This window comes from Blastopirellula marina, from assembly GCF_002967715.1.
Taxonomy (GTDB): Bacteria; Planctomycetota; Planctomycetia; order Pirellulales; family Pirellulaceae; genus Bremerella; species Bremerella marina_B.
In genome coordinates this window covers 1-57,142 of the sequence record NZ_PUIA01000035.1, presented here as the reverse complement: position 1 = coordinate 57,142, position 57,142 = coordinate 1, and the positions used below count along the sequence as shown (strand labels likewise).

At 52.4% G+C, this 57,142-nt stretch carries 59 protein-coding genes and 1 tRNA gene (1 of these 60 cut by a window edge); 19 read left to right on the top strand and 41 right to left on the bottom strand.

Annotated features, from left to right (window positions below; all coding sequences use genetic code 11):
* The 4 genes from C5Y96_RS10120 to C5Y96_RS10105 all read right to left on the bottom strand — a co-directional run.
* Window positions 1-942 carry the start of an efflux RND transporter permease subunit gene (locus C5Y96_RS10120; protein ID WP_105352733.1) on the bottom strand. Its footprint begins 2,388 nt before the window's first position, so only the first 942 of its 3,330 coding nucleotides appear in the window; the start codon lies at window positions 940-942; its stop codon lies off the left edge, out of view.
* Window positions 943-974: 32 nt separating this feature from the next.
* Window positions 975-2,246, bottom strand: a complete 1,272-nt coding sequence (locus tag C5Y96_RS10115; protein ID WP_105352731.1) for an efflux RND transporter periplasmic adaptor subunit — start codon at window positions 2,244-2,246, stop codon at window positions 975-977.
* Window positions 2,247-2,280: 34 nt separating this feature from the next.
* Window positions 2,281-3,798, bottom strand: a complete 1,518-nt coding sequence (locus tag C5Y96_RS10110) for a hypothetical protein (protein ID WP_105352729.1) — start codon at window positions 3,796-3,798, stop codon at window positions 2,281-2,283.
* 158 nt (window positions 3,799-3,956) lie between these two features.
* Window positions 3,957-4,433: a hypothetical protein gene (locus tag C5Y96_RS10105; RefSeq protein WP_105352726.1), complete on the bottom strand. Its 477-nt coding sequence runs from the start codon at window positions 4,431-4,433 to the stop codon at window positions 3,957-3,959.
* A gap of 280 nt (window positions 4,434-4,713) precedes the next feature.
* Here C5Y96_RS10105 and C5Y96_RS10100 point away from each other — a divergent pair, with 280 nt between their 5' ends.
* From C5Y96_RS10100 to C5Y96_RS10065, 8 genes are all read left to right on the top strand, one after another.
* A complete protein-coding gene (locus C5Y96_RS10100) occupies window positions 4,714-5,151 on the top strand; it encodes a hypothetical protein (RefSeq protein ID WP_105352723.1) in 438 nt (145 codons plus the stop codon).
* Window positions 5,152-5,345: 194 nt separating this feature from the next.
* Complete coding sequence (locus C5Y96_RS10095; RefSeq protein ID WP_105352721.1) at window positions 5,346-8,012, top strand: chemotaxis protein CheW; 2,667 nt, start codon at window positions 5,346-5,348, stop codon at window positions 8,010-8,012.
* Window positions 8,009-8,467 (top strand): chemotaxis protein CheW, encoded by a 459-nt coding sequence (locus C5Y96_RS10090; RefSeq protein ID WP_158261167.1) that lies wholly within the window; start codon window positions 8,009-8,011, stop codon window positions 8,465-8,467. Before C5Y96_RS10095 ends, C5Y96_RS10090 begins: the two co-directional genes overlap by 4 nt.
* Window positions 8,468-8,560: 93 nt before the next feature.
* A complete protein-coding gene (locus C5Y96_RS10085) occupies window positions 8,561-10,738 on the top strand; it encodes a methyl-accepting chemotaxis protein (protein ID WP_146115601.1) in 2,178 nt (725 codons plus the stop codon).
* A gap of 84 nt (window positions 10,739-10,822) precedes the next feature.
* On the top strand, window positions 10,823-11,893 hold the full coding sequence (locus C5Y96_RS10080) for a chemotaxis response regulator protein-glutamate methylesterase (RefSeq protein ID WP_105352714.1): 1,071 nt from the start codon (window positions 10,823-10,825) through the stop codon (window positions 11,891-11,893).
* Entirely contained in the window at window positions 11,884-12,735 is an 852-nt protein-coding gene (locus tag C5Y96_RS10075; protein ID WP_105352711.1) for a CheR family methyltransferase, read from the top strand. The genes C5Y96_RS10080 and C5Y96_RS10075 overlap by 10 nt, the downstream gene beginning before the upstream one ends.
* Before the next feature lie 89 nt (window positions 12,736-12,824).
* Complete coding sequence (locus C5Y96_RS10070; RefSeq protein ID WP_105352709.1) at window positions 12,825-13,718, top strand: metallophosphoesterase; 894 nt, start codon at window positions 12,825-12,827, stop codon at window positions 13,716-13,718.
* Entirely contained in the window at window positions 13,709-14,035 is a 327-nt protein-coding gene (locus tag C5Y96_RS10065; protein WP_105352706.1) for a phosphoribosylaminoimidazole carboxylase, read from the top strand. Before C5Y96_RS10070 ends, C5Y96_RS10065 begins: the two co-directional genes overlap by 10 nt.
* Here the strand turns inward: C5Y96_RS10065 and C5Y96_RS10060 are convergent.
* The 5 genes from C5Y96_RS10060 to C5Y96_RS10040 all read right to left on the bottom strand — a co-directional run bounded on the left by C5Y96_RS10060 (window position 14,030) and on the right by C5Y96_RS10040 (window position 20,214).
* Window positions 14,030-14,917 carry an aldo/keto reductase gene (locus C5Y96_RS10060; protein ID WP_105352704.1) on the bottom strand — a complete coding sequence of 296 codons (888 nt, stop codon included), beginning with the start codon at window positions 14,915-14,917 and terminating at the stop codon, window positions 14,030-14,032. The genes C5Y96_RS10065 and C5Y96_RS10060 overlap by 6 nt on opposite strands.
* Window positions 14,918-14,923: 6 nt before the next feature.
* Window positions 14,924-15,295 (bottom strand): TfoX/Sxy family protein, encoded by a 372-nt coding sequence (locus C5Y96_RS10055; protein WP_105352701.1) that lies wholly within the window; start codon window positions 15,293-15,295, stop codon window positions 14,924-14,926.
* Between the two features lie 52 nt (window positions 15,296-15,347).
* Window positions 15,348-16,820, bottom strand: coding sequence for a potassium/proton antiporter (locus tag C5Y96_RS10050; RefSeq protein ID WP_105352699.1), 1,473 nt, complete (start codon window positions 16,818-16,820; stop codon window positions 15,348-15,350).
* 92 nt (window positions 16,821-16,912) lie between these two features.
* Window positions 16,913-19,138, bottom strand: coding sequence for a cellulase family glycosylhydrolase (locus C5Y96_RS10045; RefSeq protein ID WP_105352697.1), 2,226 nt, complete (start codon window positions 19,136-19,138; stop codon window positions 16,913-16,915).
* A gap of 101 nt (window positions 19,139-19,239) precedes the next feature.
* Complete coding sequence (locus tag C5Y96_RS10040) at window positions 19,240-20,214, bottom strand: NAD(P)/FAD-dependent oxidoreductase (RefSeq protein ID WP_105352694.1); 975 nt, start codon at window positions 20,212-20,214, stop codon at window positions 19,240-19,242.
* A 271-nt stretch (window positions 20,215-20,485) separates the two neighbouring features.
* Here C5Y96_RS10040 and C5Y96_RS10035 point away from each other — a divergent pair, with 271 nt between their 5' ends.
* Window positions 20,486-21,274: a DUF4261 domain-containing protein gene (locus tag C5Y96_RS10035; RefSeq protein WP_105352692.1), complete on the top strand. Its 789-nt coding sequence runs from the start codon at window positions 20,486-20,488 to the stop codon at window positions 21,272-21,274.
* Here the strand turns inward: C5Y96_RS10035 and xerC are convergent.
* The 4 genes from xerC to bshB1 all read right to left on the bottom strand — a co-directional run bounded on the left by xerC (window position 21,271) and on the right by bshB1 (window position 24,398).
* Window positions 21,271-22,173 (bottom strand): tyrosine recombinase XerC, encoded by a 903-nt coding sequence (gene xerC, locus C5Y96_RS10030; protein WP_105353344.1) that lies wholly within the window; start codon window positions 22,171-22,173, stop codon window positions 21,271-21,273. The two genes, C5Y96_RS10035 and xerC, sit on opposite strands and share 4 nt — an antisense overlap.
* 53 nt (window positions 22,174-22,226) lie before the next feature.
* Entirely contained in the window at window positions 22,227-22,532 is a 306-nt protein-coding gene (locus C5Y96_RS10025; protein WP_105352690.1) for a hypothetical protein, read from the bottom strand.
* 49 nt (window positions 22,533-22,581) lie between these two features.
* Window positions 22,582-23,502 (bottom strand): hypothetical protein, encoded by a 921-nt coding sequence (locus C5Y96_RS10020; RefSeq protein ID WP_233198902.1) that lies wholly within the window; start codon window positions 23,500-23,502, stop codon window positions 22,582-22,584.
* Between the two features lie 191 nt (window positions 23,503-23,693).
* Window positions 23,694-24,398 (bottom strand): bacillithiol biosynthesis deacetylase BshB1, encoded by a 705-nt coding sequence (gene bshB1 / locus C5Y96_RS10015; RefSeq protein WP_315850644.1) that lies wholly within the window; start codon window positions 24,396-24,398, stop codon window positions 23,694-23,696.
* Window positions 24,399-24,479: 81 nt separating this feature from the next.
* Between bshB1 and C5Y96_RS10010 the strand changes: the two genes are divergently transcribed.
* Entirely contained in the window at window positions 24,480-24,746 is a 267-nt protein-coding gene (locus tag C5Y96_RS10010) for a hypothetical protein (protein WP_146115600.1), read from the top strand.
* A 24-nt stretch (window positions 24,747-24,770) separates the two neighbouring features.
* On the opposite strand, the gene C5Y96_RS10005 is transcribed toward C5Y96_RS10010, so the two are convergent.
* The 5 genes from C5Y96_RS10005 to rpmI form a co-directional block, all read right to left on the bottom strand.
* A complete protein-coding gene (locus C5Y96_RS10005; protein WP_105352681.1) occupies window positions 24,771-26,291 on the bottom strand; it encodes a carboxypeptidase M32 in 1,521 nt (506 codons plus the stop codon).
* Between the two features lie 58 nt (window positions 26,292-26,349).
* Window positions 26,350-28,365, bottom strand: a complete 2,016-nt coding sequence (gene pheT, locus C5Y96_RS10000; protein WP_105352678.1) for a phenylalanine--tRNA ligase subunit beta — start codon at window positions 28,363-28,365, stop codon at window positions 26,350-26,352.
* Window positions 28,366-28,440: 75 nt separating this feature from the next.
* Entirely contained in the window at window positions 28,441-29,454 is a 1,014-nt protein-coding gene (gene pheS, locus C5Y96_RS09995; RefSeq protein ID WP_409994416.1) for a phenylalanine--tRNA ligase subunit alpha, read from the bottom strand.
* A gap of 125 nt (window positions 29,455-29,579) precedes the next feature.
* Window positions 29,580-29,936, bottom strand: coding sequence for a 50S ribosomal protein L20 (gene rplT / locus C5Y96_RS09990; protein WP_105352677.1), 357 nt, complete (start codon window positions 29,934-29,936; stop codon window positions 29,580-29,582).
* A gap of 132 nt (window positions 29,937-30,068) precedes the next feature.
* Window positions 30,069-30,275 (bottom strand): 50S ribosomal protein L35, encoded by a 207-nt coding sequence (rpmI, locus tag C5Y96_RS09985; RefSeq protein WP_105353331.1) that lies wholly within the window; start codon window positions 30,273-30,275, stop codon window positions 30,069-30,071.
* Window positions 30,276-30,564: 289 nt separating this feature from the next.
* On the opposite strand from rpmI, the gene C5Y96_RS09980 reads away from it, so the two are divergent.
* Together C5Y96_RS09980 and C5Y96_RS09975 are read left to right on the top strand one after the other, a co-directional pair.
* Entirely contained in the window at window positions 30,565-31,095 is a 531-nt protein-coding gene (locus C5Y96_RS09980) for a hypothetical protein (protein ID WP_105352674.1), read from the top strand.
* A 10-nt stretch (window positions 31,096-31,105) separates the two neighbouring features.
* The gene (locus C5Y96_RS09975) at window positions 31,106-32,446 is read left to right on the top strand and encodes a glycosyltransferase family 4 protein (protein WP_105352672.1); all 1,341 of its coding nucleotides are present in this window, start codon (window positions 31,106-31,108) and stop codon (window positions 32,444-32,446) included.
* A 14-nt stretch (window positions 32,447-32,460) separates the two neighbouring features.
* Here C5Y96_RS09975 and C5Y96_RS09970 read toward each other — a convergent pair whose 3' ends face one another.
* The 3 genes from C5Y96_RS09970 to thrS form a co-directional block, all read right to left on the bottom strand.
* Window positions 32,461-33,306 (bottom strand): glycosyltransferase, encoded by an 846-nt coding sequence (locus C5Y96_RS09970; protein WP_105352669.1) that lies wholly within the window; start codon window positions 33,304-33,306, stop codon window positions 32,461-32,463.
* Between the two features lie 186 nt (window positions 33,307-33,492).
* Entirely contained in the window at window positions 33,493-34,080 is a 588-nt protein-coding gene (gene infC / locus C5Y96_RS09965; protein ID WP_233198901.1) for a translation initiation factor IF-3, read from the bottom strand.
* Between the two features lie 238 nt (window positions 34,081-34,318).
* Window positions 34,319-36,328: a threonine--tRNA ligase gene (gene thrS, locus C5Y96_RS09960; RefSeq protein WP_105352667.1), complete on the bottom strand. Its 2,010-nt coding sequence runs from the start codon at window positions 36,326-36,328 to the stop codon at window positions 34,319-34,321.
* Window positions 36,329-36,786: 458 nt separating this feature from the next.
* Between thrS and C5Y96_RS09950 the strand changes: the two genes are divergently transcribed.
* Window positions 36,787-36,860: transfer RNA gene (locus tag C5Y96_RS09950), tRNA-Val, on the top strand.
* 221 nt (window positions 36,861-37,081) lie between these two features.
* Here the strand turns inward: C5Y96_RS09950 and C5Y96_RS09945 are convergent.
* From C5Y96_RS09945 to C5Y96_RS09930, 4 genes are all read right to left on the bottom strand, one after another.
* A complete protein-coding gene (locus tag C5Y96_RS09945) occupies window positions 37,082-37,477 on the bottom strand; it encodes a hypothetical protein (RefSeq protein ID WP_105352662.1) in 396 nt (131 codons plus the stop codon).
* A 171-nt stretch (window positions 37,478-37,648) separates the two neighbouring features.
* Window positions 37,649-38,059, bottom strand: a complete 411-nt coding sequence (locus C5Y96_RS09940; protein WP_105352659.1) for a DUF6908 domain-containing protein — start codon at window positions 38,057-38,059, stop codon at window positions 37,649-37,651.
* Between the two features lie 10 nt (window positions 38,060-38,069).
* The gene (locus C5Y96_RS09935; protein WP_105352656.1) at window positions 38,070-38,324 is read right to left on the bottom strand and encodes a hypothetical protein; all 255 of its coding nucleotides are present in this window, start codon (window positions 38,322-38,324) and stop codon (window positions 38,070-38,072) included.
* A 67-nt stretch (window positions 38,325-38,391) separates the two neighbouring features.
* A complete protein-coding gene (locus tag C5Y96_RS09930; protein WP_105352654.1) occupies window positions 38,392-38,778 on the bottom strand; it encodes a hypothetical protein in 387 nt (128 codons plus the stop codon).
* A 34-nt stretch (window positions 38,779-38,812) separates the two neighbouring features.
* Here C5Y96_RS09930 and C5Y96_RS09925 point away from each other — a divergent pair, with 34 nt between their 5' ends.
* On the top strand, window positions 38,813-39,658 hold the full coding sequence (locus C5Y96_RS09925; RefSeq protein ID WP_158261166.1) for a DUF4145 domain-containing protein: 846 nt from the start codon (window positions 38,813-38,815) through the stop codon (window positions 39,656-39,658).
* Between the two features lie 81 nt (window positions 39,659-39,739).
* Here the strand turns inward: C5Y96_RS09925 and C5Y96_RS09920 are convergent, their stop codons facing one another.
* Together C5Y96_RS09920 and C5Y96_RS09915 are read right to left on the bottom strand one after the other, a co-directional pair.
* Window positions 39,740-40,450: a hypothetical protein gene (locus C5Y96_RS09920; RefSeq protein WP_105352650.1), complete on the bottom strand. Its 711-nt coding sequence runs from the start codon at window positions 40,448-40,450 to the stop codon at window positions 39,740-39,742.
* On the bottom strand, window positions 40,437-41,030 hold the full coding sequence (locus tag C5Y96_RS09915) for a hypothetical protein (protein WP_105352648.1): 594 nt from the start codon (window positions 41,028-41,030) through the stop codon (window positions 40,437-40,439). Before C5Y96_RS09915 ends, C5Y96_RS09920 begins: the two co-directional genes overlap by 14 nt.
* A 116-nt stretch (window positions 41,031-41,146) precedes the next feature.
* Here C5Y96_RS09915 and C5Y96_RS09910 point away from each other — a divergent pair, with 116 nt between their 5' ends.
* The gene (locus tag C5Y96_RS09910; RefSeq protein WP_105352647.1) at window positions 41,147-42,097 is read left to right on the top strand and encodes a hypothetical protein; all 951 of its coding nucleotides are present in this window, start codon (window positions 41,147-41,149) and stop codon (window positions 42,095-42,097) included.
* Between the two features lie 48 nt (window positions 42,098-42,145).
* On the opposite strand, the gene C5Y96_RS09905 is transcribed toward C5Y96_RS09910, so the two are convergent.
* Complete coding sequence (locus C5Y96_RS09905) at window positions 42,146-43,018, bottom strand: hypothetical protein (protein ID WP_146115598.1); 873 nt, start codon at window positions 43,016-43,018, stop codon at window positions 42,146-42,148.
* Between the two features lie 118 nt (window positions 43,019-43,136).
* On the opposite strand from C5Y96_RS09905, the gene C5Y96_RS09900 reads away from it, so the two are divergent.
* Genes C5Y96_RS09900 through C5Y96_RS09890 form a run of 4 tightly spaced genes read left to right on the top strand, consistent with a single transcriptional unit; the run spans window position 43,137 to window position 47,793 of the window.
* Complete coding sequence (locus tag C5Y96_RS09900; protein ID WP_105352643.1) at window positions 43,137-43,553, top strand: hypothetical protein; 417 nt, start codon at window positions 43,137-43,139, stop codon at window positions 43,551-43,553.
* A gap of 14 nt (window positions 43,554-43,567) precedes the next feature.
* Window positions 43,568-43,960: a hypothetical protein gene (locus tag C5Y96_RS27060; RefSeq protein WP_146115597.1), complete on the top strand. Its 393-nt coding sequence runs from the start codon at window positions 43,568-43,570 to the stop codon at window positions 43,958-43,960.
* A 9-nt stretch (window positions 43,961-43,969) separates the two neighbouring features.
* On the top strand, window positions 43,970-46,225 hold the full coding sequence (locus C5Y96_RS09895) for a LamG domain-containing protein (RefSeq protein WP_146115596.1): 2,256 nt from the start codon (window positions 43,970-43,972) through the stop codon (window positions 46,223-46,225).
* Window positions 46,225-47,793 carry a LamG-like jellyroll fold domain-containing protein gene (locus tag C5Y96_RS09890; protein ID WP_105352638.1) on the top strand — a complete coding sequence of 523 codons (1,569 nt, stop codon included), beginning with the start codon at window positions 46,225-46,227 and terminating at the stop codon, window positions 47,791-47,793. Before C5Y96_RS09895 ends, C5Y96_RS09890 begins: the two co-directional genes overlap by 1 nt.
* Window positions 47,794-47,971: 178 nt before the next feature.
* On the opposite strand, the gene C5Y96_RS09885 is transcribed toward C5Y96_RS09890, so the two are convergent.
* From C5Y96_RS09885 to C5Y96_RS09825, 13 genes are all read right to left on the bottom strand, one after another.
* Entirely contained in the window at window positions 47,972-48,643 is a 672-nt protein-coding gene (locus C5Y96_RS09885) for a hypothetical protein (RefSeq protein WP_146115595.1), read from the bottom strand.
* A 41-nt stretch (window positions 48,644-48,684) separates the two neighbouring features.
* The gene (locus C5Y96_RS09880; RefSeq protein WP_158261165.1) at window positions 48,685-49,365 is read right to left on the bottom strand and encodes a hypothetical protein; all 681 of its coding nucleotides are present in this window, start codon (window positions 49,363-49,365) and stop codon (window positions 48,685-48,687) included.
* A 188-nt stretch (window positions 49,366-49,553) separates the two neighbouring features.
* Entirely contained in the window at window positions 49,554-50,399 is an 846-nt protein-coding gene (locus C5Y96_RS09875) for a hypothetical protein (protein WP_105352632.1), read from the bottom strand.
* A gap of 30 nt (window positions 50,400-50,429) precedes the next feature.
* The gene (locus C5Y96_RS09870) at window positions 50,430-52,202 is read right to left on the bottom strand and encodes a hypothetical protein (protein WP_105352629.1); all 1,773 of its coding nucleotides are present in this window, start codon (window positions 52,200-52,202) and stop codon (window positions 50,430-50,432) included.
* Between the two features lie 47 nt (window positions 52,203-52,249).
* The gene (locus C5Y96_RS09865; protein ID WP_146115594.1) at window positions 52,250-52,519 is read right to left on the bottom strand and encodes a hypothetical protein; all 270 of its coding nucleotides are present in this window, start codon (window positions 52,517-52,519) and stop codon (window positions 52,250-52,252) included.
* Between the two features lie 50 nt (window positions 52,520-52,569).
* Window positions 52,570-52,899: a hypothetical protein gene (locus C5Y96_RS09860; RefSeq protein WP_105352623.1), complete on the bottom strand. Its 330-nt coding sequence runs from the start codon at window positions 52,897-52,899 to the stop codon at window positions 52,570-52,572.
* Window positions 52,899-53,399, bottom strand: a complete 501-nt coding sequence (locus C5Y96_RS09855; RefSeq protein WP_105352620.1) for a phage tail tube protein — start codon at window positions 53,397-53,399, stop codon at window positions 52,899-52,901. Before C5Y96_RS09855 ends, C5Y96_RS09860 begins: the two co-directional genes overlap by 1 nt.
* A gap of 59 nt (window positions 53,400-53,458) precedes the next feature.
* Entirely contained in the window at window positions 53,459-53,878 is a 420-nt protein-coding gene (locus tag C5Y96_RS09850; RefSeq protein WP_105352618.1) for a DUF3168 domain-containing protein, read from the bottom strand.
* Window positions 53,875-54,309, bottom strand: coding sequence for an HK97-gp10 family putative phage morphogenesis protein (locus C5Y96_RS09845; protein WP_105352615.1), 435 nt, complete (start codon window positions 54,307-54,309; stop codon window positions 53,875-53,877). The genes C5Y96_RS09850 and C5Y96_RS09845 overlap by 4 nt, the downstream gene beginning before the upstream one ends.
* The gene (locus tag C5Y96_RS09840) at window positions 54,310-54,624 is read right to left on the bottom strand and encodes a head-tail adaptor protein (protein ID WP_158261164.1); all 315 of its coding nucleotides are present in this window, start codon (window positions 54,622-54,624) and stop codon (window positions 54,310-54,312) included.
* Window positions 54,621-55,193: a head-tail connector protein gene (locus C5Y96_RS09835; protein ID WP_105352604.1), complete on the bottom strand. Its 573-nt coding sequence runs from the start codon at window positions 55,191-55,193 to the stop codon at window positions 54,621-54,623. Before C5Y96_RS09835 ends, C5Y96_RS09840 begins: the two co-directional genes overlap by 4 nt.
* The gene (locus C5Y96_RS09830) at window positions 55,193-55,693 is read right to left on the bottom strand and encodes a hypothetical protein (protein ID WP_146115593.1); all 501 of its coding nucleotides are present in this window, start codon (window positions 55,691-55,693) and stop codon (window positions 55,193-55,195) included. The genes C5Y96_RS09835 and C5Y96_RS09830 overlap by 1 nt, the downstream gene beginning before the upstream one ends.
* Entirely contained in the window at window positions 55,650-56,933 is a 1,284-nt protein-coding gene (locus C5Y96_RS09825) for a phage major capsid protein (RefSeq protein ID WP_105352599.1), read from the bottom strand. Before C5Y96_RS09825 ends, C5Y96_RS09830 begins: the two co-directional genes overlap by 44 nt.
* Window positions 56,934-57,142: the final 209 nt, after the last annotated feature.

Sequence of the window (57,142 nt, the reverse complement as noted above, 5' to 3'; positions counted from 1 at the left end):
CTGGTCCATCTTGGCTTTGACCGCCGCGGCAAGGTCGAGTGCATTCGCACCAGGAAGCTGATAAACGGCTATGGCCGCACAAGGAGATCCGTTGAACGTTGCCTGAAAGTTATAACTCTTAGCACCAAGTTCGACGGTGGCAAGATCTCGCAGGCGAGTAATGCCTGATCCATTGCCCCCCGTCTTAAGAATCAGGTCACCAAACTGAGACGCCTCTTCCAGACGACCTTTAGTGTTAATCACCATTTGAAAGGATGTGTCGTTGGAAGTGGGTGGTTCACCAACGCGACCTGCGGCCACTTGCACGTTCTGCTCTCGAATCGCGGCAATAACATCCTCGGTCGTTAGATTCCGGGCTTGCAAGCGATCTGGATCTAGCCAGACTCGCATGCTGTAGTCAGCCGCTCCAAAGATGTTAAGCGAGCCAACCCCATCGAGTCGTCCTAGCTGATCTCGCAGGTTGATCGTGGCATAGTTACTGAGGAAGAGGCTGTCGTGATTCGGGTTATCCGATGTCAACGTAATGAACTGCACGATCTGGGTCGACTGTTTTTTGGTCGTGACCCCTTGTCGTCTTACGTCTTCAGGCAACTTGGGATTGGCGATCGCGACACGGTTTTGCACAAGCACCGTCGCCATGTCCATATCGGTTCCTGTTTGAAACGTGACGTTCAGCGAATAGGAACCGTCGTCGGCACACGTTGAAGACATGTACAACATGTTTTCAACGCCGTTTACCTCTTGTTCGATCGGGGCCGCTACCGTTTCGGCGATTACCTGGGGGTTAGCACCGGGATAAAAGGCTGTCACTTGAACGGTCGGAGGGGTGATTTCCGGGAACTTGGCGACCGGAAGCGTCGTTTGTGCCACGGCACCGGCCAGCACAATAACGATCGATATGACGGTTGCGAAGATCGGGCGATAGATGAAGAAACGAGACATGCGTCGACCGATGAGTTAGGAATAATTGAAGATTAGGACGAAGGATTGGCTGCTGCTGGATCAGCAGTCTCCGGTTTCGCTTCTTCAGAAGATTTGGGCATTTCGTCTTCGTGCGGTGGTTGTTCAGCGAATGGATTCAGCAGCGACTCGTCCATCGTCAATGTTTGTTTCTGGGGAGAAACAACTGCCCCTGGCCGTGATCGCTGAACTCCATCGACAACAATGAGCTCGTCTGCTTTCAAGCCGTCGGCAACCACTACCATCGGACCAAACTTGTTGCCCAAGGTGATATCGCGGCGCTGCACCGTATTGTTGGCATCGACGACCAGCAAATAGCTGCCAGCTTGATCAAATCCCGTGGAGCTTTCTGGAACGAGCAAAGCGTCCTTCCTTTGCTCGACAGGAGCACGAATCCGGACGAACAAGCCAGGCGCGATTTTTAAATTGGGATTTGGGAAAATCCCTCGTACTGCAAACGTACCGGTGCTTTTGTCGACCGCCAGATCCGCGAAGTTGAAGCTGCCGCGGAAAGGAAATGTGGTATCGGTCGCCCGAGCAAGATATAGAGGGACCATGTCGGAATGGCTCTTTCGTTCTTCGCGAGTCTCTTTGTCAAGGAATTCCAAGTAGGCCCGTTCGCTAATCGAAAAGTTCGCGTAGATCTGATCGTAGGAAATAACGGTGGTTAGATGAGTCGATGGCTGGCCAGTAACAAGGTTCCCCTTCTTAACCAGTGCTTTGCCCACGCGACCCTTAATCGGGGAACGCACTTCCGTGTAATCCAGGTCCAACTGAGCGTTATCAAGCTTCGCTTCGGCGGCCAATACAGCAGCTTCGGAACCGTCCAGCTCCGCCTTCGCGGCGACGAGAGTAGTTTCAGGCGTTGCCTTCTTCGCGAATAACTCCGTTTGGCGATTGAACTCGATTTTGGCTTTTTCGCGATCGACCTTCTTGGCGTCCAGTTCTGCCTGAGCCATATCGCGGGCTGCCACGTAACGGCGGCGTTCGAGTTGAAAAAGAACCTGGTCCTTCTCCACTTCGTCGTTGGGTTCGAATAACACGTCTTCAATGATCCCTTCAACGCGGGCATTGATTTCGACGCGTTCGACCGCTTCGGTGGTGCCTGTTTCCTCCATGTAGATCGTAACGTCGTGCACAAAGGGAAGAGCGACGGTTACCTCGACGGGAGGTGGCGGCTGATACTCGTTCGGGGAAGAGCAACCGCCCAGGGGTAATATCAGCAGTGTACTTAACCAAGTACACGCTAACAGCAAGGCCCACGCAATAGAATGTCGCGATTCCATAAGTTCCCTCGATCAAGATGTAAGCGACAAACGGCTAGAATTCGACGCCGTACTTCTGTGTCATATGACGACGAATATCTGCCGTGGCATTGTCAATGTCACGCATGACGTCGTTCGCCGATTTTGCCCCTTTGATTTGTTCTTCCATGCGAACATTCGACATCATCGAACCGGTACGCTGCCAGTCTGGGGTTGCTTCCCAACCGTTCCAGCTATATTGACCAGCCCAGTTGGCCCCGATCGGAGCGGAGTAGGTCGTCACGTCATACTGCTCAGGCACTTCGTTCTGACGAATGCGACTACGTGCCGCCGCATCGATGACTTCTGATTGCCCAGTCCGCAGACTCTCGGAAACATAACGGCCGTAGCTTAGAAGATCAGCGTCAACGTTGGCGATCGGCAGGCGATCGATCTTGCGAGCATACTTGTCGAACCATACGCTGATTTGCCCCATCGTCTGACGCCCTTTCTTTTGAGTGCGTAGCTCATCTAATAGGGAAACAACCGACTTGTAATAGATTTGCGAGGCCGCGATGGTTAAATCCTTTTGTTCATCGGCTTCCGAGTTGTCTCCGGTCTTAGTGGCCTTTTGTCGAGCCTCTTGCAGCGAAGGTGGCGCATCGACAAGGCTGAAAATACGACGAAGTCCACTCGCATAGAGGGGGCCCGTTAATTGAACGCGATTATTGCTGACCGTTACTTCCCACGAATCGATCTCGTCGATCATCATTCCCTGTTTGCCGAGGATTTCAAGCAGCAGCGGTTTGGCGAAATCTTTGAGAATAGAAACGTCTTCACTGAAGTCAACTTTCACGGCACCGGTCATCGATTGTTGGACAGTTACCCCCAACGAGATACCACGAACACTCGCCAATACCTTGGCTAGTTGATCCAGATCTACCTTTCGCCCTTTGAGTGTTTCCAGAGAATCGAGGCGATTGCGCGCGATTTGGGGAGACACGACGTGTGTCAGATCGAGTGCCACGATAATAGGAGAGCCTGCGTCAGCAAACGTTTGTGCTTCGGCAAGATACTCACTTAAGCCACGCAGGGAATTGTCGTAGTAACGTGTGATCCAGAGAGCCACGTCCTGACGCGTCGCTGGCGTTCCGTATCCAACGATGTTCTCCATGAACTTGACGACATAAATGTCCCCCGGAAGAATCGCGACAGATCGCTCCGAGATGAAGTCGGTGGTGCCTTGATAGCGGACGGCAACTTTAGGCAGCGAGGGATCGTACTTCAGATCCATCAGGCCCACTTGCCATTCTGGATGCTTGGTTTCCAAGTCAAGCTTGGCTGCGGCAACAAACGTATTGGCTTGCGGAGGAATCGCTTCGATACCGGCTTCGAAAGCCTCTTCCTGCTTTTCTCGCCAATTATGATCCTTGCCCAGTGGGCTATTCTGCAGCTTGTTCACATCGACAAAGAAGATTGCATTCGCACCATCGGGAATGCGCTTGGTGAGTTCGCGGAATTGGGCGAAGCCAGAACTCGGATGAGAAGTCAGTATGGTGATACCAATCAATCCGCAGAGAAGTGCCCGGATCATTGATGAGGCTCCTGGTAGTCGTCGTGGGCGAATGTTCACTTGTTACTGTAAAACACGCAATACCATCACTTTACCATCCCGGAATGTCAGGAACCACGCCCATTTACGAGGGAGTTCGAGAAGAATCGATGAATGAGATCCCTTCAGGGGAACCATTATCAAAGCCATGTCTGAACGATTTCTTCGACCTGGTCTCCATCGAGAGTCTCGTGGGCTACCAGGTCGTCGACAATTGCCGCCAGGGCCGCCCAGTGGTGATCTTGCGATATTAACTCGTAGATCTGCTTGGTGGCACGTTCGAGAAATGTCATACGTTGCTGTTGGTCGGGAATAATTTTGGTCGCCGATTGCCAGGCAGCTTGCCAGTCCGACGCCCACTCACTGACCAGTCCAGGATGGTAGGGATCGCCAGTGTGAATCATTTCCGCGACGGGTCCAGCCAATGCGACCATGATCATCTTCTGGTGTAGCTCTCGGGGCGTGAACCGATCGAGTGGCCATTCGACTTGAATCTCGGCAAATCGATCGGGGCCGTCATCCCAATCGGGGATCAGCGAAACGTGACGAACACGAGCCCCCACAAGAATGGCAAGCAAGGCATGTCCGGCTTCGTGATAGGCGTTGATCTCTTCCATAGGTTCCCATTGTAAGAATACAAGCAGGACGCTGTTAGCAACGCGGGGCCAATTACAAAACTTTACAAAGTAGCTAATGATGAGCCTGCCAGTAGGGCGTCAGAGGGGAGATAACCGTTAAATCCGGAACACGAGTGTTGATCGATGTGTGGTGTTCGAAGAATTCCATTTCTGTTTTGGTTGCTTGGGAGGGAAGTGATCACAAGCTTTATGTAAGCCCCTTCGTTGCCTACCCTCATCGAACTGAGTGTCAGGCGGCAGACAGTCAAGGACCATCGTCATGCACTTCGGACTCTATCTGCTCCGTAAGGAAAGTATTACTGGCCCACAGTTCATCCAAGCTGTTTCGCGACAGTTGGAAACTCGTCCCCAGATCGGTTCACTGGCTATTGAAACCCGCTGTTTGAGCATGCGAGATGTATTCCAGGTCTTAAGTCTGCAAAGTGTGACGAACGAGTCGTTTGGGCAACTGGCAATTCAACTGGGAATACTGACCGAAGCAGACATTCGAGATCTATTGGCTCTTCAGACCGAGCGAACCACGCCACTGGCCCAGGTTCTGGTCGATATCGGAGCCCTCGAACCATATCAGTTGCAAACCGAGTTGCAACTATTTCGCTCGGCCATGTCCAGCGGTCCGTTATTGGAAGAGGATTCTGTTTATCTCGACGTCAATGCCATTGAAGCTGCGTTTGCCACCTTTGAGGTAACCGTCTAGTTCGAGGGCAGTGGATCGCGGAAGTCGTACTTTTGATCGGCTGAACGCAACTTTCTTGTAATCGGTAAAACCGGCAAAGGCTGGTTACGTCAAGCCGTATTTGGCTTCCCGATTAATGTGCGATTTCTCACTTGCACACCTCAGCAACCTAAATCATTGCAACCGAATACCCGTAAGTTTGGAAAGGAACGCTGATGCCGTTCGACGACCCTGCACTTTTAGCTGAATTTGTAACCGAGTCGAGAGAACATCTCGCCGATGTCGAGGGGCAGTTGCTCGAGATCGAAGCCAATGGTGCCAACATTGACGTGGACCTTGTGAACAAGGTCTTCCGCGCCATTCATTCGATCAAAGGTGCTGCAGGATTTATGGGACTCGTGAGAGTCAACGAGTTGGCCCATGCGTTGGAGAACGTGCTTGGCAAGATGCGAACCAAGGAATTGACCCCCAATTCTCAGATCGTCGATGTCATGCTGAAAGGGGCGGATGCCCTCTCTGGCCTGATCAACGATATCGAGAACTCGAACGCAGTCGATGTTTCGGCCCATGTCATCTTGCTGAATGAAATCTTCGAAGGGGACGGTGCTTACTCGTCTGCCCAGGCGTCGACAGATCACCAGTCGGATGATTCGGATGCCATCGTAGATAAAATTGCCGCTCCATCCGAGACTGCCGACAAAAGTCTTCCAGCCGATGAACCATTGAAGGAAACCGCAGTCGCTCAGCGATCGCAAGCAACATCTCAAGTGGAATCCAGCATCCGCGTGCAAGTGGGTGTGTTGGATCGCCTGATGAACCTGGCCGGTGAATTGGTACTGGGACGAAATCAGCTTCTGCAAACCGTGAACAATGCCGACGGAACCAGCATGCAAGCGGTTGCGGCTCGCCTGGATCAAGTGACCAGCGAGTTGCAGGAAGCCATCATGCAGACCCGCATGCAGCCGATTGGTAACGTCTTCAACAAGTTCCCACGCGTTGTACGCGATCTTTCTGCCAAGCTGGGCAAGCAATGTAACGTCGTCATGGAGGGTGGCGAGGTGGAAGTCGACAAGACGATTATTGAAGCGATCGGCGACCCGCTGACGCACATGGTGCGAAACTCGGTCGATCATGGGATCGAGATGCCTGAGAAGCGGATGTCCACTCAAAAGGAGCCTGCCGGCACGGTTACGCTTCGGGCCTATCATCAAGCTGGCAAGGTTCGTATCGATATTTGCGACGACGGTGGTGGTATTGATACCAACCGCCTCAAAGAAAAGGCGGTCTCCAAAGGGATCATCACAGCCGAACGCGCCTCACAGATGTCAGACCGCGAGGCGGTGTGGCTGATCTTTCATCCTGGCTTCTCGACCGCTGAGAAGATCAGCGACGTGAGCGGTCGTGGTGTGGGGATGGACGTCGTTCGCACCAACATCGAAAAGATCGGCGGTTCGGTCGATATCGAATCGACGCTCGGCCAAGGGACCTCCGTTCAGATCACCTTGCCGCTAACTCTGGCTATTATTCCATCGATGCTGATTCGCAGTTGCAATCGCCGTTTTGCGATTCCACAAGTCAATATTGTGGAATTGGTTCGCGTTCGTGCGAGTGAGTCTTCGCAGCGTATCAGCCGGGTCAAAGGTGCCCGCGTTCTGCGTTTGCGTGGCTCGTTGCTGCCGCTGGTCGACCTCGATCAGGCAATGAACTTTGCTGATGCGAAAGAAAAGAGTGACAGCGAAGGAGCTCGTCAAATCGTCGTCGTCGAAAGTGGTCAATTCCGTTATGGCTTGATCGTCGACGAAATTGACGATTCGGAAGAAATCGTTGTCAAGCCACTGGGACGTCACCTCAAATCGTGCGGATGTCTCGCCGGTGCGACGATTCTGGGTGACGGGCACGTTGCTCCGATTCTCGATGTCTCAGGGATTGCCGCCAAGACCGACCTGCGGTCTCACGAGCAGGAGAATAACAAGGAACACCACCAGGACGATGCATCGCTCGCGAGCGAACGCCAGTCGCTACTGATGTTCACCAATGCCCCTACCGAACAGTTCGCCGTGCCGATGAGCCTCATTTCGCGGATCGAACGCATTCGAACCGAGCAAATCGATACCGTCGGAGGACAAGAACTTCTGCAATACCGCGGAACGTCTTTGCCGCTGCTTACGATCGAAGCTCACATCAAGGCTCAGCCACGTCCCGCAATGGATTACGTGCATGTGGTCGTGTTCCAGATCCATGGCCGCGAAGTCGGCTTGATTGCCGCCGAGTTGAACGACATTCGTGAAGTGGCTGCCGAGATCGATGGAAACACGTTCCGCGAGCCAGGTATCGCAGGCTCGATTGTTGTCGATGACAAAACCATCCGAATTGTCGATCTCTACGAGTTGGCCTTCTCCGCCCATCCCAAGTGGTTCGCAGAAAAGCCGAAAGTAACTGTCGACGAAGAGTCGCCGTTCCAGATCTTGCTGGCTGAAGATTCGTCCTTCTTCCGCAAGCAGGCCAAAGACTACTTGGAAAGCGAAGGCTTCAGCATCATCGAAGCAGAAGATGGTGCCCAGGCCTGGGAACTTCTGAAGTCTGGAGAATACAAGGTGGATCTGGTCATTACGGATATCGAGATGCCATTTATGAATGGCTTCGAACTTACCCGTACGATCAAGTCAAATTCTGATACTTGTCACCTCCCTGTCATCGCGTTGACCTCGTTGGCCAGCGACGAAGACCAGCGTCGCGGCGTAGAAGCAGGCGTTGATGATTACCAAATCAAAATGGATCGCGAACGCGTCATGTCAGCCGTTTGGCGACTGTTGAGTCCTAAGAAGACCAATCGCAAAGGTTCGCATAGCAAGCCTGAAGTGCTAGAAGGATGCCTGTCATGAGCTCTGTCACAACCCTAACCAAATCGACCGCAGTCGAACTTCAATTTGCCACGTTCTACGTCGGTGAGTTGCTCTTGGCCTTGCCAATCGATTACGTGCAAGAGATTAATCGCAATCTCGAACTGACTGAAATTCCTCACGCTCCGGAGCATGTACGTGGCGTGATCAATCTGCGAGGCGATGTCGCCACGGTGATTGATCTGCGACGCATCCTCGGGTTCAGCCTGGCAGAGGTCACCCCTCAAAGCCGGAATCTGATCGTCAGATCCGGTGATGAATCGATCGGCCTCTGGGTCGATCGAATCGCCGATATTATTTCCATCACGAGTGACAGCATCTGCCCTGCCCCTGCGAATGTTTCGGGAGCGGATGGTCGTTACTTCAAAGGCGTTTACCGAAATGATTCGGAGATCGTCGTAATTCTAGATGTCCAAGAAGTTCTGGATGTGGAATAGTCCTCCAGGATTTCAACCTGCCTGAGTAGTAACGAGACTACCAGCGATTTCTTCTTTAAATTGCAACGCCCCCAGTTCCAAGGTGAACCCCAAGTGAAAAATATTTTGAAGTTGAAGATGACCGGCAAGCTAATCGCGGCTTGTCTTGTATTTGGTATTCTGCCGCTGTTGACCGTTGGTGTTGTCATGTGGCAATCAGCACACAAAGCCATTGAGATTGCTGCCAAGGACTATCAAACCACGGCGGAGAATATTGCGGATACGATCGATCGCAACTTGTTCGAACGCTACGGAGACGTTCAAGCATTCTGCCTAAACTCGGTCATTCAGGACCGAGACTCGTGGTACAAAAAAGGCATGGACAATGCAATCGTCGAAGCCATGGACAAGTACGTTGATACCTACGACATTTACTATTTGACGATGCTTGTCGACCTGGACGGCAAGCTGATTGCCGTCAACAGCCGCGATCAGGATGGGGTCGCCGTGAATACCGAGGAACTGTACGAAAAGAACTTTGCGGACAAGCACTGGTTTCAGGATGTATTGGCCAAGAAGTTCTACGAAGACGAGACCGGTTCCTTCTCCGGCACGGTTGTCGAGCACTTTTATGTCGACGACAAAGTCATGAAGTGTTACGGCAATGAAGGGTACTCGCTTGGTTTCTCTGCTCCGGTTTACGATGCCGAAGGCAACGTGATTGCCGTGTGGAAGAACGTCGCGAAGTTTGACCTGGTGGAAGAAATTGTATGGGATGCCTATCGCAAGCTAAAGCAGCGGGGTATGGCCACCGCCGAGATCACCTTGCTGGACGACAAGGGAGTCGTGATTGTCGATTGCGATCCTGCGACTCGCGGAACGGAAGAGATTGTTCGCGATGTCGACGTTATCGGTAAGCTGAACCTGGTCGACAAGCAGGTCCTGGCTGCTCAAACGGTGGTTGGTGGTGAAAACGGTTATACGACCGACTCATTTCACCCTCGCAAGGGAATCACTCAGGCTGCCGGTTACACTCCGATGCGTGGAGCTCTCGGATTCCCAGGCATGCAGTGGAATGTCCTGGTTCGCGTGAATGCTGCCGAGGCATTTGCCGAAGCTTATCGCCCGCTGTATGCGTGGGCAATGACCACCGTGATCGCTTCGGTTGTTATCGGGATCATGGCCTTCCTGATCTCTCGCACGTTCACCAAGCCGCTGCACAACACGATTGCCATGCTGCAAGACGTCGCGGAAGGGGATGGTGACCTGACGAAACGACTGGATGAATCTCGCAGTGATGAGATCGGTGAGGTTGCCCATTGGTTTAACTTGTTCATCGGTCAGATTCAGGACATGGTAGGCGAGATCGCTTCCAACTCGAACACTCTCTCTGAAGGGTCGAATCGTTTGGTCACGACGGCCACCCAGCTTTCGTCTGGGGCTGAATCGTCTAAACATCGTTCGGCCAGTGTTTCTTCGGCTGCCGAAGAAATGTCGATCAACATGAAGAACATGGCTGCCTCGACAACGCAAATGTCAAGCGGTATCAGCTCGGTTGTCGCAGCGATCGACGAAATGACCACCACTATTTCCGAAATCGCCAAGCATGCTGAAACCAGCGCCGGTGTCGCCGACAAGGCCACCCGTATCGCCGAAGACAGCAACAATAAGATCTGTCATCTGGGTTCGGCTGCCAATGAAATCGGACGCGTGATCGAAGTGATCGAAGATATTGCCGAACAAACCAATCTTCTGGCTCTCAATGCGACCATCGAAGCAGCTCGTGCTGGTGAAGCCGGTAAGGGGTTTGCCGTGGTGGCAACCGAAGTGAAGGAACTGGCGAAACAGACTTCGAGTGCCACGGACGATATTCGCAATCGAATCGAGCACATTCAAAGCTCGACGCAGGATGCCGTGAGCTCCATTTCCGAGATCAGCGAAGTCGTCAGCAGTGTCAACGAACTCGCACGCACGATTGCTTCGGCCGTGGAAGAGCAAAGCATCACGACCAAGCAGATCTCGCAGGACATATCGGAAACTGCTTCGGCCGCTGAAGTGGTGGCCCGTGGTGTCGACGAATCGGCCACGGCCAGCGGCGAAATCACGCAGAACATTTGCGAGGTGGACCGTGTCTTGAGCGAAACCGTTCAAGGTGCAGGGCTGTCGCAGCAATCGGGTGAAGAGCTTGCTCGACTGGCTGAGAACTTGCGAAGCGTTGTGTCGCGTTTCAAGATCGGCGAATCTACTCCGGCTACCAAAGCCAAGCAAGATCAGCCTTTGTTGGGCGCGTAGGAATACAGTTGTGGAAACGAGTCGCCTCGTCCACCAGCATGGGGATCAGGCGACGAAACCCGGGACAATAAGGAATCGGAAGCCATGCGTGTGTTAATTGTGGACGACTCGACCTTGTTCAGAAAGGTCGTACGAGACACGTTGTCGCAGTGCCCCGGAGTAGAGATTGTTGCCGTCGCCTCCGACGGCAAGAACGCACTCGAAAAGATCCGTCACTATCATCCGGATCTGGTGACGCTCGACGTCGAAATGCCGATTCTCAATGGTATCGAGGTTCTACGAGAACTACAAACGATGCCGTTGAAGCCAGAGGTGATCATGCTGAGCGCCATGACCGATCATGGCGCATTGGCAACCACTCAGGCGCTTCGTCTGGGGGCATTTGATTTCGTCCTGAAGCCGAATCAGTCGAAGCTGGAAGACAGCTGTGCTCAACTGAAAACGGAACTCCTTCCCAAGGTCAAGGTCTTACAGGAGCGGCTGCGTAAGCAACTGGGAACGGTCCCCATTCATGAAGAGGAACCGATTCATCACGACGTGCTTTCCGGGAGCTTCGATCCGGGGAATGCCAAAGTAGTGGGGATCGGCGTCTCGACCGGCGGTCCGGCGGCGCTTGCCCATGTCTTGCCCAAGCTACCGGCGAACTTGCGAGTGCCGCTACTTATTGTGCAGCACATGCCTCCGGTGTTTACTCGGTCGCTGTCTGCCGATCTGGATCGATCCTCGAAGATCAAAGTTCAGGAAGCGGAGAGCGGTCAGGTGATTTTGCCTGGAAATGCCTACATTGCCCCCGGCGGCAAACAGATGAAGGTTATTTCGCAGAACGGTCGTAAAGAGATTCTGATTACGGACGATCCAGCAGAAAGAAGCTGTAAGCCGTCAGTCGATTACCTGTTTCGCTCGATGGCCCACGAGTATGGCCGGGAAGCGATGGCAATCGTGATGACGGGAATGGGGGATGACGGGACCATGGGCTGTCGCTTGCTTAAGCGTCACGGCTGCATGGTCGTCGCCCAGGAAGAAAAGAGCTGTGTTGTGTTTGGTATGCCCAGGCAAGTGATTGCCGCCGGGCTGGCCGATAAAGTCACACCCCTGAATCAAATGCACGAGATCATCGAAAGTGCCGAGGTCCAAGGAGGTAGTAAATGCCGGTAAATGCAGGCGAAATCGACGCCGTGTGCGACCTGATCAACGACTTGTGCGGGATCTGCCTCGATGCATCGAAGTCTTATCTTATTGAAAGTCGCCTAGGGCATATCGTCGAAAAGCATGGCTGTGCCAGCTACGCCGATCTCGTCCAGAAGGTGCGACGTGGCACTGACATCACCTTGAAAAACCAAGTGGTCGATGCCATCACGACGAACGAAACACTTTTCTTTCGAGACAGCTACCTGTTCGAGGCTCTACGACACAAAGCTCTGCCAGAACTGATCGACAGCAAAGAGAAATCGGCATTTCCCACGCGTTTGCGGCTTTGGTCGGCAGCGTGTAGCACCGGGCAAGAGCCGTACAGCCTGGCGATGACCTTGGCTGAGATGATTCCGGACGTGCATCGTTGGGACATTCAAATCCTGGGTAGCGACATCTCCGACGCCGTGATCGCCAAGGCCAGTCGTGGCTGGTATGCCACGCATGAAATCGAGCGTGGCGTGTCGCCAGAACGTCTCCGACGCTTTTTCACAGCTGATGGCAACGGATGGCGAATCCGCGATGAGATACGATCAATGTGCAGCTTTCAGAAACAGAATCTGCTTGAACCGCTGGGCATGTCTGCCCGCTTTGACATGGTCTTCTGCCGCAACGTTGCCATCTATTTCACCCGAGACGTCCGGCGTGACCTGTTTCAACGAATTGCCGGTACGATGAGCCCTCAAGGTTACCTATTTGTGGGGGCCCAGGAATTTCTGGCTGATATCGGTCCCAATTTCGCCCCACAAAATCATTGCCGGGGGACCTTCTATCGTCCGAATTTGACCAGCATTCCTGTCTATATCTAACCGATGCTGCCGTTTTCTTGACGGCTTGCGGACTGGCATTTCACTCGACTACCTTGCATACTTCACGAAGTCACTGCGAGGTTATCGAGATGTCGAATTCCATAGATCTATCTATCGCTTCGGAACAAACCCGTCGCCGGTTTCTGCAAACCGGCGTTCTTCTATTGGCAGGCGTCAGCACAGGCCCGGCACTGGCCGAAGGAGCAGAACCGATGCTGCGAATCGGCTTGATGACAGATTTGCACTACGCCGACAAGAAACCTGTCGGGTCTCGCTACTATCGGGAAACACTGGATAAGATCGCCGTAGCATCCGGTCAGCTTTCCGGTGCGAGTCTCGACTTCCTCGTGGAACTTGGAGACTTTATTGATGCTGCCGATGCGGTTGACGTCGAACTCGGTTACCTGAAGACCATTGCCAAGCCGTTCGCCGAGATCTGCGTCGACCGTCATTACGTGCTGGGAAACCACTGTGTCGATACGCTGACCAAAGAGGAGTTCCTCGACACGATCGGGCAGGAGAAATCTTACTATTCGTTCAATCGCGGCGATTTCCACTTCGTGGTTCTCGATGCTTGTTATCGCACTGACGGCAAGCCGTATGGCCGGAAGAATTCGGTGTGGACCGATGCCAATATTCCCGCGGAAGAGTTGGAATGGCTGGCCGATGATCTCAACCAAAGTGACAAGAAGACGATTGTCTTCGCTCATCAGCGATTGGACGACGAAGGGAGTCACTTCGTCAATAATTCGCCTACGGTGCGAAAGATACTGGAGCAGTCAAAGCGTGTCGCCGCTGTTTTCCAGGGGCATAGTCACGCCAACGATTACCAACAGGTTAACGGTATTCATTACTGCACGCTGCGCGCGATGATCGAACAGTCCGGCCCCGATAATAACGGTTTCGCAGTCCTCGAGATCGATGGTAATGGTGGATTGAAGATCGAAGGCTTCAAAAAACAGGCAAGCTACCAGTGGACATAACCAACCTTTTTCGCGATCTGCCGGAATCTCTGCCTGAGGAAGCGTTTCAAGCACTGGTCGAGAGCGGAGACGTGCGTATCGAGCGGATCGTTTCACATGGGCACGCTTCGCCAGAAGGTTACTGGTACGACCAGCCTCAAAGCGAATTCGTCGTCCTGCTGCAAGGTTCAGCCACATTACAGATTGAAGGGGAAGACCAGCCACGATTGCTCGTGCCTGGCGACTTCGTCAACCTGCTTTCCCATCAGAAGCATCGCGTTGAGTCGACCGATCCCGATGTGAAAACGATTTGGTTGGCTATTCACTACGGCTCATAACGCCGACACGCGTCGCAGCGTTTCTTTCACCAGTTCGGCACTTAATGGTCCCTTATTGGCGGCGGCGATGTTTTCTGCGAGGTGGTCTTCGTTGCATGTGCCAACGATCGTCGTATCACAGTGCGGGTGCGAAAGAGTGAAACGCAAGATGAACTCGGCGCGGGACATGTCCTCGGTCAGAAGTTCGTCCAGTTTGGCTGCCGTCCATACGTCATTCAGGTTCGGTCGTTGAATTTCCGCATCGGGGCCACCGTGGGCGATTCCACCCCGGATGATAATCCCCGCTCCCGACTCACTTGCGGCGGTGATGATATCGTGGTGCTCAGGGGCCAGGCAGGAATAGGGGATCTGGAAGGTTTCAAATACACCTAATTCAATAAGCCCAGGCAAATCAGGAAGCTTGCTCGACACGCCGATATGTCGAATCATCCCCTGACTCTTGAAGTCGAGTAGTTGATCGACCAGGCCGTTCTCTTCCAACGTGATCGCATCACCACCATGAAACTGCATGAGGTCGATATAGTCTGTTTCCAATCGTTCTAAGCTCGTTTCCAGATTCCGCTGGATGACCTCTTGGTTCCATTCGTGCTTGATCTCCAGATGGTCGGCATGTTGGACGTAGGCGCACCCGCACTTGGTGGCTAGGTAAAACTCATTTCTGCGATTACCCAGGGCTCGGCCGATGCGTTGTTCGGCGAGCCCGTAGTCTGGTGCCGTATCGAGAAAGTTGATGCCTGCATCGATCACGCGGTTCAGAAACCGCTCGGCAGCGGCATCTTCCACCACACGAACACCCCAGGTATTCGGACCACGAAGCCCCATGGTGCCGTAGCCAAGTTGTGTGATCTCGATGCCGGTGTTGCCAAGTCTTCGTTTGAACATGCTGCGTTATGCTGCGTCTTTGGGGGGAAGCGTGAGGGTGAAAGCAACGGCCTGGGAAATCAGGCGGTTCAGTTCATCTTCCCTTTCAAATCCTTCGTGTTCAACCACGATCCAGCCTCGCATGACTCTTCCGGTCGGGGCGAACTCACGCGTGTGTGGAGACTGCAGATACTGCTGGTAGGCATCGGGGCCGACTCGCAAAATGAGGTAGTCGTCGCGTACTCCACAGCAAAGATTGCCGTGCAGGAGATACGCAAATCCACCAAACATCTTTTTGCCGGTAAGCCCTTTCCGGCGACGCAGCAAGCGATAGATGCGTGCGGAGATCTCTTCGTTGTATGCCATAAGTTTGACACGGGTGCTGGAAACTGTCGTCATCAAGACATCAGCTTAACCCGTTCATCCGCGAATGTCGCCATCCATTTAACGATCAATTATCCAAGGGGGCGGCCTGGCAAAAAATTGCGTCCAGCCCCTCCCCTGCCCCGCTTTTGACAACCACGATCACGTGATCGCCTGGGGAAATAGTGGTCGCTCCTCGCGGAGGAATAAACGCGTCGTTGCGGGCAATTAGCGCGATCGTTACCCCTTCAGGCAGCCCCAGTTCGCTCACTTTCCGACCATCGGCCAGCGAGCCCGGTTCGATCGTGTAGTCGAGAATGTCACCGTCGACGTGTCGCAACGAATGGATTTCCAGCTGAACCGGAGGGCTGCCTTGTATCGGTTCGTCCAGGTTCAGCTTTCTTGCGACCCAAGGTAGAGACCACCCTTGGACCAAGGCCGAGACCACGACAACAAAGAAGACCACATCGAAAATCAATTGCGCTTCATCAAGATGAAACAAAAGGGGAAACGTCGCGAGCGTAATCGGGACAGCCCCCTTCAAGCCACCCCAACTGGCCAGTGCCATCTCATTCCAGCGGAAGCGAAACGGGAGCATGCATACCACCACGGCAATGGGGCGAGCCACAAAAATCAAGACGACTGCGATTCCCAGTGCCTGCCATTTGACGGCCAGCAATTCGCTGGGGAAACACAGCAGCCCCAGCACGATAAACATGGCGATTTGAGCCAGCCAAGCCAAAGCGTTGTGAAACAGCAGCGTCCCCTTTTTAAAGACGACGCGATTATTGCCAATCACAATTCCAGCCAAATAAACGGCTAGAAAACCGCTTCCCCCGAAATGTGCTGCCAGTCCAAACGTTAGCAATGCCATGCCGGTGGTCAAAAGGGGATAGAGCCCAGCCGTGTTGAGATTCAAGCGATTGGTGATCCAAACCGCAATGTATCCAAACGCGATACCGATCATTCCCCCCAATACCATTTGCTTGACGAACAGCAGGATCAGGCTGCCTCCCCAGCCTACTTCATGGGTCAGCAGTTCGATGAGCCCTACGGTCAGAAAGATTGCCATCGGATCATTCGAGCCACTTTCGATCTCAAGCGTCGAGCTCAGTTTGGCAGGCAGGGCGAAGCCGCCGGTTCGAAGTACCGAAAACACCGCGGCCGCGTCGGTCGAACCGACAATGCTTCCCAGTAGCAAGCCATTGAGCAGCGGTAGCCCAAGAATCCAGCAAGCGGCCAGGCCGGTCGCCAAGGATGTGATCAGTACGCCCAGTGTGGCTAAAACCAACGAGGGTTTCCAGGCCGTAGAGATCGAGGCGAAGGTGGTACCCAGTCCGCCGTCAAACAAGATGATTGCCAGCGCAAGCGAGCCGACGGCATGTGCCAGTTCGTAATCTTCAAACTCGATTCCGCCAAACCCTTCCGATCCGGCCAACATGCCCAGACCCAAGAAGAGCACCAGCATCGGAACACCATAGCGAGCTGAGATTTTGCTAGTGATCACGCCCAACAAAAGGAGCGTCCCTGCCACCAGCATTGCTTCTTCAATCCAGAACATGAATCCTCGTCACCTATACTTTCCCTGGTAAGGCATCAACTTAACCAGGAAGAGCAAGCAAGGGAAAGGGGATTCAGCCAGGATGAAAACTGCTAGCGAGTTCTTTTCAGTTCAAACTTCTTGCCACCCAACGCGTCTTTGGCGAACTGCCCCCAAAACGGTGTGGGGGTGTACTTCCAATCCGAAATCATGATCGGAGAAGCTTTCGGGTGGAAACACCAGCCAGTCCAATGGATATGATGTTTCTGAATGAAGCCCAGCATGTCGGGAACCCAGGTATAAGGATCTTCCTGAGCCTCAGCCGGAATGAAGTCCATCTTTTTGATGTCGGCCCCCACTTCTCCGAGGAAGATCGGATACTTCGCGGCGGCCGGGAGGACGCGTTTCTCCCAGTCGGTGTGCCAGTGATAGGTGTGCCACGAGTACATGATGCCGTTGCCGGTCGGGTCGTCTAAGGCATATCCTTCGGCAATTCCAGTCAGGTCGTTGCACCACGCCAGGCCGCCAGCGATCACAATATTTTTGGCACCGGTCGAACGAACGGCATCGACGAGTGCCTGCATGCCGATCGACTCGAATCCTTGGTTCTTCGTCTTGTCTTCTTCATCCAGGAACGCCGACTCATCGGTTCCGCTTTTGGTGCCCACAAAGCCGCCATTTCGCCACACTTCCCAGGTAATGCCGTGGGGTTCATTCAACAGGTCAAACAGCACGACTGGATGATTCTTGTAAACGGTCGCACAGTCTTTCCAGAAGTCGGCGTATTCCTGCTTTGGCGCGCGATAGCGATGTAGATCGAGAACCACGTAGGCACCTCGGTTGGCCGCCAGGTTGACAATTCGGTCGATCGTTTCGCGGTACTCTTTCCCGCCATCGTTCTGGTAAGGGCTTTGGCCGTACCAGAATTCATCTTTGATCGGGACGCGAACACAATTCGCTTTCCACTCGTCAATGGCAACGACGGTCGATTTGATTTGCTGCTTGTCTTGTGGAAGCGTTTCCAGGCCGCCAGCATTGACCCCTTGCAGCCACACATCGTTGCCGTCGGTATCTTGAACGCGATTGCCGACCACTTTCAGCATCTTGGGCCAGTTGGCCGGGTTCGGTTCTTCGCGGGGTACTTCCCGCATCTTGGCTTCTTCCTCACGAAGTTTCGCCGCGGCTAACAAGGGCTCTGGGCTGGCTGGCTTCAGGGTCAGGTCGTCGATGTCCAGCGTGCCGGACGTTACCTCGAACAAGCTAGGCATCAAGATTACGGTCAACGCATCTTCAGGGACGAGGAACGCTTTGCTCTTTTCAACCCAGCCATCGGTGTTCTTTTGCGTGTAAGCAGGAGAAGGCTTCCCGGCAAGCTTCTTGCCGTCGGTCCCCTGGAACTCGATCATGATGCGAGCATCGTGCCAGGGCATCTTGCCGGTTTTCAGTTCCGAGATGCGCTGCTTCCAGGTCAGTTCGAGTGCGGTGGTACCAGCAGGGATATCGAACGTGCGATAAAGCATTGCCAGCTTCCCAGGCTGCGAACTGTGGATGCGCAGAAACGTGTTCTCCCCCTCGGTCTGCCAGGAAAGATCGCCAGACATCTTCCCCCAGGCCGTGGGAAGCCCCTTGGTTTGTTCGGTGAAGCTGCCGTTGGGAATGAGCGATCCCCACTGTTCAAGCGTTGCCTGAGCTTTCTCGCGTCGCTTGGCCGCGTCGGTCTGTTGCTTGGCGAGACGCTCTTGAGCCTTTCGTTCCATCTCTTCTCGAAGCGGGGCCGGGTCGATCGGCTTGAGCGAGATGTCATCGAGATCGAATGTGCCTGATTCGACTTGAAAGAGGGCCGGCATGAACTTCAGCCAGTAGGCTCCTTCAGGAACAAGGAATTCCACTTCACGCTCAACCCAGCCAGCGGTGTCCTTGCCGGTCGCGGCGGCACTGGGGGTTGGCGATACCTTTTGATGCTGATCGTCGATGAACTCGAGCATGATCCGCGCATCGAACCACGAGTTCTTCCCTTTCTTCAGGTCGCTCACACGCTGCTTCCAGGTCAGTTTCAAAGCACTCACATCGGTCGGCAGCTTGATTTCCTGGTACAGCATCACCATCTCGCCAGGCTGTGGGCTCTTCAGCCGCAGAAAGCGATTGCCGTCCTCCGTTTCCCAACTGCCACCAACCTTGACACCACTCCACTCTGCTGGCCAGGTCGCCTCGGCGTTAGGGATCTCGAAGCTTCCATTGGGGGCGATTTCCACAGAATCGTCCGCGAGGGCCGAAAGCGAAAGGATGGGAATGATGGTCAGTGCAAAGAGAATGTTGCCAAGAATTCGCATAGCGAACATGGTGCCTCGGAAGTTTCTGCTGGGGGTGTTCCGGAAAAGATTGGTACTGTTCCTACCCAAGTATGGCTCAGCAGAGGGAAAAAGTTTCAATGAGTTTGAGGTTAACTAGCGATTTTCTCCGCCAAACTCAGCCCACTGAGGATCGCGCCCTCGACTCGCGCCCCTGAGCACCAGTCACCAGCTATCCCCAGTTGAGATCGCGGATCCCATAGATGCCCTTGTTCAAGCGGCTGGGCAGGGGCACTAAATCGCCAGCGGTGACTGGTCGCGTGTTGAATGTTGCCAAGCTTCTGCCCGATGGCGGTCGAAAAGGCGGCAAGCAACTTGGGGGTAACCTCTTCCGGCGTCTCTTCCAGATGCTCTTTCGCCCAGTTCGGGGCCGTATGAAGCACCCAACATTCCTGGTCTGGATTTCGTCCCGGCTTGCTGTTGTTGCGGCAGATCCAACGCAGTGGGTTTTCGTGGACGAAAGCGGCATCGTACGAAACAGGAACGGGCTTCTCGAAATGAATCATCGTGGCCCAACAGGGATCAAACTGCTGGTTGGCAAGTATCGATGCAAATGGTACGTCGTCGCCCACGATAGTCAGTGTCTGCCGCGGCGGAGCGGTACTGACCAGAATATCGAATGGTCCATGCTCGGCTCCATCGGGTGTGGTCAATGTCCAGCCCCTGGAAGTACGACTTGTTTTCTCGATTGGTGTGTTCGTTTCAACATGAAGAAATCGGGCCAGGTGCTTGCCCAGCGAATTCATGCCTGGCATCGAGACGTAACGTGGTGTCGGTTCGCGTTGAACCTTCAGGTTGGGCCGCAAGATGCAAACATTACCTCGCCACATTGCGACAATTCCATCGTCGATCCACTCTTCGAGCAGGGGGGTAACCAGGTTGCTGCGAATGGTGAAATATTGAGCACCATGGTCAAACGAGGCCTCGTCTTGTCCGCCGCGACGTGTTGCCATTCTGCCTGATACGCCGCGCGACTTGTCAAACAGTGTTACGTCAAATCGAGACGACAGCTTGCGAGCACAGATAAGTCCGGAGATCCCGGCTCCGATAATTGCGACGGTGGGCATGCGAGGTCCTGTTGTTTATGTCAGAAGAGTGATCTTAATTGTTAAGCAAGTGGCGAGAAATCGTTGTGGAATAACGATCGACTTATTCGCAGCGAGGAAACACAATCTGCTTTGTCAAGATGTCCGCAAGGGGAATGTGGCAGTGAAAAACTATTTGAAGAGACACGTTCGGAATTTCATTGGTTTACGAGATCGAAAGGTTTAAAATTCGGATGTAGCGTATCACTTAGTGAGTTCACGATTCGCGGTCTTGTCCGAGAGGAAAAAAGTCGTGGGAGTCTCGCTTTCGATGATCGCCTTGAATCGCGGTTCCAAGGTTTCTTGGAAGGCATTCGAGGAAGATCTCGCTTCGTCATGGCCGACGTTGCCATCTCCAACGGATGTGAAAAAGGAAGAGAACACCCTCTCCTTCGACCTGGGCCACCAAAGTATCGCCATGGGGATGATGCCTGGTCCCATCCCGGAAGATACCTGGGCGGCACCTCAGCGACAGACATGGATCTGGCCCGATGCGGTGGAAAAACTGCAAGATCACAAGACTCACCTTATTGTTACCGCAGTTGGCGACGCCACGCCACTGGAACAATCGCAACTTCTTACGATGGTGACGGCTTCTCTCGTGGCTGCCTGTGGCCAACCCGCTGGCGTCCTATGGGGGGATGCCGGCCTAATGGTCGAGCCGCACGTATTTCGAGATATTGCCCTGGAATCGCTACCAGGTGAATTGCCCCTGTGCATTTGGGTAGCTGTTTTTCTCGGTAAGAACGAAGACGGCACGACGGTCGGTTTCACGCGTGGTCTGCAATCGCTCGACGTAATGGACTTTGTCACCGAAGATGCCACGGACGAGCCAGCCGATTTGTGCGAACGTTTCTATGGCTTAGCCGATTACCTACTGGAGAATGGTCCGGTGATTGAAGACGGCCACACGATCGGGGATGACGCTCAAGAGCGGATTCGTATCTCGTTCGAGCAGTCCCCCTTCGGTCACGAGTCCCCGGTCATGCGACTGAAGTATTCACCCCAGTCAGGGCACTCGCAGTTTGGACTGCATTCCTAATCTTTGGCACGCGGGTGAGCCATTTCGTACACACCCTTCAAGGTCGCCGTGCTGAGGTGGGTATAGATCTGAGTCGTCACCAGGCTCTTGTGCCCCAGCAGTTCCTGCACGCTACGAATGTCGGCTCCGGCATCCAATAGGTGCGTGGCAAAACTGTGCCGTAGCGTATGAGGGCTGGTCCGCAGATCGAGCCCCGCCTCTTTCAAGTATTTTTCGAGCATTCGCCCGACACTTCGTGTGGTGATCCGATTGCCAAACTTGTTGAGAAAGATGGGACGTTCTTTCAGCTTTTCGCTCTTGGGGCTGAGCTGGCGAATATCGATCCATTTCTCCAACGCGTCGAGGGCGAACGAGCCCAGTGGAGCCAATCGTTCCTTGCGACCTTTTCCACGAACGCGCACCAGTCCGTCGTGCAGGTCGAGGTCGTTTTCGTTGATGCCGACCAGTTCGCTCACACGCAGTCCGGCGCTATAGGTCGTTTCGAGCATCGCCCGATCTCGAATACCGGCGGCCGACGACCGGGGTGGAGCGTTCAAGAGCGTGCCGATTTCATCCGTGCTCAGGAAGTGCGGCAGCTTCTGGCTCTTGCGTGGATTGCGGAGCGGTTTGGCGGGGTTCTTTTCCACCAACTGCTGCCGCTGGGCGAACTTAAAGAAGCTACGCATCGAAGCCAAACGCCGGGCCACGGTGCTGCTAGAGTAGCCTGCTTCAGAGACCGCAGAGACGTACCCACGGAGATCGAGCGTGGTGACTTCGCTCGGTTCTGGCTCCAAGGCGAAACTCTCTTCGAGATATTCCGCCAGCGCGTCCAGATCTTCACCATAGCTTTTGATCGTCAGGTCGGATGCGTTACGTTCGACCTGCAGATAGCGGAGGTAGCTATCAATGACAGTGCGCAAGCCCTGGGAGGAGGTATTTGCGACGCGATCAATCACGGTGATAGCTCCGCGTGTTAGCTGAACTCGTCGAAGTCGAGATGGTCGGCATCCAGGCTACCGATATCGATCGGTCCGTTGGCGGGGAATTCGAAACGCGGTTTGACTGCCGCACCGCCTGCAACCGGTTCGTTCTGATCGGCGGCTTGGGCGCGGATCTTCTGGCTTAGCACGGCGGCGTCGTACCAGGTGAAACTCAGTTCCGGGTTACTCGCATAGCGTCCCAGCGTGCGAAGGGCTTCGGCCCTGCGCTGATCGCTGAATAGAAAGACGTAGCGTTCTTCACCCTTGACCAGTGCTAGTACGTTGATCTCTTCCGTCACGTGTGGCAGCCTCCCAGACAATTTCCAAACTCATCCGTGGTAAAGAAGGTTATCGGCTTTCGCCCCATCGGATCGCCAGTTGAGATTCCCCGGCACCGCCACGAAGAGAGAGCATTTCTGTGATATGCGAGTAGCAACAGAAACGAATGAAATCGTTGCTACGATCAAGAAAACCCTGCCAACCCCCATTACGCGCATCGTCCAGAAAAAAGTAATACTGTTCGGCACGTTCTGTGAGGTCTGCGTCATTTTCGCTATAGCTCCGAATCTGCGAGATGATCGGGCCATCTTGCTGTAGCATCGGAGGTGCTTGCGTGCGTGGTGCATCGGGAATAAACCCACTTGGGTCAGGCCAATTCGGTGGAAGGCCTTCCACGGCGATTTGCTCGTTTTTCTCGGGATTTTCAATGCGATCGTCGAGATTCGGCTCGGCCGGTGTTTGCGTGGCGAGCTGTTCACGAGCGAGCGCGAACTCGGCTTCCCAGACATGCGATTCCGGAATGAATTCTTCGCCGGCGGTGCCCCATGGCAAACCATAACCAGGCGGAATCGGATGGAACCCAGGATTGGTCGAGTACCAATTAATCGCGAGAGTCAAACGTTTCGGATAATAGGGCGTGTAGTCAGTCACCGAACCAACGACGACGGCGTCGACGCCCAACATTTTTCCAAGTGCGCGCATTTGTTCGATATCGGTGCCGTTGTTGCCGCTTGCTTGCATGGCCCGCATGACCACACCGACCGGCACGACTTCAAATCCACGTATTGATTGAAGCTCGCCGTAGTAGGCCAGCGTGACTTCGTCCATGTCGAGCGTCGGAGTGTCGCTCTGGTTATTGAACGGAATGATCGCCACACGCGCCAGCTGTGGGAATGGATTGTGATAGATCGGCTTGTCGCGCACCTCTGGGATGGCGGCGCAGCCGCTGCACAGCAGAGTCAAACAGGCGATGGCGAACCAGGTACGCACGAGTATGACAATCGTAGCAATTCAGGTAGCCCCCCTGATTTGCCGCATGCGCATTGGCGAATCAATCGCCGCGCATGGTCCGATGTGTCTCTCATCGACGACGTGGGCCTGTGCTCTTCACGCCAATCGATCCGATTTCGCGAATTGGAGAAACTTTAACGCCGCTAGCGATGCTGGCATGTTTTCTCAAGCTACACCAGCGTGCTCATGCTGCTCATACCGATCGGCTCGCGAGAGGTGAATGGTTCCCCATAGCGGGTACCAATCACTTTGCCCCAGTACGATGCTTCGTCGTGCAGCTTATCCAGAAACGTGGGGTACTCAGATGGTCGCCCTGCGATGAACTGGCTGTGGTAACAGCGGATCGAAGCCAGCTTCTGTTCCCAGTACTCGCTGATATCCAGCACGAACGCCGGCTGCGGGGCCATCTTCAAGTGCACGCAGTAGTAGTTATAGATTCGCTGCGGGTGAAACGGCTCGCCGGGCATATCTGTCTTGCTGAGTTTCGACCAGAAGCGAGCTGCATCCACTAGTTGCGTCGCGGCCAGGTGATCGGGGTGAGCATCTTCCCAATAAGGTGCAAAAAGCCAGTTCGGTCGCAGCTGCCGGATGACCGAAGCCAGCTTCTCGCGGGCTGCTAGCGTTGCTTCAAGGCTACGATTGGGAAGCCCCAGGTTGTCTCGCCAGTCGATCCCCAGAATCTCGGTTGCGGCAGCTGTTTCGGCGGCTCGTTTTTCCAGGCTGCCATAAGGGGTGGGCTCGCCAGAGGTCAGATCGAGGATGCCAATTTTCTTCCCCTCGGCTTTGAATTTGAGGATCGCCCCGGCCATGCCTAGTTCGGCGTCGTCTGGATGGGGGGCGATAACCAGAATGTCGAGCGGAGTGGGTGTTTTCATTTGATCTGGAACCATGACGCGTAATCAGGTATTTACCTCGGCACATATTTTCATTTTTCGGGCCCTGCTGACTTTACAACCATGACCATCCGAATACTCGTTGTCATGCTGACTCTCATCGCTGTCGTTCCCGGCTGCCGTACTTGGGGCTGGGGCGGGAAGGAAACGAAGCAGGATAGCCATCTCGTCGACAACTTCTCCGACACGCAATCGAAGTCGGATGAAGATAAAGAAGACGACTATGTCGACTCCGCTACCTATGCCAAGCAGAATGGCCGAACCCAAGACCCGGGTACAGGGCTCTCTGACCGTTCTCGACAAATCGAGCGGAACCTGGGCTACAACTAGTACGCCGAAGCGAATCGTATTGGTTTAGTGTTCGATGCCGTAGAGTGGGCCAAGTTTCGCACGCAGGTAGCGAATCAGCGGCTTCGAATCGATCGGATCACCGCAAACGCGTTCGACCAACTCGGCACCTGGGTAGCACTCGCCATGTTGATGGACATTCTCACGCAGCCAATCCAATAGCGGCATGAACTCGCCGGCGGCAAACATGCCGTCCAAGTCTCCCAGGTCCTCGCGAGCTTGCTCCAGTAGCTGGGCCGAGTAAATATTGCCCAGGCTGTACGTCGGGAAGTAACCCATCAGGCCGGCGCTCCAGTGGACGTCCTGCAGGCAGCCGTCGGCATCGCTGGTGGGGGTGATGCCAAGCTGCTGGGTATACTTCTCGTTCCAGGCACCTGGCAGATCTTTTACTTGCAGGTCGCCGGATAGCAGTGCCTGTTCCAGCTCGAAGCGGATAATAATGTGCAAGTTGTAAGTCGCTTCGTCCGCTTCCACACGAATCAGCGATGGCGTCACTTCGTTGATCGCAAAGTGGAAGTCCCCCATCGGCACGTCCGACAATGCTTCAGGGAACAGCTTCTTGGCATCACCATAGAAGTGGCTCCAGAACGCATAGCTGCGGCCGACGATGTTTTCCCACAGACGCGACTGCGATTCGTGAATGCCCAGCGAAGCCGCGTTGCCTGGCGGTAACCCAAACCAGTTTTTGGGGAGACCTTGTTCGTACAGCCCATGTCCTGCTTCGTGCAGGGTCGAGAAGAAGGCCGACGGGAAGAAGTTCTCGTCGTACCGCGTGGTAATGCGGATATCGTACGGGCCAATCGTCGTGCAGAACGGATGATGCGTCACATCGAGTCGGCCGGCCGAGAAGTCGAAACCAATTTGCGAGGCGGCCGACTTACCGAGGATTTCCTGCTGAGCGATCGGATAGTGCCGCTTGAGGATCTCCATGTTTGGCGTTCGACCACTCTCTTTGATCTCCGCCACTAGCGGAACGAGTTGATCCTTGAGGGTCTCGAGCACGCCGCGAACCTGGGCGGTCTTTGCTTCGGGTTCGTAGAAGTCGAGCAGCGCGTCGTACTGTTCCCCCTGGTAGCCGATTGCTTCGGCCATCTCGCGGCTCAGGCTGATTAGCTTATCGAGGATCGGTTCGAAGGTACCGAAGTTGTCTTCCGCACGCGCTTTGACCCACGTCTGCTGGCCAATGATACGGGCATGGCTGAACTCTTCGACCAGACGTTTGGGCAACTTCACCTGCTTCAGGTAGTCGCTTTTGATACGGCGGATCGTCGCTTCAGTCGGGCTGTTGGGTTGTTCGCTCAGCGCCGACTCGTGCAATTCTTCCAGCCAGGCCCCAATCTTCGGATCGGTGTTGCGATCATGAATGATACCGGAAAGAAGGGTGATTTGATCGGCACGATAGGCACCGGCACTCTCCGGCAGAAGGACTCGTTCATCCCAGCCCAGCAGCGAATTGATGTTCTCGAGCTTGGCTGTTTCGCGATAGTGGTCGCACAGTTGATCGAAGATTTGCTGATGGTCTGCCATGGTCTTGGCCTCGGCTCGAAAGTAATTCAGTTTGCAATGCAGTTGAACGAAACCAGGCCTAAGCCAATAGCTTCGCGCCCGTTTCTTTGTCGCATGCCGTCAGGATCTTGGCGATAGTTGCGTCCGCCTCTTCGCCAGTCAGTGTGCGATCGTAGGCCTGAAGGGTGACCGTGAAGAGGACACGCTTCTTGCCGGGGCCGTCCTTCTTCGGATCGCGGAAGATCTCTTGGAACGTCACCACTTCCACCAGTTCGCCACCGGCCGAGTAGCTGATGTCTTGCAGTTTCGACCAGCTGATGTTTTCGTCGACCACCAGGTTTAAGTCGCGATTCATCGCGGGGTGGGTGCTGAAGTCTTGATGTTGCGGAATGAGTATGGCCAGTTTCATCAGAGCTCTCAGGTCGAGCTCGGCGACGGTGGCCGATTGCTGCAGGCCGAATGCCTTGCGGGCCTTGTCGCCAACGACACCCAGGTAACCAAGCGTGGTGCCACCGATCGTCAAATGTGCCCCCTGCCCTTCCGCGAAGAGAGGGTCGGTGTAGGGAATGGTGGTGATCCTAATGCTCGGGTTGAGCATGCCCACCAGGCCTTCGATGACTCCCTTCAACTCGAAGAAATCGCGACCACTGGTGATGCCCACCATGTAGCGTTCATCGGGAAGTGCCTTCGGTTTGGGCAGGTAAACCTTGGCGATCTCGTACAAGTCGATGTCGGTGTAGCTGAACTTCTCGTTGTTTCGGCGAGCACCCAATAGGCTGGGAATCAAGCTCACACGCAGGCGGTCTTCCCCTTTAACCATTGGCATGCTGGTTGTCAGCGGTTCGGCCAGCGACCAACCTTGGAAGGCTTTCGACCAGACGTCACTCACGATGCTGCGGGTCAGGGTTTCATCGAAGCCCATTCCCAGCATGCCTGTGCGAACTTTGTTGCGAACCCGGTCTAAATCGCTTTGATGGGAAGCACTGAGGGAAACGCCGGCATGTTCAGGAATCTTGTCGTAACCATGAATTCGCGCGACTTCTTCCACCAGGTCGACTTCACGATCGAGATCGCGCCGCCAACTGGCCGGTATCACGGTGATCTGCTTGTCGTTCTGGTGGGTGACCTCGTTGCCGAGGCGTTCCAGAATGCGACGAACTTCGGTTTCCGAAACGTGAATGCCCAGAATGCGAGGAATCTGCGACAGTCGCAGCGTGACCGACTCGCGAGCACTTGGCTCAGATCCGGCATAGACGCGTCCTTCGCAGACTTCGCCACCGGCCGTTTCGACGATCAACTCGCAGCAGCGGCGGCTGGCCCAATCGATCATCTCGGGATCGACGCCACGTTCAAAGCGATACGAAGAATCGCTCTTCAGCTTGAGCCGGCGCGAGGTCGTGCGTACCGGTAACGCAGCGAACTGGGCGGCTTCGATCAAAAGGTCGGTCGTCATCTCATTGACTTCCGTCTCTTTGCCCCCCATCACGCCGGCGATCGCCACGGCACCACTTTTGTCGGCAATCACGTAATCGTCGGATGTCAGCTGGTATTCGCGATGGTCGATGGCCAGGAACTTCTCTTCGTGCGTCGCCTTGCGAACACGGATGGTGTCTCCGGTGAGCTTGTTCAGGTCGAACGCGTGTAGAGGCTGGCCGATTTCCATCAGCACGTAATTGGTGGCATCGACCACGTTATTGATCGTGGAAATGCCAATCGTACGCAGCCGATTGACCATCCAGGCTGGGCTGTCGCCAACAGTCACGCCGGTGATGCTGCGGGCAATATATCGTGGGCAGAACGCTTCGTCTTCGATCTGCACAATCATCGGACAAGCGGCCCCGCTCGAATTCTTCGAGACGTCCGCGCCAGGAACCTTCAGGTCGAGATCAAACAGCACGCCCACTTCGCGGGCAATGCCTATGTGGCCAAGCCAGTCTGGACGGTTGCTGGTGACTTCCAGATCGAGACATCGATCGTTGTCAACCGTTGCCGACCCGTCGAAGTTCAGGCCTGCCAGGGTCAAACGATCGCAGACTTCCGCTTCGCTGATGTTTAAATCGAGGTACTGCTTCAGCCAATCCCAGGAAACGAGCATGGTCAGAGTTTTTCTTTACGGGGTCGTGTGTTCGAGTTTCGTAGCGATTCAAAGCAAACTTGCTGCCGGCCAGTGTTAGAACTGAGCCAGGAACTTCGTATTGCTGTCGTACAAATAGCGAATGTCGTTGATGCCGTGGCGTCGCATGCACAGACGTTCCACGCCCAAGCCAAACGCGAAACCGGTTACCTCTTCCGGATCGTAACCGACGGCCTTGAGCACGTTCGGATCGACCATGCCGGCTCCGCCGAACTCGAGCCAGGTATCTTGCCAACGCATATCGACTTCCACACTCGGTTCGGTGAATGGGAAGAAGGAGGGACGGAAGCGGATTTCCACGTCGTGTCCCAAGTAGCTCGATGCGAACAGTCGCAGCACGTACTTCAGGTCGGCCATTGTGACGTTGGTGTCGACCAGCAGACCTTCGATCTGATGGAACATCGCGTAGTGGGTCGCATCGATTTCGTCAGGACGATAAACGCGCCCCAGAGAAACGATCCGGATCGGTGGCTTGTTGTTTTCCATCACCCGAATTTGCACGGTCGACGTCTGGCTACGCAGAAGTTGATTGCCGCCGCCGGTGCCGGTGGAAGCAACGTTCAAATAGAAGTTGTCTAGCGGATCGCGAGCCGGGTGCTCGAGCGGGATATTCAAGGCTTCGAAATTGTGCCAGTCATCTTCGATCTCGGGGCCTTCGACGGCCGAGAAGCCGAGCCGGCCCATGATGTCCTTCAGTTCATCAATCGTCTGGGTGATTGGGTGGATGTGACCCAGACGCGGACGCTTACCAGGCAAGGTCACGTCCAGTGCCTCGACTTTCCCCTTCTTGCCGCTGCCGCCGGTAATGGCGTCGGCGGCCGATTGGAAAAGTTCTTCCAGGCGGTTCTTCACTTCATTGAAGCGTTTACCGGCGACCGGTTTGTCTTCCTTCGAGACCTGCCCCAGCCCCTTTTGGACTTCCTTGAGCTTGCCACTCTTGGCACCCAGGTATTCGACACGGGTTTCTTCCAGAATCTCTTTGTCGACCTGCTTGATGGCGTCTTCAAAACGATGCGATGCCGCTTCGACCAGGTCGTCTAGCTGTTTGATGAAATCGTTGAGTGACATGATGCCTGTAAGTTTGGTGCGTTCATGAAACAAGCCGCCGAGTCATCCTCGGCGGCTTGTATTATTGCATCTGAGTTGGTTGCTGCCCATCCAAGGAGGGCAAACACTTAGGCAGCCAGGGCAGCCTTGACTTGTTCGGTCACGGCGTCGAATGCACCTGGATCGTGGATCGCCATTTCGGACAATACCTTGCGGTCCAAGTTGATACCGGCTTTCTTCAGGCCGTTGATGAATTCGCTGTAACGCAGGCCACGTTCGCGAGCGGCGGCGTTGAGACGGATAATCCACAGCTTGCGGAATTCACGCTTACGGACCTTACGGTCACGGTAGGCATATACGCCAGCACGGACCAGGGTTTCCTTGACGGTACGCAGCAGATTGCCACGACCACCACGATTACCACGGGCCTTCTTAAAAAGGCGCTTCTTGGACTTATGGCGTGCCTTGCCGTAAGTAGTTCTCATCGTATTACCTGACTTTCGTCCACTGGGCCCCCACTCGTTATAAATGGGTGTTTGTTGCCCGCGTACTGAAAAATGACACTCGATGCATGCTCACACGGCGTGAAACAGCTCGAAGTGCCGACAAAGTTGTGTCTAGTAGCTGTACTTGCCCAAAGCTTCGCGCAGAGCTACCGATTCGGCTTCGGCCAAAACGGTTGTGCCGCGGAGGTTTCGCTTCCGCTTGTGGCTCATGCGGTTGGCCAAGTGGCTCGTACCACACTGACGGTGCTTGATCTTGCCCTTCCCGGTGATGCGGAAGCGCTTTTTGGTACCCTTGTGGGTCTTCATCTTAGGCATGATGCCAATCCCCAATGAATATCTGGGACGTCATGTCCTTTAGAGGACAATCTTCTGATACATGGAAACCCAATATTCTAGAGACTTCCCTCCATATGCGGTAGGGGGACGCTAAGGATTTTGAAAAACCTCGCCAGCGACGATCCTATTGACGCAACTTATTGTCGCAATTGGTTTTACCAATACGGTTTTCAGCACGAATCGCTCCACACGAGGTCGAATATCGGACGCCACCTACCTAAAATATGGATTGCCCCCGAATATTCCCCTCGACCTGTGGCCAACAACCTTGATGGACGGTCCCCTGATTACTGCCTGGACGATTCGCCTCGCCCTGATTGGGCTGATGGTGTGTATCGTGTTGCGGATGGTGCGTCCGTGGTGGGCGATAAGCGAGGGTATTCAGCGAGTTATTTGGACTGCCTCGTGCGTGCTGTTCCTGGCACATATCGCCGCTGGCATGCATTATTACCACGACTGGAGCAACGCCGCGGCCTACGCCGATACGGCCCAGCAAACCTACGACAAGCTCAAGGTGCGGTTCGGTGGAGGAATCTACGTCAATCACTGCATGGCCATATTGTGGGTGGCGGATGTGTTGTGGTGGTGGATTGCGCCGCAAGGCTATGCTGGCAGAAGCCCTCGCTACGAGCAGTGGCTGATCGGTTTTTTCCTGTTTATTGCATTCAACGGACTGATCGTGTTCAAAGAAGGTCCTCTGCGAATTGCCGGAGTGATTGGGTTTACCGTTTTGGGGCTCGTCTGGCTGGCCGTTCATTTCCTGCCGACACCTAGACCCCAACTCGCCGAGTCCCCTAAGTAACAGTGAACTGATGCATCACGCTAATCCTTCAACATGCGATCCATTGATCATCGCCTATCTTACGGCCGGCGGGGCGGGCATGTTTTGCGGTAGCTGCATGCGCGACAACACGGTTGCCCGGGCCATGCATCACCTGGGGCACGATGTCCATTTGCTGCCGATGTATACCCCGATTCGCGTCGATGAAGAGGACGTCAGCGAGAAAACCCTCTTCTACGGCGGCATCAACGTATATATGGAGCAGAACGTCCCAGGCTATCGGTTTCTGCCAGACCTGGTGACGCGCTGGCTCGATCAGGAATGGATCATCCGCTGGGCAACTTCCCGCGGAATTGAGACAAGTGCCAAGCAGTTGGGCGCGTTGACTCTATCCGTATTGAAGGGGAAAGACGGTAATCAGCGGAAGGAAGCCCAGCGTCTGGCGAAGTGGGTGGCCCAGGAGCTTCGGCCGCAGGTCATCAACTTCAGCAACATGATGATCGCCGGCACGGCTCCGCTGCTGAAGGAGAAGGTCGATTGCCCGATCCTGGTGACCCTGCAAGGGGACGACATCTTCATGGACGACCTGCCCGAACCATATCGATCGCAGTGCTTCGCCCAGATTCGCAAGTTGGTCGAGCATGTCGACGGGTTCATCGTTTTCAGCCATTACTACGCCGATTACATGGCCGAGTACTTTGGTATCCCGCGCGAGAAGTTTCACCTGGTGCCGCTGGGGATCGATTTAACGGACTTCCCCGATCACCCGCACCCACATCTCACACCTGATCGACCTCCGACCATCGGTTACCTGGCTCGCATGGCACCCGAAAAGGGGCTGCACGTTCTCGTTGATGCGTTTATGCACTTGCGGGAAATTCCGGGCCTGGAAGACGCCCAGTTGAAGATCGCCGGCTGGGCGGGCCCTCAGCAGCAACTCTATCTCGACGAGCAATTTGCCAAGCTCCGAGATTCAGGACACTTCGGCGGGTGCGAGTATCTGGGGACGGTCGATCGAGCAGGCAAGCTGGCTTTCCTGAGGTCGATTGACGTCCTTTCGGTTCCCACAGTCTATCGCGAGCCGAAGGGGCTGTTTGTGCTCGAGGCCTGGTCGGCAGGCGTTCCGGTCGTGCAGCCTGATCACGGAGCGTTCCCCGAGCTGATCGCCGCGACGGGTGGTGGGCACCTGGTGCCGCCAGAAGACCCAATCGCCTTGGCAGAAAAACTGGCCGAGGTGCTCGCCAATCGAGATAGCTTACGAGCACTGGGTTCGTCGGCATCGGAGATGGTTCGTGCGAAATTCGGAGCGAATGTCGCCGCGGCCGAAACGATTGAAATCTATCGCTCGATGCTGGATCGTAAGTCCGGCTAAGTTAGGCAGCGCTCTTACGCGGCTTTTCGGATAGCAGTCTCTGGGGCCGCATTATCGGCGTTGATCGGCAGCAAACGGGGAGGAGGCATCATCCCGTTTTCGATAAAGATCGGGCCGGTCTTCGACTTCTCCCAGATGGCGTTGTTGCGATCGAAGTCTTCCTGGTTAAAGAACTTCTCGTGTTCCATATGGAACAGAATCGCCGAGTAGAGAGCGTTTTGTCGCTTCACACCGGTACGCATCAAGCGGGTAATGAACTCGCTGTCCTCGCGCCAGAAGCCGACAAACTCTTCGTTCCAGCCGTTGATAGCTTCGACGTCACTACGCCAGGTGGCGATATTGCAACCTCGGATCCCTTTCATCCCGCGGCTACGAACGGCCAGGCCTGGGATGCGAACCAGCAGGTGTAGCTTCGTGAGCCCGCCGTTGAGCCAATGCTTGAACAACTGCCAGGTGTTCTCAGTTCCGTGAAACGTTTCGAACGCTTTGTAGTTGAGGAAGTTTCGGCGTCCTTGGGTGAAATAGCCTTGCTTGGCGAGCCGCTGGTGATCGGCCACAAACATCGGACCTGGGATGCAGTCGCCGTCGGTATAGATCAGGTATTCACCGGTGCATTGCCGCGTGGCCGCATTGCGGGCCTTGCTGATCTGGGGCATGCCACTGAAAGGATGCCAGGCATGAACGATCGGGAAGTCGGCCTGCTGTTGATGCTTTTGGATGATCTCGGGCGTGTCATCGGTCGATCCGTCGTCCGCGATTACCACCTGGTGTGGTTTGACGGTTTGATGAACGTAGCCGTGCAGTACCTTATCGAGGTAGTACGACCGATTGTGGGTGGTAACGATGACCGAAGATTTCATGGGGTTAGCCTTCCGGGATGGCGCAGCGAAGCATCCTTGCGAGCAGCGACGCGGAAAGGTACCAGAGGGCAAACAAAATCAGCAAGAGCATTTGCCTATTTCGATGCCTGCTAGCAAGTCAGGTACCGCGCATAAAAAAGACCACCTCGAAATTCGAAGTGGTCGTTTTCGTCGATAGCTTGGCCGTTAGCCGGCTTTGGGAGACACCGTCGCCATGATGCGGCGTCCCATTTGTTTCGGGGGCGATTCAACCTTGCCCACTTCCGCGAGCAGTTCGATCACTTGAGCCATAACGCGATGGCCTTCTTCCACGTGTGCCATTTCACGACCCTTGAACTGGACCGAAACCTGGACTTTATCTTTGTGCTTTAAGAAGCTGATCGCTTGCTTGACCTTGAACTCGATATCGTGGTCGCCCGTCTTCGGACGCAGGCGGATTTCCTTCGTCTTGGTGTGGTGCGACTGGTTCTTGTGTTGCTTCTTGCTTTGTTGGTACTTGTACTTACCGTAGTCCATGATGCGGCACACCGGTGGCTTGGCACCAGGGGCAACTTCGACCAGGTCTAATCCTGCTTCGCGAGCAATCGACAAGGCTTCGTCGGTGGGCAGAACGCCTAATTGTTCTCCATCAGCAGCAATGACTCGAATGGGCGAGATTCTAATGCGATCGTTGATTCGAGTCTGGTCGCGATTTTGATCGCGGTCTCGATCGCGAGACGTGTTTCGCAGGGCGATGGCTAGTGATCCTTTTAAGCTAGGAAACGGGTAATGCAAATATTATCGACGTTGTGGACAACCCGTAAAATCGTACCACATTGAAAACATTCTATCGTCAAGTTTCCGCCACGTTAACGCACGAAAATAGGAATCGGCGAATTTTGCCACCTTTCCGGGTGGTAATGGCGGTTCCTGTTCCCGTTACGGGGCAAATGGCCTTCTGGCGAACGGGACTCTTTCAGCAATCCGCCAGGCTCGCCCCCAGGTCTGGGGGCGGTGGGGCCTGGCTTAATGCTTAGTAGCCTTCGCTGGTGGTGGCGGTGCCGGAGGTCCCCAGGCCGGCCGATCCTTTGAAGACCTGGCGAACCACGCGATTGGCCACTTCTTCCTGCAGTTTCTCGATCGCTTGGGGGATCTTCATCGATCCCAGGTCGCCATCGATGCGGTCGCGTACCGAAACGGCTTCTTCTTCCATTTCGCGTCCACCAATGATGAACATGTACGGAATCAGTTCCAACTGAGCGGCACGGATCTTGGCCCCGATCTTTTCAGGGCGATAGTCGCCACTAACTCGGAAGCCGGCGGCCAGCAGCTCTTTTTCGACCTTCTGGGCATACTCGTCGAACTTCTGGCTGACCGTCAGGAGGCGAATCTGTTCCGGTGCCAGCCATAGTGGGAACGCGCCGGCAAAGTGCTCGATCAGCACACCCATGAAGCGTTCCAACGAGCCGAACGGAGCACGGTGGATCATCACCGGCCGGTGCGGCTGGTTGTCCTTGCCGATGTACTCCAGGTCGAAACGCTCGGCACTAGGCAGGTTGTAGTCCAACTGCACAGTACCCAGTTGCCATTCGCGGCCCAGGCAGTCGTTCACCACAAAGTCGGCCTTCGGACCGTAGAACGCGGCTTCGCCTGCTTCGGCAGTCGCAGTGATGCCCATGTTCTTGCACACACGAACCAGGGCGGCTTCGGCGGCATCCCACACTGCTTCCTTGCCAACGTACTTGCCGCTATCGGGATCGCGGAAACCCAAGCGGACGCGGTAGTCGGTCAGGCCCAGGCTGCTCAGCACGTACTGAGTCATCTGGATGCACTTGCGGAACTCGTCTTCGACTTGTTCGTCGGTGCAGAAGATGTGAGCATCGTCCTGGGTGAACCCACGCACGCGGGTCATGCCGTTCAATTCGCCTGACTGCTCGTAGCGGTAAACGGTACCGAATTCCGACAAGCGGTACGGCAATTCACGGTAACTACGCGGCCGAGACTTGTAGATCATGATATGGTGCGGGCAATTCATCGGCTTGAGGAGGTATTCTTCATCCTCGGCCTGATGAATGGGTGCGAACTGGCTGTCCTTGTAATAAGGATAGTGTCCCGAGATCTTGTACAGGTCGACCTTGCCGATGTTCGGAGTCACGACCGGCAGGTACTCGAACTTCTTTAGCTGTTCGCCAACGAACTCGGTCAGCAGGTTACGAATGATGGTCCCCTTAGGGGACCACAGGATAAGCCCCTGCCCTACCAGCGGATTGATCGAGAACAGATCCAACTGCTTGCCTAGCACGCGGTGGTCGCGGCGTTTGGCTTCTTCGATTTTGGTTAGGTGGGCTTCCAGGTCTTCCTTGGTAAAGAAGGCAGTCGCATACAGCCGCTGCAGCTGACGATTGTTGGAATCCCCTTTCCAGTAGGCACCAGCAACCGACAGGATTTTATAGGCCCCAATCGCTTTCGGACGCGGAATATGGGGCCCGCGGCACAGGTCGATGAACTCGCCTTGCTGATAGAACGACATCGACGCGTGATCTTTCAGGCCGGTCTCGATGTGCTCTATCTTGTACTTCTGTCCCAGGTCTTTGACGACCTGCAGTGATTCATCTCGATTGCGTTCAATGCGCTCGAACGGCTCGTCTTCCTTGATGATCTTCTTCATCTCGGCTTCGATGGCCGGGAAGTCTTCTTCGGAAAGCTTGTGCTCAAGGTCGAAGTCGTAGTAGAAACCCCCTTCGATGGTCGGACCAAACGCGAGCTGCACACCGTCAAACAGCCTCATGACGGCTCGGGCCATGATGTGGGCACAGCTATGCCGCATAACCCCCAACGCTTCCTCGTCCTTCTTGGTCAACAGTCGCAAGTTGACGGTGCCTTCTTCAGGCAGCTTGGTATCGAAGCCCACGATATTGCCGTCGACTTCGCCGGCAAGGGTCGCTTTGGCCAGGCCGGGACCGATATCGGCAGCGACCTCCATGGGGGTGACGGCGTGATCGAATTCCTTCTTGGATCCGTCGGGAAGAATGACCTCGAGCATGATGTGTTCGGTTTCTTATCCAAATGGCGATTTCCAGGCTCACGAGGACATCGAAACAAAGGATGTCGCTAAAACCGTAAGGATGGATCGGGCAGATGTGGCCGTCGTAGCGATCTATCTGCCAGGGCGAACCTTCTGCCAGCGGCAGGGCTCTCCATTATTTGTGTTGTTAGAGACGCCCCGCCGGGTAAGCGGGTTCACCGCAAGAAGCGTATAGATTGACGGAAGTTGCGCATTAGGAAAAGTCCAGGTTGTCGTTCCCCAGGCTATTTGGACGCTAAGTCTCCAGGTCGGGGCAGCTTAGGTGAGGGGACATAATCGCAATTTTCGTTGTAGCCCCTTGACGATCGGACAGTTCTAATGGCAAACTACGCGTTTGGTTAACCTCCACGGGGGTGAATCACTGATAATTGCTTGCACGCAATAAGCGTCACCGCTTGATTGCAAGAAGCACAAAAGGGCGATTGGCTCAGTTGGTTAGAGCACTACCTTGACATGGTAGGGGTCACAGGTTCGAATCCTGTATCGCCCACTTCATAAAGCCGTAATTCATAACGATTTACGGCTTTTTTCGTGCGCTGATTTTGTACCTAATTTGTACCAAATCGCATGTGTACCTAATTGGGCCGAATCCGTACCAAATCTACGGCCCATGAATCGCCCATAGAATGCTCGTAGATCATCGCCACATGATCGGCCAAGATTCGCCCGAAAGTCGTTCTATTTGGCGTGTGGGGCCGTTAGACGGACCATTTAGGCGGCGGCGATATCGTCGATTCGATCATCGCTTTCGGGATGAACCACTTTGATTGTTGGTGGAAGCAGAATCGGAAGCCCAGAGCCTACCATCGCTTGGCATACTTTGAATGTATTCTGCAACATTTCCAGTTCTGCTGCGGCAATTGATAGCGTCTTTTGAGCGTTCAAGTGCAGTCTTTGTGCGGCCTGTACGTTTTCATCAATCGTGGTGAAATCGGTAGCTTTGTAGTGACGATGTGTCTGGCAGTGCATTAACCGAACTTCCGCCTTGATGCGTTCAAGGGATGCCTTAGCGAAAGAGAAATCTGATTGTGCCTCAATTTGTCGCTTGTGAGCAGCCAAAATTAGCTTAGGTAAATCCTCAAAACGTAGATTTTCCTCGATATCCATTTCTCGAATTTCCTTATGACTTCGAATGGTCTTTTCTGGTTCGAGAAAAGTCCCTTTTTTGGGCGGTGAGGTCAATATGTTTTCTCACCTAATTTGGAACGTCCCAGAGCCAAGAAAAAGCCATGTCATCACGACATGGCTTCTCGATTACAAATGTTGTAACGGCAAACGTCACAATTCCTGCTGGTCAGCAATATTCCTCATCCACTCGTTGCAAAACATCGCAAGATCAGCCTGCCCTCCCTTGTGGTACGAAATCCTGCCGTCTTCGATCTTTACCCACTGCCGGTAGCACATGCCACCCTGCTCAAACGTCATCGGGAAAATGTTCTTCCCAGTCCACAGGAACGTAACCTCTGGATCGGTGACTAGATCACGCTCGACCTCGTGATAATGCGTGACCGAAACCACTAAGCCCGGTGACACCAGACGAGGTTTCGTGGTTGGCTTCCCAATCACCTCCACGCAGACCGGCATGAAGACACCCTCGGTGTTGTCAATCTTCCGATTTGACCCGATGCGTTTCATTCCCTCGACCAGCTTCAGGAAGATACGAGTTGCTTTCTGATCTAATGATTTCACGTGTGTGCTCCTATGTTCGGTCGATGGTGGAATTACATTGCTTACACTTCCAGAACGATTTTCTGTTGCTGCCCATGCCGAGGGCATAGATGCAGATGATTGGTCCAGCAATCCAACCAATGACCGGAATCAACAGGAACACGGCCACTCCAATGCAGAACACCATGAGGGCACAGAGAAGCCCCATGATGACACCACGACCCTTGGAATGTCTTCGCATTTCTCCCTTGCAATAAGGGCACTCAATAACCTTCTTCTTTCCCATGGATATCTCCTTCAAGAAACGACAAAAGCCCCGAGGATCACTCGGGGCTTGGTGGAACTGGTCAGAACTAGCCGATGGCTTCGGCTACCGCATGGTAGGCATCCAATGCCTCAAGAGCCTTCTCCGTGGAACCACACGAATCGATGAATTTGCCAACCTTTTCGATGGCAGCCTTGGCATCAACCGAACCTTCGTACTGCTTGGCAAATTCGGCAGCCACTTTGATCGTGTCCACATCCAGACCACCTTTCTTCTTGGAGGAAGGTCGTAGAACGGTCGAAACACGTGATGCCGTGACATCAACGCCCTTTGCCTTCAGGGCCTTAGCGATGTCCGATGGTCCAGCGTTGGGATTTTCGGCGTGATATTGCCGAATTGCCTCAGCCTTGTTGGGGGCGTTGTTGTCGGTGGCGTTGGCATTGTTTGCAGCGGTGTTGGTGCGTTTTGCAGCCATGATAAATCTCCGAAAAACAAAATGTTGCGTGTTCGTGTCGGCGAAGTTGCCAACGACGAGCAGCAGCTTTGTCTGCGGGATCGAAACAAGAAAGCCTCGTTTCGGCTTATTTCGGAAGATTTTTGACCGAACTTTTTGTCCTCAAAGTGGGTCGTATTGTGTTCGGCTTGGTGGCTGGCAGAATGGTCAGATCAATGTTGGTGCGAATAATTGGAGAATCGTGGTGGCAGAGAAACAATATTCCGGGTCTCAGAAGTGCGGGCATTGCCACAACGTAGCTCCAATGGAGATTCTGGCGAAAGCTGTAGTTGACGAGGTAGAGGAGCATAGTGATGAGGATGGCTACCGCTCAGGCGTATTTATAGAACGCAATACATATAAGTTGTTCAAGTGTTCCTCGTGCAGTAAGACAATACTTACTGTCGAATTTTACTGTTCGGGCATGAATCCCGATGATCCAGATGTTTCAATTCTCTATCCGCAACTGAACTCTTCACTCGTAGGTTTACCGGAGAAAGTCCAGAAAGCTTACAACTCTGCCCAGCGTGTTCGCCGAGTTGACGCCAATTCCTACGCTGTTCAACTACGGCGAACGTTGGAATTTATTTGCAAGGATCAACAGGCAAGCGGGAACACGTTGGCAGCGAAGCTCAGAGACCTTTCAAACCGTAATTTGATTCCTGACAAACTGAGCGAAATTGCTAAGCATCTCAAGGACTTTGGAAACGTTGGAGCACATGCAGACGATTTTGATATTTCTGAGGCAGAGATTCCACTGCTTGACTCGCTTGCTCGTGCAGTTGCCGAATACATTTACACTGCCCCGGCGTTGGCTAAACAGGCTGAAGAGCGTTTCAAAAAATTGAAGGGCGATGAATAAGAGTAAAGCGTCAGGGTCGGAGTCGAACCGCCTTCTCACCACTGGTTGTGGTGTGTGTACCGTTACACCTCTGACGCATGTTTATTTAGCCTCACCACGATACATCTCGCCACCGATCTCCTTGATTTTGGAAAACGGGACCACAGGAACCGTCAACCTCTTTCGTGCATCGTAATTAAGAAAATACATGTAACGAAACTGGAAGCCGGGAATCACCTGACCACCAACCTCTTCGACATAGGCAGATAGGTTGTAACGTCCCCCAGTCACGTCGTAATAGCTCTTTCCACCTAACTCCGTTCTTGGTGTCGTTGGATTGCTTTCTAACGTCATTTTGTGAATCGTGGAACCATTCGGCAGACGTACAAGATTCTTGCTTTGATTGATGCCGGTAAGGGTGAATCCAGAGGCTTGGTAAATCGTGCCATGTCCACATTGGGTGCCATCCGCAAATGACACGACCCACTCCAACTGTGGATAGTGTTTCTTCAATAGCTTCATCGCAACAGCGATAGAACGGCTTTCTCCGTTTGCAGGAAGCCAATCCGCCAGAGCCATTCGATTCAATTCAATGAATCCATTCCACTTGGTATCACGAACAAGACCGATGATTTTCTTCTTGTCGAGCGATGGTCCGAATTGAAGAACACCACCACATTTGCCATCGAGAAAAACGCCAAGATGTATCTGGCTATTCCTCACGACCTTCCCGCTGTAATGCAATGACTTGATGATCTTGTCAGCATCCTTGCGAGGAATCGGCTTGACGATGATATCTTTAGCACGACCCAAGGAACACCTCGCAGATTCGAGCTAGAGCCAGACCATTCTTGTTGCCGTCATCGGCAAATGGTCCCATTCCCTTGGAAACCTTCAATGCTTCGTTGACGATCTCTGTTTGATCGTTTGTGAGCGTGAAGGTCATTTGGCCATGTGTTTTCTCTTCATCGCCTATCTGTGGGAATTCCCCTTCTCCGACATCGAAGGAACCAGCACGTTCCTCGATCTCTTTGAACATAGCCTCCACGGCTTCCGATTGTTCCTCCAAGGATGCAATTAGCTCGGAGAACTTTTCGCTGTTGGCATCGGCCATTGCTGCCAATGGATCGAGGGAAGCCAGAATCAAGGATTCTTGTTCTTCAGTCCACGAACCGATAAGAACCGGAACCTTTTCATCCTTGGCGATTTTCTTTCGGGCGTGACCATCGATGAGACGACCGGTTGCCTCATTGAATAGCAAGGCACCTGCCCAACCAACTTGGTCGATGATGTCGGCAAGGCTATTGGTTTGAGATGAAGGATGTTCTCGCCAGTTCTTGGGATTGTCGCTGAGATCAGCGGGGCTTAGATATTCGAGACGTAAGTTGTTCATGCTCGTATTTAGGGCCAGCACGAGTAATTATGTTACGTCGGGGTGGAGTGCTGCTCGTATCTCGTTATTCTTTACGTTGTCGGAAGCCTAAATCCTTTGTTTTGTGGGATAATTTTATGAGCGATTCGCAAGACCCAAATGAAGAGATACCACCAGAAATCCGTCGAGCCGCCCGGAAACTGCAATACTTTTTAAAGACAATGAACACCATCTATTCGCCCATTCTGGCGGCTCAACGCCAGATGGGGCTATTTGACGTAGCTGCTCAAGCCATGGCAGCGACAAGGAGTATTGAACAAGCACATTTTCGGATAATGAGCCAAGTGCTGGATGTAGTTCCTTCAATGCAGAAAGTTCAGTCTTCGCTGATCTCCGAGGTATTCGACAAGACGGCCATGGTCGAAATCTTGCGACAGCAGGAGGAACTACTGTCGTTGTTCTCATCGATTACAAGCGGTCCATTCGCTAATATTTCTTCGATTTTAGATGAGGCACGAATCACCCTTGGTGATCTGGATTTAACAGCAATTCCCACGATTGACGAACTAACGGAGGAAGAACTTTCCGATCCTGAAGTTCAGGATGTTCTTGAGAAAAGCAAGAAGGGAATGTCACTTGGAGAAGCAGTTAATTGGAAGAATGCGACAAAGAATCCCTATGTGCAGGGCATTCTGATCGGCGTAATTTCTGATAACGTTACGGATATTTTGAAGAGGGTAATTCTGTTTATATGTTCAGTTCTATTTTCATCACCAGATACGCTTCCTCCCGACGAGATGACAGCGATTAAAGAGCAAGTTGAGGTGCAAAGGGTCACGGAAGGATATGATACGCCATTTCAACATTGTTCCGCCAATACAGCCACTGTTCATCGGACACGTAAACGCAAGTCAAAGGTAGTGGCCGTTCTCCTGAAGAAAGACGTTGTATTCGTCAATGAAAAACGGGGAAATAAGTGTTTGGTGTCGTGGTTCGATGAAGAGCAGGGTTGCACACTTTGTGGATGGATTAAGAGCAAATATTTGAAGCCGATAAGGGTAACGTTTAAGGATATTCAGCGGGATTAAAAAAGCCCATGATGCTTATTCATGGGCTTTGCTTTGTGATCGTGGATTCTACGTGGAACCGAAGCCACCCTTTTTGACACGTTCCATGGTTTGTTCTGGTGTCTCTTGGTTCGAAGTTTGAATGATCATCTCACGTGCCAACCATTCGGGAACCAATGTCAGCATTTCATCCACGAGGACTTGAGCCCTTCGCATATTCTGGTAAATCTCCAACTGTTGATCACCAGTCAGTTCGCCATCAGATGTTGTGATTTTCTTTGGCTTGCGCTTTACCTTTGCATCCAAGACCATGCTTCGGGTGTCATTTGCTAGTTTTTCCTCTTCCTTCTTCTTGATGCTCCACACCTGTGATTGGCTGTATTTTTCACCAGTCAATCTGGAAAGATTATTTGCTACATCGGTCGGGCTTTCGTCAGGATGTTTAGTGATATATGCACGAATAACATCAGACTTCTTCTCAATTCCGGCATACGGGTTGGCTTTGCTAGTGGTCGTTTTCTTTTTGGCCATGTTTTTCTTTCCTGTTTTTGGATTGTTCCCGAAATGAACACCTAGCGTTTTCAGTGTCATTTCCGTTTTCTTCAATGACGATTTGTAAACCGATGCCGTAATATCGGCACCAAGTGCGTGTTCCTCTTTGATGTCAACAAATGCTTCCAAACCGATGGAATCACCAATTGGTATTACAAGCTCGTCATCATCACCACGAGGGACAAAGTATTTTCTTTCCACCCAATCTTCTGGATTTGGATGATTTCTGAAAAAACGCATGGCGTCCGATGTCAAAACGGCCTTCACTTCTTTAATCGTGAATCGTTGGCCATGCTCGTCAGATAGCTTCTTGGCCAATTTCCGCTCATCCATGGGTTGTTCTGCCCATGTTTCCCTGATGAGGCGTGGTCTGTTGTGAATCTCGCTCATTGGCTCCTTTCTTGGGGTGTGAATCTATCTCGTGCGGATGTCACAAAAGTGTAATTCACGGAGAATCGTGGTGCCTCCCCTACATAAGTAAAACGTTTTTTCCTTTGTAGGAGGCCAAATGGCTCTAGTTGTACCCTCTTCCGGTGAGAATCTTATTCTTGCTTGGGCGTTGACCGATGCAACGCCCGAAAATCTAACTCTTAAACTCTTTAAGAATGATATCACCACAATTGACGGCGATACGGTCGCTGGTGATTTCACAGAAGCCGATTTCACGGACTATGCCGCTAAGACCCTGACTCGTGATGGATGGAATTCCATTACCCAAGATGCCAATAACAAATCATTGGCTACTTACAGTTCCACACAATCTTGGACATGTGGAACAACCGGAAACACGATCTACGGTTACTTCATCGTTGGGGCTTCGTCGGGAACTTTGGTGTGGGCCGAGAAATTCGCTACATCAACGGTATTGTCAGAAAACGTGCAGTTGAGCGTTCTGCCTAAATTCACGTTGTCTTCGGAAAATTAAGGTAAGAGGTAGCATTGCTTAAGAGCGAAAAACTCGGTGATCTCTCAGACTGGTATCGCAAGGCAACCTTCAATTCGTCTCTGTCCACTGCCGATCAGAACATCCTTGATGAAGGGTTTCTTAATTGGCGACAAGAAGACCCAGAGATAATTAAGGCGTGGCTTGATTCTTGGCACGGTCGATTTGATGCTGCAAGTATGCTTAGCAGTTTGAGCTACGGATACGACTACTACGGATGTAATCACACGAGATGCGAAAATCCAAACATTACACCAAGCGGTAAAGAAACAGGTCGTCGAGTCACCGCTTACATTTCGGCAACATCTGATGATGGTCATTCTCAACGATGCTCCGGTTCACTCGATACCACAGAGACCTTCGTTGCCAATGGTGATTACGTCGCTTAAGGAGGGCTCTTGGCCACATGTTACAACGAATTATTTGGAGTCGGGTCTTACTGGGGGTCTGACCCAACGGCTGGCTGGTGGAGCTTTTCATCCACCAGTGGTGTGATAGGTTCGCCAAGCACAACGAGTGGTCCAAGATCGTGGGCTTCCCCTGCTGTGGATTTCGATGGTGAGAACAATTGGCTCGTTGCAACCAGCGACAACGACCTCGATTCTGTAGCTAACAATCCTTACACAATCATGGGTTGGATCAGAGTTGATGGCACTGGTGGGACTGCATTTCAGAATAACTCTTGGTTTCGATATGGATCGGCAACCAATGGTTACGCTATGTACCTCAACTCATCCAACAGGATGGTGGTTTACAACAGTGGGACTACCAACTTCTCGCCAAGTTACACTTTTTCGACAGGCACTTGGTATCACGTAGCAATTACCAAAGATTCCACGCAAAAGATGTATGTGAATGGATCGTCAGAAGCCACCAATGTTGCCGGTGGAAGCTACAACCAACCATCACCCGGTTACTGCATCATCGGCCAGAATTACTCTATGCCCAATGGTTCAGGTGGTTACACAACCACTGGATATTTCAATGGTGGTTTGTCTCATGTCGCAGCCTTCAATCGTGAATTGACATCAAGCGAAGTCTATGAAGCATTCGACGGCCCTGAACCGCTTAATGAATCTCTGCCAACCTTGAGCAATGATGGTCGTTTTTGGTCGGCCACTCTCGGCTCTTGGGATACTTGGTTTTCCAAATCAAACGGCAACGTGTATGGATCGTGGGAGCTTCGAAAATCGTCCGATGATTCAGTGGTTGATTCTGGCAGTGGACTAGTCAACAGCACATACCCATCAGGTGGACCATTGCCAGTTGGTGAATATTATCTGTGGGTTCGAGGAACAAATTCAGGTGGATATGATCCAGCCGAAGATTCCGTTTCATCGTCCATCACGATCACCACCCAAACTTACAATGAAGCCGCTTCTGGTGGTGGTGAGCTTTCGGGAAATGTTTTCTATCGATACGACGAAGAAGCCAGTGGTGGTGTCGGTTCCAGTGGCGTTGTTCTTATCACGCATGAAGGAAATGTGTCAGGTGGAGCATCGATGTCTGCCACCGCAACCGTTTCCCAAGTAAGAACGGAAGAATCAACAGGTGGAATCGAGATCGGAGGCGATGGAAGAAACATTTATGCAGATGATGTCTCCGGTGGTGTTGAGCTAGGTTCCTCTGCCGAAGAAACCCACTTCGGAACTGGCATCGACAATGAACTTGCTGCCGATGGTTCTTATGATGCTTGGTTCACATTCCGATCATTGGCAATCCCAAAGAATTCCAAGATTGATAAAGCAGAAATCACCGTTACTGCACCAAGCACGACACCGGGTTCAGGATCAATGAAAATTGCCATCGATGCCCATTGTGCTGATGATTCGGACAATCCATCCACCATGTTGGCTTCTTACACCAGAACCGGTTCCACCGTTGTCTGGGAAGTTCCTGAATTCACAGTAGACCAACAATATCGAACACCCAACTTGGCAGCGATTATTGAAGAAGTGGTTTCCAGAGCAAATTGGAATTCAGGAAACGACATTACATTCTTCCTCAACGTCTATGAATCGGACACGAATGCTCTGAGACGGTTTGTTGATCGTGAAGCGTTTGGTTATGAAGCCACGTCCCTCGATATTTGGTATCACGAGGAATTTGACGAGACGGCTGAAGATGGAGTTGTTCTCGGTGGTTCGTCAGCGAGCGAAGTAATACGGCCAACCAATGGGGGTGTGAATGTCGGCGGTTCCCTCTTCATCATTCCACAACTAACTGAAGTGGAGATGGATGGAGGAATAATTGTCTCCGGTGAAACCGAACCGATTGGCTACATTGTGATGTCAGGTGGAGCCACGGTGTCAGGTGGTCACGAGATCGGAGGAACCATCGTCCCAACTGGTGGCGTATTGGTCGGACAGGCACCACACAGCAATGGTTACAAGTATCGCTTGCCTTTTGTGATTTCGCCCAATGCTGTGAAGGAGGACTTCGAGCGGCATTATCCAGTGATTGTTGTCTATGTTGATCCTGACGACGTGGAAACTGGTACTGACTTCAAGGTTGAGGATGACGAAGGAAACACGGTTCTTCATCATCTTCGATTGTTCGACGATGAAACAGGAAAAGTCGTTTTCTCCATCAAGACTCCACTAGATACAGAAGGAAATCAATTTGTTCTGTTCTATGGTCGTCAGGAGGCGTAATGCCAACGTATCAAAGCTACACAATCAACCGGAATTCAGGAACAAGTACCACCGGTAATGCACCTACGGGAACATCTGACGGCGATCTGTTAGTTGCAATTGTTGTTACTTTTGCAGCTTCTGAAACTCATACTGTTCCAACTGGTTGGATTCTGGAAAATGATTCTAATGGAGCCGTTTCTATAATGTCTCGGATCGCTGCGTCCAGCGACACTTCATGGGAATTTGGCGGTAGTGGTGGATCAAAAATTCGTGACTTGCTAATTGTCCGTTTCACTGATGCGGTGGTTGATCAAGTTGTTTATGGTGGAGGTTCGACCGATGAAGGTGGCGATTTGACACTTCCATCGATCACTACCACGAAAAATGATTCTGTTATCTTGTACATGGCAGCTACCACCGGCACTCGTTCATTTGATCTTTGGCGGCAAGGCACAACTATTTATTTGTATAACCAAAGACTCCCATCAGCATCTTATCTGGATGCTCCAACAATCGGAACATATTCGGGAAATCAAGTTAATCTCCATAATGACAGTACCTCTGCCAGAATGTATTCAATTGCTCTTTCTGAGCTTCCTGAGACTTACAACGAAACCGCAAGTGGTGGCATCAATACCGGTGGTGAAGCAACAGAAAACACATTCACACCTGAAGTCTTTGGTGTGAAGGCATCAGGGGCATCCTTTTACTTTGTAGGCTCACCATCCTCCTGCCCATGTCACACAATCGAAATCGAAGCATCCGGTGGAATCGTTGCCGGTGGATCATCCACGGCATCAAGCAACGAGGTCCGTGGTGGCGTTGTCGTCAATGGAAAAGCCTTCGTGGATACCAACCATCCTTGGAGTGGCCTCCACGGCGTATGGCCGATAGGGGGCGAATATGACGGAACCGAAGATGAGGTTCTCGATCTTTCACCCAATGAATTCCACGGATATTGTGGATTCGGCAACGGTGACAATGTTCCAGAACCAAGTGAGGATGGGATTTATTGCAGTTCCTCTAGTGAATTCACCAGCCTCGAATGGGTCACGTTACCCGAAGATCGAATTTCCGTAACACAAGATTTCTCGGTGTCGTGCTGGTGTAAATTGGATCGAGAACACCTGCATTCTCCACGTGTTCTGTTTTCTCGTGGATTTACGACCGGTGACGGAGACGAGTACATCTTCACCTTAGGCTATTCGTGGATTCACCATGTCTGGGCGCAGATTCAATTGGTCGGAGACGAAACGGTTTATTACGAAGCGTTCAGTAGTTCGACCATGACAGATGACCGATGGAACCATTGTGCGGCCTCGTGGGTGCCGGGTGATGCGTTGCGTGTGTGGTTGAACGGATCAGACGAGGGATCAATAGAGACGCCGGAAATCGCCACTGTGGCACGTACAAACGGCAATCAAATAGGTCGGTGGAATGACGGAGCAATCCCTGTCGGATTGTTACAAGAAGTTCGACTGTACCCAGAGGCGAAGCCACAGAACTATTGGCTGGCCGAATATGACAATGCCTGCAAACCGGGTTTTTACTTGGTTGGTCAACCTCAATCGGCAACGGTGGTCTGACGTTTAATCCGTCGCTTTCGCCGTTTACCGCAACCACAACCACGTTTTCTATGTGGCTTGATGGTTTCCTCGTTTTCTAGCTTTGTTCCTGTACATGGTTCGTCAATTTCCGCTTGGGAAACTCGACTACAGCGAGCACAGATGACACCAGCAATAGGATGATCCTGCCAAAGATGCTTCACAAATGTCCCCTTGAGACCGTCTCTTCATAGTATTGCTTGAAGTGGCGTAGCCAATCCTCACCATCAACAAGGTAATTAGAAAGAGTGATTTCTCTTACCTGACATTGTGGATATTCGTCCTCAATCCACTGAAGAAAATCAGTTCTTGCATCTGTCTGCCATTGGGAAAGCGAGATGGAACCGGTGTTATCAATCACGAACAAGAAGCCAAATGGCTGATTTTCTTCTAGCTCGTGCTTGTCCACCAACAAAGCGAACATGTCTTTAAGATCGTAAATCGTGATTCTCTCATTAGGTCCAATGCCACCGGTGGAATATTCCATATCGCCATAGGTATCGGTGGCCCAGTCGGCATCAATTTGACCGGGGTAAATCGCTGGGCGAATTCCTGACCAGCACCTATACCCCCCACTGATTACCCCGGATGCCACCGGCCAATGTTTCTCATGTTTCTGGCGGTACTCATCCCAAGCATCCTTGTCCTCATTCCATTTATCGATGTCTTTCTGAAGTGGTGCGAAGACACAGACACCTTGCACATCCGTTGTGTGCTCACCGACCAAAGGGCCAATCTCTTCACCACAAGATGAACCGGGATTTCCCTCGTCATTTTCATAGTTGCAAAGATATGTGTAATTCACGCTTGAATCACATGTGGAAATCATCACGAGAGGGATTCCACAGCAACACATGCCAAAACCGATTCCCATTATTCTTCAGTCTCCTCATCCTCATCTTCGTCCGTGCAATCGTAGCCAGAGACCCACCAAACCCCTTGCCCATAGCTGAGGTGTAGATAAATGGTCTTGCCCGTATCAACCACAACGCTCTTTCTCATCGAGTTGAGAACGGTCCACTCAATGGAATCTTGGACATTGAGAGCAATGCCGTTGAACCAATCCAAGATCACCTCAGCTTGTCCCGGTGTCGCTCCTTGTCTGCCGGGAATTCCACCATCTGTAGAAACCGTGCGAGCCGTCATCATTCCGGGGTGATAGTCAAAGACGTAATAGCCTAAGCCTGACGGTCGCAACCAAACGGTTTCATAAGGCAAGACCCAGTGGGAACCATCACTTGGTTGAGCCCAATTGGGAGAGTTGTACGAACCACTAGTGCCATTGGGAGAAAAGGTGCCGTCTGCATTTGCCGAGTATCCATCCCAACTGTATTTATGACCGCTACGGTTGCCAGCTTGAATCTTTGCCCAAAATCCCTCTTGTTGATGCTCGAACAAATACACATAAGCATCAACTGCCAACCGAAGCCAAACGACAGAACCAATGGGAACTTGCTTCGATTGGTTTTTCTCGGCAGCAAAGGCTTCGTCATTTAGATGGCTTCCCTGCCCCCATTCTGGAGCCTCAACGAAGTTGCCGTTTACGATCTTCAAGGCAACCCATGAATATCTTCCTTCGCCATTGGTGCCGGTGATCTTCGCCCAGAATCCATCGGAACCTTTGCCTCGACGACCCTTGCCACCAGTCACGCCATTCTTCATCATTCGTTCCACGTAGCGAATGACAGCCCACAATCGGCTTAATGTGCTTTCATCAAGTGTATATCCTGCCAAATGGCCTCCTAGAACGGGAAGTTGAAGGGAACTCGGTTGTAAATCTGGAACCTGCCAAAGGTTGGCTGCCCGGTTCCCTTGGGGATAAATTTTCCGTTGTTGTCCAACAGTTGAGCGGTATCCGGTTCTTTGCCATCGGCAAGAAGAATCTTCTTGGGTTTGCCGTCAACCAATTGATGAAAGCCTTTGTTCAATGGGCGTGAATCCCATGTGAGTGGGTTATGATGGAACGTGTAAGCAACCTTCCAATAAGCACCAATCTCATCGTGTTCGTCCGATTCTGCTGAGATGTCGGAGATTTTCACCGTTCCCGGTGCCCCGCCCTTCCACCAGTTTGAGTTCGTGCAATCTCGATATTGTTGAGCCACGCCCCAATTGAACGAGTTGTAACCCACGTTCAGACGAACCGTTAAGGTGGAACGTGAATCGTCACGCATCACCGGTTCTTCGTAGGGTTCACCACAAGGATTGAGAATCGCTCGTCCGAAGCAGTCGAAATCCACTGGAATCTGTGTCTGGTACAGACCAAAGGACAGACGTGCTGGTTCCAACAATGGATTGCGGAATTTCTCCCGCTTGCCATACGTGACATTGATGAGCCAAATCCACGTGGACTCATCAACAAAGGAATAGTCGATACCATTGATTACAGCGAAGGAATAGCTGCTGCTTTCGGTTACATACGCATCTCCCCATTGGAGACCCGTTTCATCGACCCAAGCAGACTCGACGATGACAGGATCATCATGGTTGCTGCATTCAGCAATCCATGTCCTGTTTAAGGTCATGTTGCCGTTAGAATCTCGCCCACCAGAACGGAGCCCGTATTTTTCGTACACATCAAGAACTGCCATGCCCTTATGTATGGCTTGGCAGCGAGATTCTTACGGAGTTGGCAAACTGGCAACATGTGGAGCCGATAATTTCTTTTCGATTCGTGCAAGAGATTGAGCCGACTTCTTTTGCTCTGCCAGTTGATCTCGTTGGGTTTTCTCTGGATCATTGCCACCACCAAACATGTGGCGAACAATATCATTACGAGCCTCGACCGATCCAAATTCAGACAATGATGCAAATCGTTTCTCGTTGTTCTGTTCGCCGAAGATTTCATCACGTGCCATCTTCGCAGCCTTGGTGAATTGCTCGAAGCTAATCAACGTGTTGCCGTTGGCATCGTTGGTGTTGAGCATCTTGGTCAATTTGGCGATGCGATCCTGATACAGTTCCTCGGGCGTTTTCAACGTGTCGATTAGGGCCTTGGCATCTTCCTGCAAGGTCTTATGTTCATCCAAGGATTTTAGTTGGTCGGCAAGCTTTCGAGCCGAAGCCAATTGTTGCTCCGTGGCACCTTGTTGCTTCAACCTCCAAATATCAACCTCTGTGCCGCTCATTCCAAATGTTGCAATTTGTTCCTGCAAGGATGATTCTAAATCCTTGACGGCCTTCCCCAGTTTCATGGTTGCACCGGTTGCTTTGTTGATAGCGGGAGGGAATTCCGTGATGGCATTTCGTGCCTTTTCAGCACCCTTCTGCATTCTGTCAAAGAAGTTGTCGATTCGTTCAGATGGCGTTTTGTCCGTGAATGATTTCATTGCTCCATCCCACTGATCGGCAGACAATTTATGCAGGTCTTCTGCTATAGCCGATGTGTATGCCGAAATGTTGGTTTCCATGCCGACACCGGTGTTTCGGTACAACTCTCCCATGAGAGTGTCGATGTAGCGAGCGAGATAGTCGTACATATTGACGACCCATGCAACATACTTGGTTAGGCCAGATTGAAGAAATTTGAAACCATCCATCACAAAATCAATGGAATCGCCAACGATGCCAATTCCATCGGCTGCAAAGCCAAGACCTTGCGAGATGGCTTGTGTGGAATCCACGCCGGTTAAACCCATTCTCTCGAATTCGTCAATCAATGCAGACACATAAGGAGCAACCTGAATCACCATCTGGTTTGCCAAACCTTGGAATTGGTCTTGAAGATGACCAATAGCCTGTTGGACTTTGACGACCTGATGAGCTTCCATCTCCGTAAATGTGAGTCCCATCTTTTCCGCTTCAGCCTGCATTTCTTCAATGCCTTTACGACCTTTTTCCAACAACGGAAGCATTTTCTGTCCTTCGCCACCGAACAAGGTATCTGCGACGTGGAGCTTCTCGGCTTGGTTTTGCATACCAGAAATGGCATCGGCAATTTGCAAGAAGTTTTCTTCAGCATCTTGGCTTGCCATGGTGTCGGCATCCAAACCAAGTTGTTCGAGGATGTCCTTGGCTCCACCTTCTTCAAGAGTGACATCACCAATCTTTTCCTGCATGTCAGAAAGAGCATCGCCGAAACCTTCGATGTCGTCGGTTCCGAGAGCCTTTTTTGCTGCATATTGAAGACCGGTTAGGGCCTTGGTGGTTGTTCCGATCTGTTTGGCGAGTCGAGTGGAATACTTGATGTTTTCGGCTTGAGCTACAGCCATCTGGGTAAATTTGGCAGCGGCAGCGGCAACACCGACAGCGGCACCCAAGCCAGCGATCATCCCGCTAACCTTCATGATGCCACCACCGAGTTTGTTCAAGATTCCCCGTGCTTGATCGGCCCCCTTTTTCAAGCCTTTTGCGTTAGCTCGAAATCCGATGCTGATGTTTCCAATTACTGCCATTACATCCTCCGTTTTCAGGTATGTAGTGGCGCAAAGAAAATCCTCGCTTACCGTTTGGAAAGCGAGGATGTGACGGCATCAAATGCGGCTTTGCATTCCTCTTCAGACTGTACATGCCGTTGGATTCTCTCGACCGGCATAAAGTCCGTTGGTCTCCATTTGCCACCTGATTTCTTCTTTAACCATGGTTCGGCGATGTATTGACACATCACACCGGTTTGTAGCCATGGGTCAGGGATCGGGTGTAAACGGTCGAAGACCATCCATTCGATTAGTTCCTCTCCGCTCATGCGTTTGCCAAGTTCGGCAACCGTCATTTTGAGATGTCCTGCCAATTTGAAAGTGAACATCCTGAACGGAGAGTTGACTAGTTTTTTTCAAGTTCTGCGGTGTCCGCAGTGAGAATAGGATGAGCCTCAACGATTGCCTCCATGATCTGCTGAACCGAAGACATCGATTTCTTACACAATTCGGCAACGTCGTCTTCGGTAAACAGCGGGTTGCCTTCCTCGTCACAGCAAAGCAAGGCAACCAAGTTTACATGTTTGTTCGGTCCACCATTGATGATCTTGTACACACGTTCGGTCTCGTCAGCACGTACCGAACGAAACAGAAGAGGCTTGGGCCAGTTTGCGACTTTCACCTCATGAATCGGTGTATCATCAATGGCAAGGATTTCCTCTCGGGTCATCGGCATTATTTGCCTCCTTCCTTGGTATCAACCTTCGTGGTTTCAACCTTGGGATTGTTCCGAGATCGAACGTGAACGCCCTTTTTGCCATTAACTGACAAGAGACCCACGCTGGCATTTGTGCGTGTGATGTCGCCAGTGATACGAATCGTGAGCGATGCAAGAACATTGCCCTCAACGGTCATGCCGTTAGTTTCGTATGATGTAATGAAGCCGTCGAAAACACGAGTTGAACCGTCTGAATATTCCAAGGTCCATTCGTCCGTGTCTCCATCGTCATAGGAGGTTTCCACGGCTTGATGGCTTGTATCTTGAGGATCGAATTCGTATTCCAGAGAAACCGTACCGGATTCTTTCAGGCCGGGGCGATATTCTTTCTGTTCTGAATCGAGATGTGTGGTTTCCACCTCGGCACGTGACGAAGATGGACCGGTGATGCTGGTACGCTGACCAACAGTTGTTCCGTTTTGTTTGAGAAGACAACCTTCTCCAATTGTGATTGCCATATTCCTCCAATGGTCAGTAGCTAATGACTTTAGAGGTATGTAGTGGTGGCGATCTCGATTTAGTGAGCGGGAATCGATTCGATGTAGAGCATCGAGAAAATCAAAGCCTTGCTATAAAACCATTCGTCGGAATCGTCGTCTGGTGGCTCCGGTGTATCGATGTCTTCCTCAAGACCACATGATCGAATGAGCAATTCATCCATCAGGCCGGAATATCCCTGCACCTTCGTTCTTACTTGTTCAGCGATGTCTTGCGATTCAAGAAAATCTTTCGACCAAGCCTCGATTTGAATGCGAGCCCTGACCACGCCATTTGGGCCGTCGAGGTTTCGGCCATGGTCAGCCGAAACGAGACGAATGGTGATAGCTGGAAACTCGGGCTTTTGCGGCAAATGATTGGTGAAAATTCGATTCGATACGAGATCGGTTACATTGCTTTGTTCCAATAGATAGTTGACTATTGCCTGCTGTATTGTCATCTTGCTCCTTCTTTGGCGATATCTTCGATACCCTGCCACATGTCGTTAATCACTTGTTTTCTGACCTGTGATTCTTTGTCTTTATATGCTCGCTTCATGAAGTCGTTCTCTTTCTGTTTCTTAGTTCCGAAAACGACGGCTGAGCCGTACCATGCTTTTCCTTGCCAGTCCTTGTCACCGATTCTTACGTCGATGCCAAAGGTGCGACGGGATCGCTTACCAGCACGAACCTTGATGTTTTTCTTTAGTAAACCGGGAGTATGGTCCTTCTGTGGTTTGCCGACAGGGGCATAGCTCTTGGCTGTGCGTTGGATGATTTTCATACCTTTTCGCATAGCCTTGTTGGCAACCTTTCGGCGAAACTTTGGCTCTAGGTTGCGAAGGGCTTTGTCCAGCTTCTTTTCGCCGGTGATGCTTACCTTCCATTCCATTTACACCACCTCCGTGCAAGACAATTCCCACTCTACTCCTTCCTCATCCACATCGAACACACTGGCGATATGTAACGTCTTGTTCTTATAGAGCAATTGACCCTCTGCCTTGGGTTCAATCCCGTTGTTGCGGATTCTTACCACATACACACGTGTAGCTTGGGTTCCGTGCTTGTCGGGTTTCTCGCCACCTGCTGACGATGTGACCTTTGCCCAATATGTTCCAACGGTCGAATATGTCTTTTTGTTGTGGTTGTCCACGCCGGTTAATTGGCTGTAGGTAACTCGTTTGTTGAATTCTCCTGCTGGTGTCATCGGTACGACCCCCAGCATTCAATGGCAAGCAACGATTTGGCCTGCATCGGGACTTCGGCAAAACCACCTTGCAGAACCGCCTCACGATGTTTGAACCAATGGGCGACGATTTGGAGAATTCCACTTTGTGTAGATTCAGGAACCTCGTCATCGTCGTAACCCGCAACCCATGTAAGGGTGACATCGTTACGGCCTCCACGTGTCGATGGCCAACACATGTTGAACTCGGGATAGATCACACCGGGTTTGGCGTGTTCGTCGAATTCGTACAGGTCACTATCCAGCGTGATCGTGTCGCCGCTGGAATCGATGTAGGTAATGCTTGAGACCGACTGAAGCTTGGGATTTACTCGAAATTCATACGGGAAATAGTCGTATTTCTGGGCATACGTGGTGGTCAAAAGCGTTCTGGCTTGGAATGTTTCTGTGTAATTCCAAGCGGCTTTGATGAGCCGAGTGAGAACGTCATCCTCAGCGGTATAGGAATCATCGATGTGGCATTGAGCCTTTGCCTGTTCCAATGAGACCGGCAAGCCATCGGGAGGTGTCACAATGTAAGGTTCTGACATTATTCCTCCTTCTTTTTGCGTGGTCGTCGTGTTGTTTTAGGCTTCGGGTTTTCCTTGGGTTCTTCCTTCTTGAACGGTGAAGGCAGGATGAGGTCGATTTCTTCGACTAGCTTTCTCCACTCATCCGTCTGCCAATCAATGGGGAATTTGCGAATGCGATTGATGAATTGTTCGCACTCTACGCAGGTTTCTCGTTTCTTTTGTAAGTCCCGTAGGTAGATGGCAAAGTCTGAGGCGGTATCAACGATCAGCCCCACACCTTTATCTTGCAGTTTCTTTGCACGGTCGGCAGATTCGACTTCCACAAGATCATTTTCGTAGCAGTAGTGTTTGCCGATCAGCGTGTCTTCCAACAGGTAGATAATTCGATTTAGTTCCATGCAGATATGTATGGAGTGACAAAGAAAAAAGACCGCCACGAATGACGGTCTTTCTGGTTGATCTTTGCTAATCGTCTTAGCTGGTTGCCATGTCGATACACTTGCTGAAAGATTCGACATGGCGGAAAGCGATATCGGTTTCACCAAGAAGCGTAATCTTCACAGCACCAGCGTCATCATCGCTGTATGGGTTCACGATGACATCGACGCCACCCCACATGCCGACAATAACATCATTGAAGTTACCGAAGACTGCGGCAGAGAGATTTTCTCCGTAGGCACCCTTTGTGAGGTCGTTCGGAAGCAACGTTGTTGCATGGGCGTTGTATCCGTTGATTTGGCTACCTTCCCAAATCATACGAGGATTACCGCTTTCAACTGGGGTCGTCTTCAGCTTGCCACGCCCCGCTGGAGTGGTGACGTAGTTGAGATTACCAACCAAGGCATTCTCGGAAGCGACTGCGGTTTCCATTTCGACCATCTTGCCGAATGTTGGAGCACCACCATCATTACCCAATGCAACAGTTGCAACGGAACTATTCTGGAGCAAACCTTCTGGCTCGGCACCTGATCCAGAGCCGTTGAACACAGCACGATCAACTTCCAAAGCACGTACTGCGGCAAGGTCGGCCAAGATAAACTGCTCGACATCCATAGAGGTTTGCTTCAAGAATGCACGTGTGTAGCGTGTATGACAACCAAGGGTGTTTGGGGCAAGCGGAACCTGTGTAATGGTTTGATTACTTGCGGTGATCGTGTTGGAACCATTGGCATTGATCCAATAGGCCGTTGCTCCACCAGATTGCTTTGGAATCTGGATCGTGCCGTTAAGGTCGGTCATGACACGAGCACCAAGTGACTGGACGAGCAACTGAGCACGAAGCAATTCGATGAAGTTGCCGTAATCAATAGTGGTGTTCAAACCACCTGCACCAGTGGTAACGTTCAAATCGAAGTTCTGTGCTTTTGCCGTCATTGGAAGGTAGAAACCTTCTGCCGATCTACCACTTCGCTTCGCAATTTCATCGGAAACTTCAGCTTCGACACCATCAAGCTGCTTGCCTTCTAGCTTGAGACGAATGGCTCGAAGAACGGAGAATCGTTCCACGTCTTCATGTACTGGTTCACTGAAGGATTCAGGCTTGGAAATACGGCCAGCACTTTCCTTCATTTTGGATTCCATGGCTTCGAGCTTTTCAAGCTTTTCAGCCTTGTTGCCGTACTCTTCCGACATGGCAACATCATTGTTGAAGGATTCCAATTCTTCCTTGGTTAGTTCACGTTCCTCGGCTTTTGCGAGATCGTGAATAGCACGAGCCGATTCGGCATGGTGCTTTTGCTTTTCTCTGTAATGATTCATATTTCTCCTATTGTGTGGGCCACATACACAAAACGGCGAACGTCGAGCGTGACCCAATAAATGGTTCAACTACTTCGACAGTTTGAAATGCCCCAAAAACCTGGCCCACCGTTATGAGAGTTCGGATTGGGTAAAAGGAATCGCAGTGGGCTGCTGGAGTGAGGGCGTAGCCCGAACGGAAGCAGGCCACTGCGACGCGAAGTCTGCGG

Excerpts from the sequence above, each read along its gene's own strand:
- C5Y96_RS10045 (WP_105352697.1), bottom strand. The coding sequence starts at position 19,138 with ATGTTCGCTATGCGAATTCTTGGCAACATTCTCTTTGCACTGACCATC.
- C5Y96_RS10040 (WP_105352694.1), bottom strand. The coding sequence starts at position 20,214 with ATGCCCACCGTCGCAATTATCGGAGCCGGGATCTCCGGACTTATCTGT.
- C5Y96_RS10115 (WP_105352731.1), bottom strand. The coding sequence starts at position 2,246 with ATGGAATCGCGACATTCTATTGCGTGGGCCTTGCTGTTAGCGTGTACT.
- C5Y96_RS10105 (WP_105352726.1), bottom strand. The coding sequence starts at position 4,433 with ATGGAAGAGATCAACGCCTATCACGAAGCCGGACATGCCTTGCTTGCC.
- C5Y96_RS09825 (WP_105352599.1), bottom strand. The coding sequence starts at position 56,933 with ATGAATCATTACAGAGAAAAGCAAAAGCACCATGCCGAATCGGCTCGT.
- C5Y96_RS10100 (WP_105352723.1), top strand. The coding sequence starts at position 4,714 with ATGCACTTCGGACTCTATCTGCTCCGTAAGGAAAGTATTACTGGCCCA.
- C5Y96_RS09845 (WP_105352615.1), bottom strand. The coding sequence starts at position 54,309 with ATGGAATGGAAGGTAAGCATCACCGGCGAAAAGAAGCTGGACAAAGCC.
- C5Y96_RS10075 (WP_105352711.1), top strand. The coding sequence starts at position 11,884 with ATGCCGGTAAATGCAGGCGAAATCGACGCCGTGTGCGACCTGATCAAC.
- C5Y96_RS09860 (WP_105352623.1), bottom strand. The coding sequence starts at position 52,899 with ATGCCGATGACCCGAGAGGAAATCCTTGCCATTGATGATACACCGATT.
- rplT (WP_105352677.1), bottom strand. The coding sequence starts at position 29,936 with ATGAGAACTACTTACGGCAAGGCACGCCATAAGTCCAAGAAGCGCCTT.
- C5Y96_RS10050 (WP_105352699.1), bottom strand. The coding sequence starts at position 16,820 with ATGTTCTGGATTGAAGAAGCAATGCTGGTGGCAGGGACGCTCCTTTTG.
- C5Y96_RS10060 (WP_105352704.1), bottom strand. The coding sequence starts at position 14,917 with ATGTTCAAACGAAGACTTGGCAACACCGGCATCGAGATCACACAACTT.
- C5Y96_RS09890 (WP_105352638.1), top strand. The coding sequence starts at position 46,225 with ATGCCAACGTATCAAAGCTACACAATCAACCGGAATTCAGGAACAAGT.
- C5Y96_RS10080 (WP_105352714.1), top strand. The coding sequence starts at position 10,823 with ATGCGTGTGTTAATTGTGGACGACTCGACCTTGTTCAGAAAGGTCGTA.
- C5Y96_RS10110 (WP_105352729.1), bottom strand. The coding sequence starts at position 3,798 with ATGATCCGGGCACTTCTCTGCGGATTGATTGGTATCACCATACTGACT.
- C5Y96_RS09900 (WP_105352643.1), top strand. The coding sequence starts at position 43,137 with ATGGCTCTAGTTGTACCCTCTTCCGGTGAGAATCTTATTCTTGCTTGG.
- C5Y96_RS10010 (WP_146115600.1), top strand. The coding sequence starts at position 24,480 with ATGACCATCCGAATACTCGTTGTCATGCTGACTCTCATCGCTGTCGTT.
- C5Y96_RS09840 (WP_158261164.1), bottom strand. The coding sequence starts at position 54,624 with ATGACACCAGCAGGAGAATTCAACAAACGAGTTACCTACAGCCAATTA.
- C5Y96_RS09865 (WP_146115594.1), bottom strand. The coding sequence starts at position 52,519 with ATGACGGTTGCCGAACTTGGCAAACGCATGAGCGGAGAGGAACTAATC.
- C5Y96_RS09905 (WP_146115598.1), bottom strand. The coding sequence starts at position 43,018 with ATGAGCGAGATTCACAACAGACCACGCCTCATCAGGGAAACATGGGCA.
- pheT (WP_105352678.1), bottom strand. The coding sequence starts at position 28,365 with ATGCTCGTTTCCTGGGATTGGCTGAAGCAGTACCTCGATTTAAACATC.
- C5Y96_RS10090 (WP_158261167.1), top strand. The coding sequence starts at position 8,009 with ATGAGCTCTGTCACAACCCTAACCAAATCGACCGCAGTCGAACTTCAA.
- C5Y96_RS09910 (WP_105352647.1), top strand. The coding sequence starts at position 41,147 with ATGAGCGATTCGCAAGACCCAAATGAAGAGATACCACCAGAAATCCGT.
- C5Y96_RS09975 (WP_105352672.1), top strand. The coding sequence starts at position 31,106 with ATGCATCACGCTAATCCTTCAACATGCGATCCATTGATCATCGCCTAT.
- C5Y96_RS09850 (WP_105352618.1), bottom strand. The coding sequence starts at position 53,878 with ATGACAATACAGCAGGCAATAGTCAACTATCTATTGGAACAAAGCAAT.
- C5Y96_RS10070 (WP_105352709.1), top strand. The coding sequence starts at position 12,825 with ATGTCGAATTCCATAGATCTATCTATCGCTTCGGAACAAACCCGTCGC.
- C5Y96_RS10005 (WP_105352681.1), bottom strand. The coding sequence starts at position 26,291 with ATGGCAGACCATCAGCAAATCTTCGATCAACTGTGCGACCACTATCGC.
- bshB1 (WP_315850644.1), bottom strand. The coding sequence starts at position 24,398 with ATGAAAACACCCACTCCGCTCGACATTCTGGTTATCGCCCCCCATCCA.
- C5Y96_RS09830 (WP_146115593.1), bottom strand. The coding sequence starts at position 55,693 with ATGTCGAATCTTTCAGCAAGTGTATCGACATGGCAACCAGCTAAGACG.
- C5Y96_RS09970 (WP_105352669.1), bottom strand. The coding sequence starts at position 33,306 with ATGAAATCTTCGGTCATCGTTACCACCCACAATCGGTCGTACTACCTC.
- C5Y96_RS10095 (WP_105352721.1), top strand. The coding sequence starts at position 5,346 with ATGCCGTTCGACGACCCTGCACTTTTAGCTGAATTTGTAACCGAGTCG.
- C5Y96_RS09855 (WP_105352620.1), bottom strand. The coding sequence starts at position 53,399 with ATGGCAATCACAATTGGAGAAGGTTGTCTTCTCAAACAAAACGGAACA.
- C5Y96_RS09980 (WP_105352674.1), top strand. The coding sequence starts at position 30,565 with ATGGACGGTCCCCTGATTACTGCCTGGACGATTCGCCTCGCCCTGATT.
- thrS (WP_105352667.1), bottom strand. The coding sequence starts at position 36,328 with ATGCTCGAGGTCATTCTTCCCGACGGATCCAAGAAGGAATTCGATCAC.
- C5Y96_RS09930 (WP_105352654.1), bottom strand. The coding sequence starts at position 38,778 with ATGGCTGCAAAACGCACCAACACCGCTGCAAACAATGCCAACGCCACC.
- C5Y96_RS09835 (WP_105352604.1), bottom strand. The coding sequence starts at position 55,193 with ATGTCAGAACCTTACATTGTGACACCTCCCGATGGCTTGCCGGTCTCA.
- C5Y96_RS10055 (WP_105352701.1), bottom strand. The coding sequence starts at position 15,295 with ATGACGACAGTTTCCAGCACCCGTGTCAAACTTATGGCATACAACGAA.
- C5Y96_RS09915 (WP_105352648.1), bottom strand. The coding sequence starts at position 41,030 with ATGAACAACTTACGTCTCGAATATCTAAGCCCCGCTGATCTCAGCGAC.
- C5Y96_RS09945 (WP_105352662.1), bottom strand. The coding sequence starts at position 37,477 with ATGGATATCGAGGAAAATCTACGTTTTGAGGATTTACCTAAGCTAATT.
- C5Y96_RS09870 (WP_105352629.1), bottom strand. The coding sequence starts at position 52,202 with ATGGCAGTAATTGGAAACATCAGCATCGGATTTCGAGCTAACGCAAAA.
- C5Y96_RS09875 (WP_105352632.1), bottom strand. The coding sequence starts at position 50,399 with ATGGCAGTTCTTGATGTGTACGAAAAATACGGGCTCCGTTCTGGTGGG.
- C5Y96_RS09935 (WP_105352656.1), bottom strand. The coding sequence starts at position 38,324 with ATGGGAAAGAAGAAGGTTATTGAGTGCCCTTATTGCAAGGGAGAAATG.